The 57,671-nt window shown below is 55.5% G+C and carries 51 protein-coding genes, 1 pseudogene and 1 CRISPR repeat array (1 of these 53 running past the window's edge); of the genes and pseudogenes, 15 read left to right on the top strand and 37 right to left on the bottom strand.

Annotation, left to right across the window (positions count from 1 at the left end):
• Nucleotides 1–281: the end of a DMT family transporter gene (locus DQX05_RS16795; protein WP_119794692.1), read on the top strand. Its footprint begins 634 nt before the window's first position; the window shows 281 of its 915 coding nt (coding positions 635–915); its start codon lies beyond the left edge, outside the window; it ends in the stop codon at nt 279–281.
• Between the two features lie 92 nt (nt 282–373).
• The gene (locus DQX05_RS16790; RefSeq protein WP_119794691.1) at nt 374–1,174 is read left to right on the top strand and encodes a Cof-type HAD-IIB family hydrolase; all 801 of its coding nucleotides are present in this window, start codon (nt 374–376) and stop codon (nt 1,172–1,174) included.
• Nucleotides 1,175–1,217: 43 nt separating this feature from the next.
• On the opposite strand, the gene DQX05_RS16785 is transcribed toward DQX05_RS16790, so the two are convergent.
• Complete coding sequence (locus DQX05_RS16785; RefSeq protein ID WP_119794690.1) at nt 1,218–2,099, bottom strand: MBL fold metallo-hydrolase; 882 nt, start codon at nt 2,097–2,099, stop codon at nt 1,218–1,220.
• Between the two features lie 235 nt (nt 2,100–2,334).
• On the opposite strand from DQX05_RS16785, the gene DQX05_RS16780 reads away from it, so the two are divergent.
• Nucleotides 2,335–3,081: a glycerophosphodiester phosphodiesterase gene (locus DQX05_RS16780; protein WP_119794689.1), complete on the top strand. Its 747-nt coding sequence runs from the start codon at nt 2,335–2,337 to the stop codon at nt 3,079–3,081.
• Between the two features lie 354 nt (nt 3,082–3,435).
• Here the strand turns inward: DQX05_RS16780 and DQX05_RS33210 are convergent.
• The 10 genes and pseudogenes from DQX05_RS33210 to DQX05_RS16730 all read right to left on the bottom strand — a co-directional run.
• Nucleotides 3,436–3,651: pseudogene (locus DQX05_RS33210) on the bottom strand (aspartyl-phosphate phosphatase Spo0E family protein); the annotation flags it as partial.
• A 383-nt stretch (nt 3,652–4,034) separates the two neighbouring features.
• Complete coding sequence (locus DQX05_RS16770; protein ID WP_119794687.1) at nt 4,035–4,352, bottom strand: hypothetical protein; 318 nt, start codon at nt 4,350–4,352, stop codon at nt 4,035–4,037.
• Nucleotides 4,339–5,133 carry a helix-turn-helix domain-containing protein gene (locus DQX05_RS16765; RefSeq protein WP_119794686.1) on the bottom strand — a complete coding sequence of 265 codons (795 nt, stop codon included), beginning with the start codon at nt 5,131–5,133 and terminating at the stop codon, nt 4,339–4,341. The genes DQX05_RS16770 and DQX05_RS16765 overlap by 14 nt, the downstream gene beginning before the upstream one ends.
• 261 nt (nt 5,134–5,394) lie before the next feature.
• A CRISPR array of direct repeats spans nt 5,395–5,892; the repeat unit is 32 nt; unit sequence ATTTCAATCCACGCATCCGCATAGGATGCGAC.
• Between the two features lie 562 nt (nt 5,893–6,454).
• Entirely contained in the window at nt 6,455–7,606 is a 1,152-nt protein-coding gene (locus tag DQX05_RS16760) for a sulfate ABC transporter substrate-binding protein (protein WP_119794685.1), read from the bottom strand.
• A gap of 16 nt (nt 7,607–7,622) precedes the next feature.
• Nucleotides 7,623–8,693, bottom strand: a complete 1,071-nt coding sequence (locus tag DQX05_RS16755) for a sulfate/molybdate ABC transporter ATP-binding protein (RefSeq protein ID WP_119794684.1) — start codon at nt 8,691–8,693, stop codon at nt 7,623–7,625.
• A 1-nt stretch (nt 8,694) separates the two neighbouring features.
• Complete coding sequence (locus DQX05_RS16750) at nt 8,695–9,567, bottom strand: sulfate ABC transporter permease subunit (protein ID WP_259392066.1); 873 nt, start codon at nt 9,565–9,567, stop codon at nt 8,695–8,697.
• Nucleotides 9,564–10,379, bottom strand: coding sequence for a sulfate ABC transporter permease subunit CysT (gene cysT, locus DQX05_RS16745; RefSeq protein WP_119794683.1), 816 nt, complete (start codon nt 10,377–10,379; stop codon nt 9,564–9,566). The genes DQX05_RS16750 and cysT overlap by 4 nt, the downstream gene beginning before the upstream one ends.
• 457 nt (nt 10,380–10,836) lie before the next feature.
• Entirely contained in the window at nt 10,837–11,439 is a 603-nt protein-coding gene (locus tag DQX05_RS16740) for a TetR/AcrR family transcriptional regulator (protein ID WP_119794682.1), read from the bottom strand.
• Between the two features lie 14 nt (nt 11,440–11,453).
• Nucleotides 11,454–12,086 (bottom strand): YigZ family protein, encoded by a 633-nt coding sequence (locus tag DQX05_RS16735; RefSeq protein ID WP_040732978.1) that lies wholly within the window; start codon nt 12,084–12,086, stop codon nt 11,454–11,456.
• Nucleotides 12,087–12,235: 149 nt separating this feature from the next.
• Nucleotides 12,236–13,591: a glucose-6-phosphate isomerase gene (locus tag DQX05_RS16730; RefSeq protein WP_119794681.1), complete on the bottom strand. Its 1,356-nt coding sequence runs from the start codon at nt 13,589–13,591 to the stop codon at nt 12,236–12,238.
• A gap of 250 nt (nt 13,592–13,841) precedes the next feature.
• On the opposite strand from DQX05_RS16730, the gene DQX05_RS16725 reads away from it, so the two are divergent.
• Complete coding sequence (locus DQX05_RS16725) at nt 13,842–14,732, top strand: NAD(P)-dependent oxidoreductase (protein ID WP_119794680.1); 891 nt, start codon at nt 13,842–13,844, stop codon at nt 14,730–14,732.
• A gap of 166 nt (nt 14,733–14,898) precedes the next feature.
• On the opposite strand, the gene rarD is transcribed toward DQX05_RS16725, so the two are convergent.
• From rarD to DQX05_RS16705, 4 genes are all read right to left on the bottom strand, one after another.
• Nucleotides 14,899–15,843, bottom strand: a complete 945-nt coding sequence (rarD, locus tag DQX05_RS16720; protein WP_119794679.1) for an EamA family transporter RarD — start codon at nt 15,841–15,843, stop codon at nt 14,899–14,901.
• 145 nt (nt 15,844–15,988) lie between these two features.
• A complete protein-coding gene (gene tkt, locus DQX05_RS16715) occupies nt 15,989–18,007 on the bottom strand; it encodes a transketolase (protein WP_119794678.1) in 2,019 nt (672 codons plus the stop codon).
• A 489-nt stretch (nt 18,008–18,496) separates the two neighbouring features.
• Nucleotides 18,497–19,402: a formyltetrahydrofolate deformylase gene (purU, locus tag DQX05_RS16710; protein ID WP_119794677.1), complete on the bottom strand. Its 906-nt coding sequence runs from the start codon at nt 19,400–19,402 to the stop codon at nt 18,497–18,499.
• 104 nt (nt 19,403–19,506) lie between these two features.
• On the bottom strand, nt 19,507–20,625 hold the full coding sequence (locus tag DQX05_RS16705; RefSeq protein WP_119794676.1) for a deoxyribonuclease IV: 1,119 nt from the start codon (nt 20,623–20,625) through the stop codon (nt 19,507–19,509).
• Nucleotides 20,626–20,858: 233 nt separating this feature from the next.
• On the opposite strand from DQX05_RS16705, the gene DQX05_RS16700 reads away from it, so the two are divergent.
• The 7 genes from DQX05_RS16700 (at nt 20,859) to DQX05_RS16670 (ending at nt 28,160) form a co-directional block, all read left to right on the top strand.
• Nucleotides 20,859–21,272 carry a DUF2621 domain-containing protein gene (locus tag DQX05_RS16700; protein WP_119794757.1) on the top strand — a complete coding sequence of 138 codons (414 nt, stop codon included), beginning with the start codon at nt 20,859–20,861 and terminating at the stop codon, nt 21,270–21,272.
• Nucleotides 21,273–21,312: 40 nt separating this feature from the next.
• Nucleotides 21,313–22,218 carry a TIGR01777 family oxidoreductase gene (locus tag DQX05_RS16695; RefSeq protein WP_119794675.1) on the top strand — a complete coding sequence of 302 codons (906 nt, stop codon included), beginning with the start codon at nt 21,313–21,315 and terminating at the stop codon, nt 22,216–22,218.
• Between the two features lie 289 nt (nt 22,219–22,507).
• Nucleotides 22,508–24,220 carry an ABC transporter substrate-binding protein gene (locus DQX05_RS16690; RefSeq protein ID WP_119794674.1) on the top strand — a complete coding sequence of 571 codons (1,713 nt, stop codon included), beginning with the start codon at nt 22,508–22,510 and terminating at the stop codon, nt 24,218–24,220.
• A 78-nt stretch (nt 24,221–24,298) separates the two neighbouring features.
• Complete coding sequence (locus DQX05_RS16685; protein WP_119794673.1) at nt 24,299–25,252, top strand: ABC transporter permease; 954 nt, start codon at nt 24,299–24,301, stop codon at nt 25,250–25,252.
• Nucleotides 25,253–25,268: 16 nt separating this feature from the next.
• The gene (gene opp4C, locus DQX05_RS16680; RefSeq protein ID WP_182914791.1) at nt 25,269–26,201 is read left to right on the top strand and encodes an oligopeptide ABC transporter permease; all 933 of its coding nucleotides are present in this window, start codon (nt 25,269–25,271) and stop codon (nt 26,199–26,201) included.
• Nucleotides 26,202–26,215: 14 nt separating this feature from the next.
• Entirely contained in the window at nt 26,216–27,214 is a 999-nt protein-coding gene (locus tag DQX05_RS16675; RefSeq protein ID WP_119794672.1) for an ABC transporter ATP-binding protein, read from the top strand.
• Complete coding sequence (locus DQX05_RS16670; protein ID WP_119794671.1) at nt 27,195–28,160, top strand: ABC transporter ATP-binding protein; 966 nt, start codon at nt 27,195–27,197, stop codon at nt 28,158–28,160. Before DQX05_RS16675 ends, DQX05_RS16670 begins: the two co-directional genes overlap by 20 nt.
• A gap of 369 nt (nt 28,161–28,529) precedes the next feature.
• Here the strand turns inward: DQX05_RS16670 and DQX05_RS16665 are convergent, their stop codons facing one another.
• From DQX05_RS16665 to DQX05_RS16585, 17 genes are all read right to left on the bottom strand, one after another.
• Entirely contained in the window at nt 28,530–30,317 is a 1,788-nt protein-coding gene (locus DQX05_RS16665; RefSeq protein WP_259392065.1) for a DUF6382 domain-containing protein, read from the bottom strand.
• Nucleotides 30,318–30,341: 24 nt separating this feature from the next.
• A complete protein-coding gene (locus DQX05_RS16660; RefSeq protein ID WP_259392064.1) occupies nt 30,342–30,863 on the bottom strand; it encodes an A24 family peptidase in 522 nt (173 codons plus the stop codon).
• Nucleotides 30,864–30,913: 50 nt separating this feature from the next.
• Entirely contained in the window at nt 30,914–31,951 is a 1,038-nt protein-coding gene (locus DQX05_RS16655; protein WP_259392063.1) for a TadE/TadG family type IV pilus assembly protein, read from the bottom strand.
• On the bottom strand, nt 31,908–34,160 hold the full coding sequence (locus DQX05_RS16650) for an acyl-CoA cholesterol acyltransferase (protein WP_119794668.1): 2,253 nt from the start codon (nt 34,158–34,160) through the stop codon (nt 31,908–31,910). Before DQX05_RS16650 ends, DQX05_RS16655 begins: the two co-directional genes overlap by 44 nt.
• Nucleotides 34,161–34,182: 22 nt before the next feature.
• Complete coding sequence (locus DQX05_RS16645) at nt 34,183–34,878, bottom strand: TadE/TadG family type IV pilus assembly protein (protein ID WP_119794667.1); 696 nt, start codon at nt 34,876–34,878, stop codon at nt 34,183–34,185.
• Nucleotides 34,879–34,913: 35 nt separating this feature from the next.
• Nucleotides 34,914–35,144, bottom strand: a complete 231-nt coding sequence (locus DQX05_RS16640) for a Flp1 family type IVb pilin (protein WP_310735672.1) — start codon at nt 35,142–35,144, stop codon at nt 34,914–34,916.
• 4 nt (nt 35,145–35,148) lie between these two features.
• The gene (locus tag DQX05_RS16635; protein WP_259392062.1) at nt 35,149–36,027 is read right to left on the bottom strand and encodes a type II secretion system F family protein; all 879 of its coding nucleotides are present in this window, start codon (nt 36,025–36,027) and stop codon (nt 35,149–35,151) included.
• 49 nt (nt 36,028–36,076) lie between these two features.
• Nucleotides 36,077–36,850: a type II secretion system F family protein gene (locus DQX05_RS16630; RefSeq protein ID WP_119794666.1), complete on the bottom strand. Its 774-nt coding sequence runs from the start codon at nt 36,848–36,850 to the stop codon at nt 36,077–36,079.
• On the bottom strand, nt 36,825–38,126 hold the full coding sequence (locus DQX05_RS16625; RefSeq protein ID WP_119794665.1) for a TadA family conjugal transfer-associated ATPase: 1,302 nt from the start codon (nt 38,124–38,126) through the stop codon (nt 36,825–36,827). Before DQX05_RS16625 ends, DQX05_RS16630 begins: the two co-directional genes overlap by 26 nt.
• Nucleotides 38,123–39,265 (bottom strand): nucleotide-binding protein, encoded by a 1,143-nt coding sequence (locus DQX05_RS16620; protein WP_119794664.1) that lies wholly within the window; start codon nt 39,263–39,265, stop codon nt 38,123–38,125. The genes DQX05_RS16625 and DQX05_RS16620 overlap by 4 nt, the downstream gene beginning before the upstream one ends.
• A gap of 295 nt (nt 39,266–39,560) precedes the next feature.
• Nucleotides 39,561–41,624 carry a methyl-accepting chemotaxis protein gene (locus DQX05_RS16615; RefSeq protein WP_259392061.1) on the bottom strand — a complete coding sequence of 688 codons (2,064 nt, stop codon included), beginning with the start codon at nt 41,622–41,624 and terminating at the stop codon, nt 39,561–39,563.
• 503 nt (nt 41,625–42,127) lie between these two features.
• A complete protein-coding gene (locus DQX05_RS16610) occupies nt 42,128–43,621 on the bottom strand; it encodes a potassium/proton antiporter (RefSeq protein ID WP_119794662.1) in 1,494 nt (497 codons plus the stop codon).
• A gap of 183 nt (nt 43,622–43,804) precedes the next feature.
• Complete coding sequence (locus DQX05_RS16605) at nt 43,805–45,700, bottom strand: heavy metal translocating P-type ATPase (protein WP_119794661.1); 1,896 nt, start codon at nt 45,698–45,700, stop codon at nt 43,805–43,807.
• A 414-nt stretch (nt 45,701–46,114) separates the two neighbouring features.
• Nucleotides 46,115–46,351, bottom strand: a complete 237-nt coding sequence (locus DQX05_RS16600) for a hypothetical protein (RefSeq protein WP_119794660.1) — start codon at nt 46,349–46,351, stop codon at nt 46,115–46,117.
• Nucleotides 46,352–46,376: 25 nt separating this feature from the next.
• Nucleotides 46,377–47,684 (bottom strand): DUF4097 family beta strand repeat-containing protein, encoded by a 1,308-nt coding sequence (locus DQX05_RS16595; RefSeq protein WP_119794659.1) that lies wholly within the window; start codon nt 47,682–47,684, stop codon nt 46,377–46,379.
• On the bottom strand, nt 47,668–47,997 hold the full coding sequence (locus DQX05_RS16590) for a PadR family transcriptional regulator (RefSeq protein ID WP_119794658.1): 330 nt from the start codon (nt 47,995–47,997) through the stop codon (nt 47,668–47,670). Before DQX05_RS16590 ends, DQX05_RS16595 begins: the two co-directional genes overlap by 17 nt.
• 188 nt (nt 47,998–48,185) lie before the next feature.
• The gene (locus DQX05_RS16585; protein WP_259392060.1) at nt 48,186–49,439 is read right to left on the bottom strand and encodes an MFS transporter; all 1,254 of its coding nucleotides are present in this window, start codon (nt 49,437–49,439) and stop codon (nt 48,186–48,188) included.
• A gap of 71 nt (nt 49,440–49,510) precedes the next feature.
• Between DQX05_RS16585 and DQX05_RS30345 the strand changes: the two genes are divergently transcribed.
• From DQX05_RS30345 to DQX05_RS16575, 3 genes are all read left to right on the top strand, one after another.
• A complete protein-coding gene (locus DQX05_RS30345) occupies nt 49,511–49,708 on the top strand; it encodes a hypothetical protein (protein WP_147385197.1) in 198 nt (65 codons plus the stop codon).
• The gene (locus DQX05_RS16580; RefSeq protein WP_119794656.1) at nt 49,705–49,917 is read left to right on the top strand and encodes a Ni2+-binding GTPase; all 213 of its coding nucleotides are present in this window, start codon (nt 49,705–49,707) and stop codon (nt 49,915–49,917) included. The genes DQX05_RS30345 and DQX05_RS16580 overlap by 4 nt, the downstream gene beginning before the upstream one ends.
• Nucleotides 49,918–50,037: 120 nt before the next feature.
• Nucleotides 50,038–50,448, top strand: a complete 411-nt coding sequence (locus DQX05_RS16575) for a GNAT family N-acetyltransferase (protein ID WP_119794655.1) — start codon at nt 50,038–50,040, stop codon at nt 50,446–50,448.
• A gap of 167 nt (nt 50,449–50,615) precedes the next feature.
• On the opposite strand, the gene DQX05_RS16570 is transcribed toward DQX05_RS16575, so the two are convergent.
• The 5 genes from DQX05_RS16570 to DQX05_RS16550 all read right to left on the bottom strand — a co-directional run bounded on the left by DQX05_RS16570 (nt 50,616) and on the right by DQX05_RS16550 (nt 56,335).
• Complete coding sequence (locus tag DQX05_RS16570) at nt 50,616–51,491, bottom strand: alpha/beta hydrolase (RefSeq protein WP_119794654.1); 876 nt, start codon at nt 51,489–51,491, stop codon at nt 50,616–50,618.
• A gap of 34 nt (nt 51,492–51,525) precedes the next feature.
• Nucleotides 51,526–52,557 (bottom strand): FecCD family ABC transporter permease, encoded by a 1,032-nt coding sequence (locus tag DQX05_RS16565; RefSeq protein ID WP_119794653.1) that lies wholly within the window; start codon nt 52,555–52,557, stop codon nt 51,526–51,528.
• Nucleotides 52,550–53,557 (bottom strand): FecCD family ABC transporter permease, encoded by a 1,008-nt coding sequence (locus tag DQX05_RS16560; RefSeq protein ID WP_119794652.1) that lies wholly within the window; start codon nt 53,555–53,557, stop codon nt 52,550–52,552. The genes DQX05_RS16565 and DQX05_RS16560 overlap by 8 nt, the downstream gene beginning before the upstream one ends.
• Before the next feature lie 10 nt (nt 53,558–53,567).
• Nucleotides 53,568–54,575: an ABC transporter substrate-binding protein gene (locus DQX05_RS16555; protein ID WP_182914790.1), complete on the bottom strand. Its 1,008-nt coding sequence runs from the start codon at nt 54,573–54,575 to the stop codon at nt 53,568–53,570.
• Between the two features lie 143 nt (nt 54,576–54,718).
• A complete protein-coding gene (locus DQX05_RS16550) occupies nt 54,719–56,335 on the bottom strand; it encodes an AraC family transcriptional regulator (protein WP_259392058.1) in 1,617 nt (538 codons plus the stop codon).
• A gap of 610 nt (nt 56,336–56,945) precedes the next feature.
• Here DQX05_RS16550 and DQX05_RS30340 point away from each other — a divergent pair.
• A complete protein-coding gene (locus DQX05_RS30340; protein WP_147385196.1) occupies nt 56,946–57,380 on the top strand; it encodes a hypothetical protein in 435 nt (144 codons plus the stop codon).
• The last annotated feature ends 291 nt before the right edge of the window (nt 57,381–57,671 follow it).

The following is a 57,671-nucleotide window of genomic DNA, read 5'->3' as shown; positions in this document are numbered from 1 at the left end:
CACTGTGGGGAGCGCTGACGGAGACGAAGGTTATCGTCGCCCTGCTTATCTCCATCTGCATCTCCACCGCCTTCGCTTATTGGGCGCAGACGTGGTGCCAGCAATACACCTCCGCGAGCAGGGTTGCCGTCATCTTCGCGATGGAGCCGGTCTTCGCAGCCATTACAGGCGTTACCTTTGCCGGAGAGACGCTCGGCTTGTGGGCGATCGTGGGCTGTCTGCTGATTTTGGCGGGAATGATCGCCGCTGAATTGAAATGGGGCCGGCATGCGGTACAATAGAGGGAGAAACTCGCATCTATTGACTATCATCGGAGCGCCGGTCTGACATAGAGAGAGTGCCGGACGGCTCGGAAAAAGGAGAGACATCGACATTGTACAAGCTTATTGCCATTGATATCGACGATACGCTCATTACGGACGACAAGGAGATTACGCCCGGCACGAAGCACGCGCTTGAGCTGGCTGTCGCCGCAGGCGCCACCGTCACGCTTGCCACGGGCCGCATGTATGCGTCCGCCCGCAACCTGGCGCTGCAGACCGGACTGAACGTTCCGCTCATCACCTATCAGGGCTCCCTCGTGAAGAACGTGATGGACGGTCATATTTTGTACGAGCGGGCAGTGCCGAAGGAAGCGGCGATGCGCCTGCTCCGTTATTGCGACGAACAGGGACTTCATCTTCAGCTCTATATCAACGATCATCTGTACGCCCGCAAGGAGAATGACAAGCTGATCGCATATGCCCAACTGTCCGATATTCCTTATACAATCGAACCGGATTTCGATCGGCTGCTCGCTTCCCCTTCCACCAAAATGCTCATCATCGACGAGCCGGCGACGCTGGATGCAATCGCCGCCGAATTGAAGGAGCTGCTTGGACCGGATGTCCATATAACGAAGTCGAAGCCTCACTTCCTGGAGATAACGCACCGGGAAGGAACCAAGGGCAGCGCCCTGCGCCATTTGGCGCAGCATGTCGGCTGCAGCCTGGAGGAGACGATCGCCATCGGCGATTCGTGGAACGATCATGACATGATCGAGACGGCAGGCCTCGGCGTCGCCATGGGCAATGCCGTCGACTCGCTGAAGGCCGTGGCCGATTACGTGACGCGCACCAACAACGAAGAAGGTGTGCGGCATGTCATCGAGAAGTTCATCCTGAACCAGGCGTAAAGCCTGCCTTCTGCCGCCGGGCCCGTTCCCGGCGGCTTCCTTGTTATTGCAGCGGAATGCCCAGCCCCGTGCGGGCCAGCGTTACCGAGGCCGGCAGCTGCGGATAATCCTCCCGGAGGTCGACGCCGTGAGACAAGTGAGTGAACACCGTCTTGCGCGGCTTCACCTCGCCGAGAACCTCGACCGCTTCCCGCATGTCATAGACCGAGCGAGTCTCGTAAGGGGCCTCCTCATGGACGAAATTCGTCCCGAGAATCAACAAATCCAGCCCCCGGAACCAAGCCAGCTCCTGCTCGCCGAGCCCGATCGCATCAGAGGCATAAATCCAGCTGTGAACCTCAGGCTTGTTCTCGCCCGCGGGCCTTCCGCTTGACCATGGATCGAAGCGATAGGCGTATGAATAGCCATTCTTGCCGTGATTGACGCGAATTGGCTGAATGCTCCAATCCTTCCAGCGCCACGGCCCTTCGATATATTGGAACTCTATATACCGTTCCAGCCAAGGGTACATCGTCCGGATCGTCTCTCCAACCTCGGGCGGCATCGTCGCCCGCCCCTTCCGCTTCAACCAGCGGCAGGCATCCGCGTAGGCCGTCAAGCCTCCGATATGATCCTGATGCGCATGCGTAATCAAAATATCATCCAGCCAGTACAGCCCCGCTCTCTCCATCTGCCCCGTCCAGTCCGGCCCGCAATCGACGAGCAGCCGTTCCTCGCCCCGTTCAAGAAGCACAGACGAACGATAGCGCCGGTTCACGCCTTCCTTCCTCGCCTCCTCGCACACCGGACAAGCGCAATATACGCGCGGCACGCCCATCGAGTCGCCAGTTCCCCAGAACGTAACGGTCCAGCCTCTGTCGTAACCTTCGGCGGAACCCTCTTCGTCATGGGGGAATCCGGGAAGCTGCATCGATTGGTCTGTCATCTCTATTCCTCCTCTAGAACAGGCGGTGCCTTTACAATTTTCATATGATGTTGATGGCAATACTCCATTGTTCTCCTGTCATGCTTCCAGTATAATCGGTTTCGAATCGATATGCATGGCAAACAAGTGGCAGACTGCAGATTACCTTTGCCGACGAATATACAGCCGACAGCCGGCCGCCTCATTCACCCAAGGATACTGCTACATAATCGTCAATACCGAAGGAGGCCTATCCATGACTGTTCCCTTACACACGAGCCCCGTGGAAATCGTTGCCCACCGCGGCTACGCCGCCCTTTTTCCCGAAAATACGATGATTGCATTCCGGCGGGCGCTTCACATGGGCGCGGATGCGCTGGAGATTGACGTGCACCATTCGGCTGAAGGCGTCCCGGTCGTCATTCATGACGGCACGCTGGACCGGACGACCGATCGCTCGGGACCTGTCCGAAGCAAGACCGTGGGGGAGCTGCAGCAGGCTGACGCCGGCATCAAATTCCATCCGGATTACGCCGGAAGCGGCATCCCTCTCCTCGAAGAGGTGCTGGCGCTGCTGTCCGAGGGCCGGGCCGGCCTGCAGTTGGAATTGAAGGAGCACATTAACGAGCAGGAAGCGGCAGGGCTGCTGCATTTGCTGGATACCTATAAATTGACGGAACGAACCATTATTATTTCATTCCATGTGGACAATTTGCGGTTGATTCGAAACCTGCATCCAACTATCGAGGTAGGCTGGCTCTCCGACAAATTAGTCGATATCGACATCCTGACCGGACTCGGCCATGCGGCGCTGCTGCTGCAGTATCGGACCGTCATGAACCATCCTGACATCGTCGCCACCGCCCAGGAGAAGGGCTTCAGTCTCGCTGCCTGGACCATCCGCGACGAAGCCGATGCCCGCAAGCTGTACGATCTGGGCGTACGGCGCATAACGACCGACATTCCATTGAAGGGCGTTTTGCCCGCCTCGGCCTCGGAATAATCTGGAGCTGAAGCGAGAGGGAATCTTCTGCAATGATCTATCGAGCTTTACATTCCCCTTGGAGGAAAATCTATCGCCTCGCTCAAGACACGGCATGCGGTCTGGGTGGGGCTTTTTTGCCTTTAACCCGCTCAGTCGGCTCCATGCTTGGCGCAGCATATTCCCCTCTTCTCTTCCTTATGAGCAATCTCCCATCCGCTCAGATTACGAGCACATTTCTGACCGAAGGGGAGAGTGCGCATAGGGAACAAACAGAACATAGTAACACACTGGTTATGGAAAGCACACCCTAGTAAGAGCCGACAGAAATTGCGATACGCTCAGGCATACTGCGTTCTATCACTCCGCCACCTTTCATTTCAACCCACAGCCAGCCATGTTCGGAATGGCAGCGCATCGTTCCCGTTCGGCATCATCACAGTGCCTGTCATAATGGATGTCCCAGAGTTGCCCATGCCTATCCAAGGAGGACTGAGCATCATACCGGCGGACTTTATATCGTCTAGCGGCGTTCTTTCTTTTCTGATACTCCACAAGGTAAATATCCAACTCTTGGCTTAACTCTACAACCGCCTAATCGGTAAAATTCTTCTTCTCTGCGGCTATTTGCATCATTTGCTGCCGTACGCTCTCGATTTTGTAAATTAAGTAATCACCTTCTTCAAGAAAAAAAGACATGATAGTTGCCCCTTTCGCGATAAGGTATAACGTTCGTTGCCTGCATCTGCAAGCTGCTCTTGGTGCAACTTTATCATGATTTTCCTTTTATTCCCTCATTTATCTTCGAGGAAAATTGGACAAATTTTCTCATTTTTTTCAATAAAAAAAGGCACCTCGTATATGGCGTCCCTTGAGTTACCTCAATTCATATTTCATGCATTGGTCAAAGATGTTCTGAAATTTTTTTATAATCTCAATGTCCATCCGCTCGTCTTTTTCCATAACCAGCTTCATCATGAGATGGCTGCTCCGTTCATTGAATTTGTCATTGACTTTGGAATACCACGAGGCGCTTTCCAAATAACATTGAGCCCATTTTCAATATTTCCGACAGAAACGCAGTAGTCTCCTTTTAGTTTATAGTAATGGGCCAGTTCCGACTTTTTATACGGTGTGTTGTAGGGGATAGAAATAACCTTCTCTTCCCACTGGAACAACTTTTCAATGGAAGCCCAATCCTTCTTCTCAAGATAGAGTATCATGAGCTGCTTGATAACATGCAACAAAGCATAATCGCCGCAGCTCTGCAAACATTCTTCAAGCTGTGCCAAGGCAAGATCCTTGTTCCCTTTTTTGGCATGCAGAACAGCGGTCATTAATTTTGCGTTGTCTTTTACGTGGGGATAAGGAAATGTCATGTCTTACAGGTAAATTTGCCGCCACATTTTTCATGCATAAATCAATACTCTCTTGAAAGAGCCGCAAGTTATACGCATGAACGCCTAATTTATAATACAAGCTTACCCGTTCTTCTGCCGATAAAAAGTCAACATAATGGAGAACAAATCTTCCCGAATCATAGGTTGCATGTAGTTTGGTAAAGTCATTTCTTTCAATCAGGTATTTTTGAAAAAGAGCTTTGGCGACAAACTTGTTGATACCGTGCCCGCGGGACTGACGGATAATGAGATCATACAAGGCGAGTTTGAGCGAGTCGTTATTCACTTCCTGAGCCACAAACTCGTACAATCTTTCCATCAAATCGATGCTGTCCATATCTTTACTATGTAAACAGGCAGATGCCACTTTAACAATTAAATCCGTCGCATCTTCCTTGATCACTTCTCGTAAGATTCCGAACAAAACAATGGATTTTTGCCCTATTTCAAGATACGGTTGGACGATTTCACGGATAGGGATATGTAATGCCTTAGCTATGGGGCAAACTTTTTCAAATGAAGGGCGTTCTACCTCATCATTCTCAATTTTGGAGATATACCCTGTGCTGACGCCTGACAACTCGGCAAGCTGGCTTTGCGTTAGATTGGCTTTATTTCTGTATTGTCTCTTGCTGTCGCCAATAGTGGAATATTGTAGCGACGATGCTTCCATATCTTCACCCTTCCAAGAAATCTTTATTTTCACATTACCATAATATTGAATTTATGTAAATTGTCTGAGAGGACTTTGAAAGCGAGGTTTCCCCTTTGCAAACAGATGGCATTACTATCCGGCCTGACGTCTCCACAGCAGTTGCCGCAACCGCATCAAGGTGTGTCCTTTGCAATTGAGAAAGGGAACATAATCGGTTCAAGATACGCGTCCGCGTAGGATGCGACTCTGTTCTTGGAGCTTCGACTTACGCGTCTCATTATTTCAATCCACGCATCCGCGTAGGATGCGACTATTCAACCTCTTTGATATGTCCCGTGTCATCCCATTTCAATCCACGCATCCGCATAGGATGCGACGGAAACGGCTCCTCGGCCCGCGAATCGTCGGCTGGAATTTCAATCCACGCATCCGCATAGGATGCGACGACAGGTTTTTACTCAACTTACTGACAATGATCCATTTCAATCCACGCATCCGCATAGGATGCGACAAATGTAGCGCGTCACCTTGGTATGTTCAAAGAATTTCAATCCACGCATCCGCATAGGATGCGACTCTTTCGCGACGCCTAACCAATAAATGCCTGTACATTTCAATCCACGCATCCGCATAGGATGCGACCCGAAATCAGGGACTCAGGACGCATCCCTTGTATTTCATTTCAATCCACGCATCCGCATAGGATGCGACCTTGTGGCGTTGCCCACATGATAGATTCGTGACTATTTCAATCCACGCATCCGCATAGGATGCGACAGCGAAAAATAACACAATATATAATAATATAAACATTTTCTTACATAAATTTCAGACCAAGTGAGCGATTAAGCTCGAAATAATCTTCAAACCATTGATCTTCCATCAACTAAATTGGATAATAATTCCATGAAGTTGGTGCGAATCCCCCGGGATTTTTATGTGCACTCCACATTCGCACTTGTAACAGAATGGGATTTTTATACGATGATAAAATAAATACCATTTTGTTATTTTCGTTTTGCTCTGATTTTGAGTATATCATGCTTACATGTGTTGCACTAACTTTCTACATCGGTTTTAAGCAAAAGATTGCTTTTCTGAGCCGAAGGGAGAATGCTCATAAGGAGCGAGTAAGGTATATCTCTACCAACGTACAACGGCATCGGCACTTCCGTACCCATATCGACACGATAAGCACCAACAGCCTCACCCTACTACCTGAACCGGAATCATCCGCACCCGTGAGTGAACCAATCCAATCCGCACCCTTTCCCTGGAAAAAGAAAATGCGCAGGCATCACCGCCACGCGCAATTCATCCCCGTTCGCTTAACCGGGCTCTAGTCTTCAATCCCTGCCAGCACCTCGTACCAGATGCCCCGCTTGCTGTATAAGGTCTCGCGGATATGCTTCCAGCCGCCCATATCTTCGATGCCGAACAATCCCGCCGGCTCGGGATAACGGTCCGCCGTCTCCGCCCTTACTGACGGGGCAACAGGTCGGAACCCGGCTTCCGCCAACAGGTGCTGGGCCTTGGGCCCCCGCAAGTAATCGACGAACGCCTTGGCGATGTTTGTCGTGCCATGCTTTTGTGCATATCGATCAACGACGACGACAGGGTTGTCGATGCGAATCGTCCGCTCCGGCCGAACCAGCTCGTATGGGACGCCCGCTTGCATGCGGGACAGAATTTCGTTCTCGTAGGTCACGATGACATCGCCTACGCCGTATTCGAAGGCGGCCATCGATGCCCTGCCGCTTTTGTCCATCGAGATGACGTTCCGGTGAACGCTCATCAGCAACTCCTTGGCCCGGCGCTGGCTATCCTCTCCCCGCTCCTTCGCCTCCAACAGGCCGGCTCCGTAGATCGCATTAATATCCCATTGGGCGCCGCCCGATGTCTTTGGGTTCGGGTAGAGGACTTGAACGCCCGGCTTGGTCAGATCGCTCCAGTCGCGAACCTGATGCGGGTTCCCTTCCCGCGTTCCCAGCACGACGATGGAGCCGGTGACCATGCCTCCATAAGCGTCCCCCGCTTGCCAATCTGTCGGCACGAGTCCGGCCTGTACGAGCTTGTCGACATCGCCCTCCATCGAGAAGAGCGCGACATCGGCTTCCAGGCCGCCGGCAATCGAACGCGCTTGCGTGCCCGAGGCTTCGTATGATTCCTGGAATACGACCTGCTGCCCGGTCTTCGCCTTCCAATCCGCCGCGAATTCAGGCAGTATCCGCTGCATCACATCCTTCACGACGGAATACGCGCCAATAACGAGCGTGACGCTATCTTGACCGGAATCCCCCGGCAATTCAGAGACCTCAGCCTTCCCAGACGGGGACGGTTGAGAGGCAGAGACGGCAATAGAGGTCTGGTCCTGCTTCCCCTTCTCCTGCGGAGGGGCATCCCGCCCGCCGGGACTGCAGCCGAACAAGAGGATAAAGATGATGACTGTCGCTATAAAGCCGGATAGGCCGCGTGATTCGTCCCTGTCCATCTTGCCCCTCCTCCGTTCAGCCCGTAATATGAACAGGCAGCGGCTCCGTCTTCAACCGGTTCTCGACCACCCAGCTCTCGTCTCCCTCGAACATATAGACCCGATGGATCAGAACCTGGACCTGCTCGCCTGCTTGAAGCTGCGGCCTTTCCAATGAACGGTACGTCTTCAGCACCAGATCGCCTACCTGGACCTCCACCATCCATTCGCTGCCCCGGAAATGGACCGCCTTGACCCGTCCGGACTCGCTTGCGGACGCCAGCCTTACCTCGCCTTCTCTTCCGACCTCGATATATTCCGGCCGAATGAGGGCTCTCATCTCTTCCCCAACGTTCAGTATCTCGAACCCTTTCAAGGCGTATATATCCTTCAAAATGGTCGATTCCCCAATGAATTCGGCTACAAAAGGCGTCTCCGGCATTTTGTAAATTTCCCATGGCGTCCCTTTCTGCTCGACACGTCCCTGGCTGATGATCATAATCTCGTCCGCCACCTCGATCGCCTCATCCTGATCATGCGTCACGAAGATCGAGGTGATGCCTACGCGCTCGATCAGCTCCCGCAGCCAGCTCCGCAGCTCCTGGCGAATCTTCGCATCAATGGCCGCGAACGGCTCGTCGAGGAGCAGCAGCTTCGGCTCAGGGGCCAGCGCCCGGGCGAATGCGACCCGCTGCCGCTGCCCCCCGGACAACTGATGAGGGTACCTCCGTTCCACGCCGGACAGTCCGGTCAGCTCCACCAGTTCGGCCACGCGTTCGCGAATCCGCGGCTTCGGCCATTTCTGAATATGCAGCCCGAAGGCGATGTTGTCATAGACATTCATATGCTTGAACAGCGCATAATTCTGGAACACGAAGCCGATGCCCCGCTGCTGCGGAGGCACATCATTGACCACGGTCCCCTGGAACAAGATTTCGCCTTGATCCGGATGCTCCAACCCGGCCAGCATCCGCAGCACCGATGTCTTCCCGCCGCCGCTCGGCCCAAGCAGGCCGATGAGCTGGCCGGCTTCGACAGAGAAGCTAACGTCCCGAACGGCGTGATAGGCGCCGAACCATTTATTTAACTGGCGAACCTCAATATGCATGTCAATCGACTCCTTTGTGCCCTTTATGCTTTTTTGCCCATTCCATGAGCAAAAGCAGTACGACCGATACGCATGCCAACACGAGCGCGAGGCTGCCGGCCGAACCGATATTGAAATTCTCCACATCCTGATAGACCAGCGTCGTCGCCGTCTGTGTCTTATTCATGATGTTGCCGGATACGACCAGGACGGCCCCGAATTCGCCGAGTGAACGGGCAATCGTAAGCACGACCCCGTACGTGACCGCCCACTGGATAGACGGCCAAGTGACCTTCCAGAAGATCGTCCAGTCATATGCGCCCAGCGTCGAAGCCGCCTCTTCCTGCTGCGTACCGAGTTCCTGCAGCACGGGGGACACTTCCCTGACCATCATCGGAAACGTCACGAACAAGGTCGCGAGCACCATGCCGGGAAAAGCATAGACGACAGGCATGCCTATCCCGGAGAAGAGGGCGCCGAGCACGGTATGGGGCCCGAGCAGCAGCACGATCATGAAACCGCCGATGACCGGCGATACGGCGAACGGAAGATCGACGATGCTGTTCAGCAGCCGCCGGGCACGCTTGCCCAGCCAGCGCCCGCGAACGAGCAGCAAGGCGAACAGGACGCCGAATATCGTGTTGAGTATCGTCACGACGATAACAACGGCTCCGGTCATGGCCATCGCATGCAGCGCCTCCGGCCGGGTGAGGGAGGCAGCGAAGGAGGAGAAGCCGCCGCGGAGCGCTTCGGCTCCGATCTGGGCCAATGGAGCCAGCAGCAAGAGCAAAAAGACGGCATACGTCATCCCGATTAAGGCGGCGCGCGTTCTGGAAGACTGCGCCGGTCTCGAATGCCGGGGAGATACGGAGAGGGATACAGATTTGCCTATCATGGCGATACCCTCCGCAACTGCAGCATGCCGGCCAGCCAGAGAATCAGGAACGAGATCGTGAGCAGGAGCACCGAGACGACGGCGGCTCCTTGGGGATTGTCGCTCTCGATCTCACTGAAAATATACACTGAGGCAACGAGCGTCTTGCCTGGGATGTTGCCCGCGACGAGCACGACCGCCCCGAATTCGGCCATCGCCCGGGAGAAGGCGAGCATCGCGCCGCTGAGGATGCCCGGTAGCATCTGCGGCAGCAGTACGCGCACGAAGGTCCGCAGCCGGGACGCGCCGAGCGTGTAGGACGCTTCCTCCTCGGAACGATCCGCCTCTTCGAGCAACGGCTGCACCGCCCGGATGACGAACGGGAAGGTGACGAAGACCATCGAGACGACGATTGCCGGCTCGGCGAGCACAAGGCGCCAGCCCGCCGCCTCTGCCGCCCGGCCCGCCAGGCTGCCGGGACCGAGCAGAAGCAGAATCATCAGCCCGCCTACCGCGGTCGGCAGCGCAAACGGGAGATCAACAAGGCTGTTGAGCCATGCTCTTCCCGGGAACCGGTACCGATGAAGCACCCAGGCTGTCATCGTGCCGATAAGCATATTGATTGCGGTCGCGATCAACGCCAGCCGGAACGTCAATGCAACGGCATGCCAGGCCAGCGGCTCGGCAATGCTCTCCCGGAATGCCTGCCAGCCTCCGCTGAACGATTGCACATAGATCCCGCCGATGGGCAGCACAATGAGCAGAAAAACATATAACAGCAATGTCGAGCGGAATCCCCAGATTGCGCCTTTGTGCCGCAGGACACCATTCACCCCAGACTCCTCCAATCCGCAACAAATATAACATTATTCCTACTTGTTTACTTGGTGTTTATTGTGATTACTTTACCAAAAACTAGAACAGAACGTCAATACCTAACTGATTCTTATGCAACTTATTCGAAATGCTTATGATAGGTGATTACCCAGTGCTTGGATTTTTGCGGAGGGGGATAATCTTGCGAAGGATGCTTCGGCTAAGAAGGAGAAGAGCGGAAAAGTGCTTCGGAGGCAAAAGCAACGGAATCGGAGGTGAAGACAGCGTAATCGGAGGCGAAGACAGAAGATTTCTAAGGGGATGAAATGGGCATAGGAAGCAGTGTTTTCCCGTATTGATGAAAGCGGAAAGCAAACGCTGGCGGGGGCAGATCAAAACAGGACAGCCGCTGCAAGAGTTGACGGACTGCCCTGTCTATCGGATGAGCAGGATATATCCGGGGAAAGGCAGGAACTACGCCGATTGCGCCGCATCCAATACCCTCTGGTACAAAAAACGAATATGGGCCAGAGCAGCCGGTTTGATCTCTTCATAAGTGACTTGATCTTGAATGTAGAAGGAGATGAACCCGTGCATTGCCAAAAATATACTAAGCGGAATATTATGACGCTCTTGCTCCGAATGCGCATGGCCTGCCATGGCCTGCCTGACAATGGTCGAGAACATATCAAGACAGCGAGCCTGCTCTGTCCGAGCATAGGCAAGCAATTCCTCATCTCGCGTCATGAACATAATCTCGTAATGGTGGGGATGATCCAGACCGAACCGGATGAACTCCAGCATGACTTGCTCCATCTTGGACAATCCTTCGGAAGGAGTCTGGTTGAGAACACGTTCGAACAGCCGTTCGAGCCGATTGAAATCTTCCCGGACAAGCGCATAGAACAGTTCGGCTTTATCTTTGAAATGATAGTAGAGCGAGCCATGGCTGTACCCCAGGTGCTGGCCGATGCTTCGCATGGAGATAGCCCGGTACCCTTTGGTTACGAACAAGTGGCGCGCCACTTCCAAGATTCGCTCTCGCGACAATTCTTGATCCACTGCTTTTCTCGGCATAGCGGTTGTTCTCCTTATTCCCCTTCAATGTAATAAGTAGGGTCTCCCTTCCGAATCACGGCCTGCCCTTGCGTGAGATCCGTGATCCATGCGACAAACCGGTCGGCGTCCGACGCCACGGGCAAGCACGTCAAGGTCACCTTGTCGGTAAATTGCGTCTCTCCCATCCTCGTCTCTTTGTTACGCAATTCATTTTCCAATTTGCCAAGCCATGTGTAATCAATGTCAACGAACACTTCCTGATGCAGCACTTTCTCAATGGCCTCTGCCGCTTCGATAGCGGCAACGGCCCCATCGGTGTAGGCCCGAATCAGACCTCCGGCTCCGAGCAAAATTCCGCCGAAATACCGGGTTACGACGATGGCCGTATTTTTCAACCCTTGATTGCGGATGACCTCCAGTATCGGCTTGCCGGCCGTTCCGCTTGGTTCGCCGTCATCCGACGCCTTCTGAATCTCGTCGCGCTCTCCTATCATATAGGCCGAGCAGTTGTGCGTGGCATTCCAATGTTTACGCTTGATTTCCTCTATAAATGCAATTGCCTCTTCCTCGGTCTCGACTGGCCGGCCGTATCCGATAAAGCGAGATTTTTTGATGACAATCTCCTTGCTCCCGAATTGACGAACCGTCTTGTAACGTTCTAACAGGGGACTCACCTCTCCATGCATGTTCAACAAGGCCCGGTATCCGCTCCTGTCAAACACCCTCTTCCATGAGTGCCAAGAAAGCAGTTCTCCCGTACGGAGAACTGCTTTCCGGCTTATCGCTTATCTTCGATGTATCGGCGGCTGCCCGATTAGCGGGACAGTCTCGCCTCCAGTTCAGCCTTCTCTGCCTCATAGCCTGGTTTGCCCAGCAAGGCGAACATATTTTTCTTATAGGCTTCCACGCCCGGCTGATCGAAAGGATTGACGCCAAGCAGGTAGCCGCTGATCCCGCATGCCTTTTCAAAGAAGTATACCAAATAACCGAAGGAGTAAGGGGTCATGTCCGGAATCGTGACAATCAGATTCGGCACATTGCCATCCGTATGCGCAAGCATCGTTCCTTCGAACGCTTTTTTGTTAACGAAGTCCATCGTCTTGCCGGCCAGGAAGTTCAGCCCGTCCAAATCGTCCGCATCTTCCTCAATCGTTACTTGATGCGGCACTTCCGCGACCTGAATAATCGTCTCGAACAGGTTCCGCGTTCCTTCTTGAATGAACTGCCCCATCGAGTGAAGATCAGTGGAGAAGTCAACGGCAGCCGGGTAGATTCCTTTGTTGTCTTTGCCTTCGCTCTCCCCGTAAAGCTGCTTCCACCATTCCGACACATAGTGCAGGGACGGCTCATAGTTCACGAGAATCTCGATAGCCTTACCTTTGCGGTAGAGCGCATTGCGGACGGCTGCATACTGATAGCTCTCGTTCTGCGCCACATCAGGGTTGCTGTACGCTTCTGCAGCGGCTTGCGCCCCTTGCATCATCTCATCGATATTGATGCCGGCTACCGCGATTGGCAGGAGACCTACCGCCGTCAACACCGAGTATCTTCCGCCAACGTCATCCGGAATGACGAAGGTCTCGTAGCCTTCCTCGGTCGACAACTTTTTCAGCGCGCCCTTCTCGCGGTCCGTCGTCGCAAAGATGCGCTTCTTCGCTTCTTCCTTGCCGTATTTCTTCTCCAGCGCCTCGCGGAAGATGCGGAACGCAATCGCCGGCTCTGTCGTTGTGCCGGATTTGGAGATGACATTGACGGAGAAATCCTTGCCCTCGATCAGTTCCATCAAATGGGCGATATACGTCGAGCTGATGTTGTTCCCCGCGAAATAAATCTCCGGCGTCTTGCGCTTGTCCTTCGGCAACATGTTGTAGAAGGAATGTCCCAGCATCTCGATGGCTGCGCGCGCTCCCAGGTAGGAACCCCCGATGCCGATAACAATCAGCACCTCGGAGTTGGATTGAATCCGGGCCGCCGCTTCCTTGATGCGTGCGAATTCTTCCTTGTCATATTGGGAAGGGAGATCGATCCAGCCAAGGTAATCCGAACCGGCTCCGCTCTTATTATGTAGTTGCTCATGCGCCAGGCGAATGGGCTCTTTGAAGTAATCAATCTCATGCTGACTTACGAATGTCAACGCCTTGCTGTAATCAAAGTGCACTGTTTTGTTCATCGTACACCCTCCTTGAGTATTGGTTGACTTTGCCACTTTAACCCATGAAAATAAATATAGTCCTAGGATACTGGATTTCTCCTTGAAACACAAGGGAACGCCCTGTAAAGAAAAGGTTTACATGATAAAATTAATTGATATTATACCATGAAACGGGCGGTAACATACAGAAACAATGCACGGACAAGAAGGTTGCCTTCCTGTGTTACAATGGAGACGAAGGAAAAGACAACGTGAGGTGACGATGCGAATGAAAGTAGCCGTATTGGGTTTAGGAACGATGGGGGCGCCAATGGCCGCCAATCTAATTCGCCAAGGCTTCGAGGTGACGGTATACAACCGTTCCGCCGGCAAAGCGGACGAGCTGGTGGCGATGGGTGCCCGGGCAACACAATCGCCGCAGGAAGCAGCCCTCAATCAAAATATCGTCTTGACGATGGTAAGCGACGACCAGTCGATTGAAGCGGTCTATTATGGCGAGCAGGGTCTGCTGAACAGCGTTCGCGAAGGCGTGATCGTGATTGATTCGAGCACCATCTCGCCTTCTCTGGTCAAGCGGGTGACTGCGGATGTGGAAGCTCGCGGGGGAACCTTCCTTGACGCCCCGGTTACGGGGAGCAAGCCAGCCGCGATCGCGGGCACGCTCGTGTTCATGGTCGGCGGGCCGCAGGAGGCGCTCCATAAGGCAATGCCGGCATTCGAAGCAATGGGAGGCCGAATCGTCCATGTCGGACCGAACGGCAGCGGATCCATTACGAAGCTGGCACATAACGCAATCGTCGGCATCAACAATGCGGCGCTCGCCGAAGGGTTCTCGATGGTGGCGCGAGCAGGCGTCGACCCGGCGGCATTTCTCGAAGTGGTGCGCAACGGCAGCGCCGGGAGCAAGGCAGCCGAACTGAAGGGAGAGAAAATTATCGAAGGCAACTTCGACAATCAGTTCTCCTTGAAGTTAATGTTGAAGGATCTGAAGCTTGCTTCCCGTCTCACCGAAGATATGCAATCGCCTTCTCCGATGCTGGATGCGGCCAAGAGCCTGTTCCAGATGGGGCAGACGGCCGGGTATGGCGAAGAGGATTTGTGCTCTGTCGTGAAAATGTACGAGCAGTGGATCGGGCAGCCAATCGGGAAAAGCAAATAAACGTCAATGCATAACAAAGGGAGTGGGCGCATCTGCACCGCACTCCCTTTGTGCGCTTATCCGCGAATGGCCGCGGACATCAGCCTCACGCCGCTAGCCGGCCCTGAGCCCTATGCACGGGCCCAGGACTAGGCGCCTCGGGCTAGGGCTTTGCACGAGCCTCGGGCTAGGCCTGGAGCTTCTTGCGCCCGTCAAGCTTGCCCTCGCCCGGTCTGCGCACAAGCATGCCTCTGGACCGGGACCAAGAAAAAATAATTAGCGCGACCCAGATCAAGGAGAACGCGAACAGCTGCGACGCGTCGAACGGTTCATGGAACACGAACAACCCCAAGAGCAGCATGATCGTCGGCGCGATATATTGGAGAAAGCCCACCAGCGTAAACGAGATGCGCCTCGTTCCAGCCGCGAACAAAAGCAGCGGAACCGCCGTCACGATGCCCGCCCCCATCAGCAGCAGCACGGTCGTTAGCTGCTCCTCCACCAACGGAACCGCGCCTGAATTGAAAAAGAACAAGAAGATAAGAGCAAACGGCGCCATAATGAAGGTCTCTAAGGTCAACCCCGTCCAGGCGCCAACCGGAATTTTCTTTTTGATGAGCCCGTACACGCCGAAGGTCGCGGCCAACGTCAGCGCCGCCCAAGGAAAGCTGCCGTAGTAGACCGTCAGCCACAGCACGCCGGCCGCCGCGATGGCAACCGACAGCCATTCGGCCTTGTTCAAGCGCTCCTTCAGAAAGAAGGTCGCCAGAAATACATTGAACAGCGGGTTGATGTAATAGCCCAGACTTGCCTCGACGACATGATTGCTTTCTACCGCAAAAATATAGACGAGCCAATTGATGCTGATGAGCACGGAGGCGATGATGACGCCGGCGGCCTGCTTTTTGTGCCGGCAGATCGCTTTAATCTCTGCGGCCACAACCCTCCATTTCCCCAATAGGAGCAAGAGAAGGAGCATAAATACGAGCGACCATATGATTCGATGCGCCAATACCTCTCCGGCAGGAACCGTGCCGACGGCCTTCCAGTACAGCGGCAGAAAGCCCCAAATCAGATATGACAGCCCGGCTGCCAGCACTCCCATCACATATTGGCTTTGCTTGTGTTCCACCGTTAATCCACCCTTCCATCCATTACAAAGACCGCTGGCATCGGATGGAAAGCTATGCCCATATCCGTCCGCCAGCGGCCTGTATGCTATTGCAACCCGGCCCTTCGCGCCGGATCACGGTCTATGTTATTGCTGAGGCTTGCTCTTACAGCAGCGCCTTCACGCGGCTGACAACATTCTCTACCGTGAAGCCATATTCGGCCATGACACGGTCGCCAGGCGCGGATGCGCCGAACGTCGAGATGCCCAGGATGTCGCCTTGATCGCCGACATAGCGCTCCCATCCGAATGGATGAGCCATTTCCACCGCCAGGCGGGCTTTGACACTCGGCAACAGGACGGAATCCTTGTATTCCTGCGGCTGCTTCTCGAACAGATCCCAGCTCGGCATGCTGATGACGCGAACGTGGATGCCTTCTTCCGCCAGCGCTTGCTGCGCGCGCACAGCCAATTGCACTTCGGAGCCCGTCGCGATAATTTGCGCCTGCGGCTGGCCGTTCGCCGCGTCGCTGACGACATACGCGCCGCGGGCCACGCCTTCGCGCGCACGCTCTGCCGACGTATCCAGAATCGGCAGGTTCTGACGCGTCAGGACGAGCACGACCGGATTCGAACGGTTCTCCATCGAATACGCCCAGGCAGCCGATGTCTCGTTGCCATCTGCCGGACGGATCACCGTCAAGCCCGGTATGATGCGAACGGAAGCCAGCTGTTCGATCGGCTCATGCGTCGGTCCGTCTTCGCCTACCGCGATGCTGTCATGCGTCAGCACGTAGGTGACCGGAAGCTGCATCAAGGCAGACAGGCGAACCGCCGGACGGAGGTAATCCGTGAACACGAAGAACGTGCCGCCGAATACCTTCACGCCGCCGTGCAGCGCCATACCGTTCATGGCTGCCGCCATCGCGAACTCGCGAACGCCGAAGTAAATGTTGCGGCCGTCATATTGGCCCGGACGGTATACCGGCAAGCCTTTGAGATGCGTCATCGTGGAGCTCTCCAGATCCGCCGAACCGCCCGTCAGATGCGGCACATTGCCTGCCAAGCCGTTGAGCGCGTTGCCGGAAGCGACGCGTGTCGATACTGGCTTGTCCGCTGTCGTGTAAGCCGGCAATTCTGCATCCCAATTCGCAGGAAGCTCGCCCTTCACCGCCGTCTCGAACTGAGCGGCCAATTCCGGATACGCCTGCTTATATTGCCCGAACATGCGATCCCAAGCTTCGTTCGCCTGGATTCCCTTGTTCTTCACATTCTCTTCGAAATTTTGGTATACTTCTTCCGGCACGAAGAAATCTTCATGCTCCCATTGGTAGAATTCCTTCGTCAGCTTCGCTTCCTCCGCGCCGAGCGGGGAACCGTGGGTTCCGCCATGGCCGCCCTTGCCTTGCTTGTTCGGGCTGCCGTAGCCGATCACCGTCTTCACTTCGATAAGCGTCGGCTTATCCGCTGCTTGCTTGGACTGTGCCACTGCACGCGCAAGCGCGTCGAGATCGTTGCCGTCCTCGACCAGCAGCGTCTGCCAGCCGTACGCTTCATAGCGCTGGCGCACATTCTCGCTGAAGGACAGGTCTGCTCCCCCGTCCAGCGTAATATTATTGGAATCGTACAGCACGATTAGTTTGCCCAATTTCAGATGGCCGGCTAGAGAAGCCGCCTCGCTGGCCACGCCTTCCATCATGTCCCCATCGCCGCAGATGACGAAGGTATGATGGTCAATGACTGAATAACCGTCACGATTGTAAGTGGCTCCCATTTGCGCCTCGGCCATGGCCATGCCGACAGCCATGGCGATGCCTTGGCCCAGCGGCCCCGTCGTCGCGTCTACCCCTGCTGTATGGCCGAACTCAGGATGCCCCGGCGTCTTGCTGCCCCATTGGCGGAACTGCTTGAGTTCATCCATCGGAAGATCATAGCCGCTCAGATGAAGCAATCCGTAGAGCAGCATCGATCCGTGGCCCGCGGACAATACAAAGCGGTCACGATTAATCCATGTCGGATTGGTTGGGTTATGCGTCATCTCTTTCGCGAACAGCTGATAACCCATCGGTGCAGCCCCCATCGGCATTCCCGGATGTCCCGACTTTGCTTTTTCGATCGCATCGATAGCCAGAGTTCGGATGGCTGCTACAGAGAGCGTGTCCAATTGCGCTTGGTTGACAGTCATTGCTGATTTCCTCCTCATATCCTTCTATGTCCAAGCGAACGAGCGGCCGCGGTAATTCGCCCGCCCTCGCTCAGCTTGTCCTTATATGCATTTGATTTATTGTACCATTACTCTTGCTTCGACGCCACTTTTTTACATGACGAAAAGCCGCCTGCAGCCGGAATGAAATCATTTCCATAAAGGACCGATGCCCCTTCTATTATGGTTCGATTCCCGGATCTGCATTCAGGCGGCCGCTGAGGCAGGCCGGGCCCAAATGCCACAACGCCCTTCTGCAGCGAAGGGCGTTGCCGTTGACTATCGCATTTTAAATGATGTTCAAAAAGGCTGGTTTTCAGCACCGAGAAGGTTGCTTGAATTCGAAGAAGGAGCAGCGCAGTGTAGGCGAGACTACATGAGCAGCGGACTTCGAGAGTGAATGCAAGATTCGATGCCGAGTTACTTCCTCAATAACTTCGTGATCAAAAGCGGACTTTTTGAACTACCACTTTAACTGAAAACGACCGTCTTGTTCTGGTGCACCAAAATCCGGTCTTCAATATGCCAATGGACAGCCCGAGCGAGGACGACGCGCTCGATCGTGCGCCCCATTCGCTTCAACTCGTTCACGTCGGCGCGATGGGTTACCCGCTCTACGTCCTGCTCGATAATCGGTCCGCCGTCCAGCTCCTCCGTCACATAATGCGCTGTCGCGCCGATCAGCTTCACGCCTCGCACGTAGGCCTGCTGATAAGGCTTGCCTCCGATAAAGGCGGGCAGGAAGGAATGGTGGATATTAATAATCCGGTTCGGGTACCGTTCGATGAATTCCGGAGCGATGATCTGCATGTAGCGGGCCAATATAATCAGATCGGCCTTCCCATCCACCGCTTCTAATTGGAGCCGTGCCGCTTCCGGCTTATTGTCCGGTGTGACCGGAATATGCACGTACGGAATGCCGAAGGATTCCACGTATTCCCGCATGTCCGGATGATTGCTTACGACCATTGCAATCTCGGCATCCAGATCGCCGGCCTGCCACTGCCAGAGAAGCTCGACGAGGCAATGATCCTCCTTCGATACAAAAATCGCCAACCGCTTCTTCTGGCTGACCCGCGAAAAGCGCCACTCCATCTTGAATTCTTCCGCGATGACGCGGAAGTCCTCCTCCATCTGCGGCAACCGCCGATCCAAGCCGGCCATATCGAACTCGATCCGCATGAAGAACATGCCTCCCTCCGGATCCAATGTATATTGATCCGACTGGACGATATTCGCTTCATGCTCGTACAGGAAGCGCGATACCGCCGCGACGATCCCCGCCCGGTCCGGGCAGGAGATAAGCATGCGCGCGCGGTTCCGTGTGTTCTCGCCAGCCTGCTCGCGGGCGTGAACCATCGTATGCTGGTGCTTCATTAGCCTATGTCCTCCACTGCTCCAAAATTGGTCTATCTTCTCTATCTGCATTTCTATATCTGGGCATCGCTATCGTCCATCGCGGCCCGCGGGGCCCGCAAGCGCTATTCCGCAGCTTGTCCCGTATACCATGCGGTAATACGTTGATTGATCTCTTCTTCCGTCCGCTCCTGCAGCAGGTCCGCATCGACGATCATATCGTACAGCCGCTCCATCGGCTCGCGCGGATCGGCCTTCTTCGCCTTGGCGTCGTTTTTGAGCACATTCCATGTTTCGAGCACGAAGTCACGGGAATCGACATCCTGCTTCTCGAAGAAGTGACGCATCCGCTCAACGTCCGCCCAGAACTCTTCGCCGAAGCGTTCCTTGGCGTCGCCGCGCAGGAACGCGATCTCCGCCTCGTACATTGGGCGCTGCTGCTTCGGATCTTTGCCGATCCATGGCGTCTCCAGAATGAACGGTCTGCCGAGCAGCGCTTCATGCTGCACGACATTGCGAATCGCGTCGAAGCCGAGATAGCCCGCCCCGATAGGCGCATGGCGGTCTTTACCTGCCCCGGTCGGATTTTTGCTATCATTGATATGAACGACAGCGATGCGGCCCAGTCCGACTACGCGGTCGAACTCCTCCAGCACGCCGTCCAGATCGTTGACGATATCATAGCCGGCATCATGGATGTGGCAGGTGTCGAGACAGACAGTCAGGCGGCCGTTATCCTCGACCTTGTCAATAATCGCCGCGATCTCCTCGAAGCTGCGGCCAATCTCTGTGCCCTTGCCCGCCATCGTCTCCAACGCGATGTTCACGTTCGTCTCCTTCGTGTTCCGCAGCACTTCATTCAAGCCCTCCGCAATGCGGTTAATTCCATATTCCGCATCCCTGTCCGTATAGGCGCCCGGATGAAGCACGATATTATTTACGCCGATGCAATCCGTGCGGTGAATCTCATCCTGCAGGAATGATACGGCCAATTCGAACGTCGCGGGCTTATATGATCCGAGATTGATAATATAAGGCGCATGGACCACGATCTCGTCGATGCCGTGCTTGTTCATCAATTCCCTGCCTTCCTCGATGAACAGCTTGTCTATCGGCTTGCGCCGCGTATTTTGAGGCGCTCCGGTATATATCATGAACGAGCTGGAGCCATAGCTTATCGCTTCCTTCGTCGCCGTCAACAGCCCTTTTTCGGAAAAGGATACATGAGAACCAATCTTCAGCATACGTTCTCTCCTCTCAAATCATTTCCCTTATTCTACAAGGATTATCGAAATAAATCTAGGAATGCGGTATAATTTCTATAGCTATCGTTTCATGTTCATATAAGGCTGATTTCGGAACGAAACTTAGGAAAAATAAGCGCGCAAAGCGATTAGATTATCATCCGGTGAGGTGAATTGGTGTGCATTCTTTCTTCTATTTACCACTGGCGGCCGATGCGCCTAACACGTGGTTCATGAATTCTATCGCGTTCTGGACTTTCGTTCTACTTGGACTCATGGCGATCGGCGGATTTTTCATGTTCCGCAAATTTCTTAAAGTGCTGCCAAAGAGCGACGGGATGTCCAAGCTCGACTGGCAAAATTACTGGGTGGAGCGAAGCCGGGAGCTGTGGACGGAAGATACGAAGACGTTCCTGGATATGCTCGTCGCCCCGGTTCCGAAGCCGTTCCGCGATATCGCGCGTCATTCCATCGCCGCCAAGATCGGCGAAGTCGCGATTGAGAGCGGTGCCAACGAAGTAACCCGTGATCACTGCATTAAGGGATATATTATGGCGACGCCGAAGCGCGATTACCGCAGCCTCGTCCGCTACCTGGACAAAAACAACATCGACTACAGTCCATACCGGCATCTGTTGAACAAGTAGCCGGCTGTCGCCGGAGCATCCGTTCGAGGGGGGGATTGGCTTGAAAATCATGATTAGCGGCGGAACCGGACTGATCGGGAAAGCGCTGTACAAAGCATGGCTGGACCAAGGACATGAAGTCATTATTCTGTCGCGTTCCCGCACGAAGCTGCGGGCCAAGGAGACCCATCCGCATGTTCATGTGGTCAGTTGGTCCGAACTGGAGACTCTTCCCCCAAGCTGCAGCGACGTCGACGTGGTGGTCAATCTGGCTGGCGAGACGATCAGCCAACGGTGGACCGTGACAGCGAAGAACCGGATCGTCGCTTCGCGCATCGTGCCTGCCCGCAGACTGGCGGAATGGGCGGAGCAGCAGCCTCGCAAGCTCCCCCTGCTCATCAATGCCTCCGGCAGCTCGGGCTACGGCTCGTCCGAGACGGCGGTCTTCGACGAACAGATCCCGCTTGCGGGGCAAGATTTTTTGTCGGATGTCATCCGGCAATGGGAGGCAGCGGCTGACGCGATTCCCGCCGAACGGCGCGTCAAGCTCCGCATCGCCCCCGTGCTCTCCAATGACGGCGGCGTCTTTCCGCTCATGACATTGCCCTACAAGCTCGGCTTCGGCGGCAAAATCGGCAGCGGCCGCCAGCCTTTCTCCTGGATTCATATCGACGATATGGTGCGTCTGATCGATTATGCCGTGCAGGAACCGTCCCTGTCCGGTCCCGTCAATGCAAGCGCTCCGAATGCGGTGACGAACGATGAATTCGGCCGGAAGCTGGGCGCCGTCTATCGCCGTCCGCACTGGTTCCCCGCTCCCGCCTGGGCGCTCAAGCTAGCGCTCGGCGAGATGTCGATGCTGATACTGGAAGGGCAGCATGTCTATCCGGCCGCCGCCTTGAACGCCGGCTTCACCTTCCGTTACGGGGAACTGGATGAAGCATTGCGGGCGCTGCGGGACGAGTAAACGCAAACCCTACGTTTTTTTGCATTCTGCGATCTTCTATACAGCGTTTCGAGCTGAATGATTGCCATCGCAATACGGCATACCGAGCTCATGCCACATCATAAACGGTGCCTGTCCTTGAGACAGACGCCGTTTTTTGCATTGGCGTCTCCCTGCCTCTTCCTGATAGGTGGCTACTTTTACCCAAAATGAATTCAACTTTTAATGTTGACTTATCCGATCGGATTAATTAAAATTTGGCTTACATTTCAATGATTTTCCATCTCATCGCTCAGGAGGTATTTCATTCATGGCCAAATTAATCCGCTCGCTCGTCCTGCTGTCCCTTATTGGAGGCCTGCTCGCAGGCTGCGGGGACCAGTCGCCTGCCGCTTCCGGCAAGGAGTCTGCCGCCGCCGCTCCCGTCAGCACGAGCGTTCAACATTTGGGCACCGATGTGATTCCCGCTTCAGATATCAGCAAGCTGCCGGAAGCAGCCAAGAAGCGCAGCGATACTTTTGTCGCCGGCTTGATCGACCCAAGCGGCGCGTTCACGCCGCATTTCCACCAGAGCGGCTATGACGGCAATGTCGCATCCGTCCTGTTCGCTCCGCTGGTCACGGTCGACAAGACGGGACTCCCTATTCCGCTGCTGGCAGAGAAGTGGGAGATATCTCCTGACCAGCTTACGTATACGTACACGCTGCGCAAAGGATTGAAGTTCAGCGACGGTTCGCCGCTGACTGCAGACGATGTCGCCTTTACGCTCACGATTCTGCACGACAAGTCCTATGACGGGGGCACGGACATTTTCCAGACGCATATCAAAGGCGGGCAGGCTTACAAGGAGGGCAAGGCCGATACGATCGAAGGCATTCGGGTCATCGATCCGTTGACCATTGAGATCACGACAGAGCAAGTGAACGCGACCGCACTGCTGACCCTTGGCGGCATGGTGCTGTCGAAGGCCTATTATGGGAAAGACTACGTGCCCGGCCATCTCGACTATATTCGCGAGCTTCATGCGAAGCCGGTGGGCGCAGGCCCATACAAGCTGGAGAAGCATCTGCCGGGGCAGGAAATCCGGTTTATTGCGAACGAGCATTACTTTGCCGGGAAGCCGCAGGTCGAGCGGTTCATTTACAAGACGACCGAGGGCGACACGTTCCAGTTCCTGGAGACGGGCGAGCAGGACTTCGCTTCCTTCGCGGCGACACAGGATAATCTGGAGAAGCTTCAGCGGCTCGGCTTCGTCAATCTGCAGTTGAATACCTCCAGCGCTTACGGCTATATCGCATTTAACCACGGGAAGCCTTATTTGAAGGATAAAAAGGTTCGCCAAGCACTCATCTATGGACTGGATCGCAAGACGATCGTCGAAGGCGTGTCGCAAGGATCCGCTCAAGTCGCCAATGTGCCGGTCTCTCCTACCTCCTGGGCTTATACGGAAGAGGGCATCAACCCGTACGACTATGATCCGGACAAAGCGAAGCAATTGCTGGAGGAAGCGGGCTGGAAAGCCGGGGCTCAAGGCATCCGGGAAAAAGACGGGCAAAAGCTGATCATCCGCTATCTGTCCTCCAAGAGCAAAAACAGCGACGCCTTCATCGCGATCGCCAAAGAAAACTATGAAGCGATCGGCATCCAATTCGAGCCGGAGCAGTTCGCCGACTTCAACTCGCTGCGGGCCAAGGTCGAGGGAGGAGATTACGATCTCGCCAGCTTCTCGACGGCAATGATCATCGATCCGGCATACGGGGTGGCTGATTTCTCCACGGAGGAGGCCAAAGGCTACTCCAATCCGACCGTCGACAAGCTCATTCAGGAAGGTTTGGGAACGTTGGATACCGACAAGCGGAAGGAGATTTATAAAAAGCTGTATCAGGAGCTGAACGAGGATCCGCCGTACATTTTTTACAGCTATTCGAAGCTGCTCTATGCCTATAACGCCCGGATTCAGGGACTCGAGCCGAATCCGTACCGGGGCATCGCCACGAGTCTGCCGTCGATCCGCATCGAATAGAAAAGCATCCCGCCTGATGCCACCGCGGCGCCGAAGCAGGCGGGCGGGATTCATCTTTAGCCAAAGGGGGCGCATCCATTGGGCACGTATTTGCTGAGAAGAACGCTGTACATGCTGCTTACGCTGCTGGGCGCATCCGTCCTTATTTTTGCGCTGTACGCGCTGACACCGGGCGATTTCGTCGACAACGACATGAATCTGACTCAAGCGCGCAAGCTGGAGCTGAAAGAAATGTACGGTCTGAATAAGCCGATTATCGAGCGTTATCTCATCTGGATCGGCAAGGTTCTGAAAGGGGATTTCGGTTATTCTCTTCAGCACCAGCAGCCGATCACCACCTTGTTCAGCCAATATATTTGGAACTCTTTCCTGCTCGCGGCCGCTTCTACGTTCCTGACCTGGTTCATCGCCGTCATTATCGGCGTCCTAAGCGCCTATAAGCAATCTTCATGGTTCGATCGGATCGTGACGATCAGCATCTTCGCCGCCATGTCCGTGCCGGTGTTCTTCATCGGGCTGTTCCTCATTAAGCTGCTGGCGGTCGATGCCAAGCTGCTTCCGCCAGGGGGCATGATTACGACCGGAAGCAATGCGACCGGGCTGGCCTACATTATGGAAGTCGCGCATCATATGTTCCTGCCCGTCATGGTGATGACGCTGCTTGGGACGGGCGGGCTGACCCGATATTTCAGGACGCATATGCTCGAAGCGATGAAGCAGGACTACGTTCGCACCGCGCGGGCCAAAGGAATAAAGGAGCGGGTGATTCTGTACCGCCATGCGTTGCGGAATGCGATGCTGCCGGCCATTACGCTCATCGGCTTCGAGCTGCCGGGGCTGTTCGGCGGATCGCTGATTTTAGAGAAAATCTTCAACTGGCCAGGAATCGGGCAGTTATACATGCAGTCGTTCACCATGCGGGATTATCCCTTGCTCATGGGCTTCACGATGCTCATCGCAATCCTGACCGTTATCGGGACCTTGCTGTCTGACTTGCTGTATCGTGTCGCCGATCCACGCGTTCGGCTGTAGGAAGGAGGAATCGATCATGACCAATTTATCGATGACAGGGAAATTATCGGGCCGGCGTTCCGTCGCTCAGTCAGCGGCAAGACCCTCGATCTGGAGCCAGTCGCTCCAGCAGCTGCAGCACAACAAGCTGGCGCTAAGCGGGTTGGCGGTCATTGCCTTCATGTTCGCGGGCTGCTTCATCGGTCCCCTCTTCTCGCCCTATGCGGCAGGCAAAGTGAATCTGGCCGTCATGAATCAGTCACCCAGCGCGGCACACTGGCTCGGGACTGATCATTTGGGCCGCGATGTGCTCACCCGTCTGCTGCAGGCCGGACGCATCTCTTTGACGGTCGGGCTGGCCTCCATGGTGCTGTCGGTCCTTATCGGCACCGTGCTCGGCGCGATCGCAGGCTATTACCGCGGCATGGTCGATCAGTTGATTATGCGAACCGCGGATCTGCTGATGACCATTCCCGGCCTGCCGCTGCTGTTCATTATCGGCGCCATTCTGTCCGAATGGAAGGTGCCGACCGACTACCGGCTATACATCGTCATGCTGATGCTCAGCCTCGTCGGATGGCCGGGGCTCGCCCGGCTCGTGCGCGGAGAACTGCTCAGCCTGCGGGAACGGGACTTCATGCAGGCAGCGGAGGCGCTCGGTCTGAACGATCGCCGCAAGCTGTTCCACCATCTCCTGCCGAATCTGTTCCCTCTGTTAATCGTCGTGGCGACGCTCAGCACGGGCGGAGCGATTCTGAGCGAATCGGTGCTCAGCTACTTCGGCCTCGGCGTTATGCCACCCACCCCGACATGGGGCAATATGATCGATGCCGCGAATTCGATCATCGATTTCGAGAAGCGGCCTTGGCTCTGGATCCCGCCGGGATTGGCCATCTTCGTCACGGTCATGTCCATCAACATCTTCGGAGACGGTTTGCGGGACGCGCTCGATCCGAAGCAAAAGCGATAAGAGGAGGGTAGCTCATGAATGCACTGCTCGACATCCGGAAGTTAAGCACTTATTTCTATACAGGGGAAGGCATCGTCAAAGCCGTCGATGATGTCAGCCTGCGCATCAAGGAAGGAGAGACGGTCTGCGTCGTCGGGGAATCGGGCTGCGGCAAAAGCGTGACCGCGATGTCGGTTATGGGGCTGCTTCCCGAGCCGTCAGGGCGAGTCGTCTCCGGCGAAATCCGCTTCGACGGCCAGGACATCAGGCATTGGAGCAAGGAGCAGCTGCGGCGGCTGCGCGGCAACGAGATCGCCATCGTATTCCAGGAGCCGATGTCGGCCATGAATCCGGTGCTGACCATCGGCAAACAGATGACCGAACCGCTGCGGGAGCATCTTCATCTGAAGGAGGCCGCTGCACGGGCCAAGGCGGTTGAGCTGCTCCAACTCGTCGGCATTCCCCGGGCTGAAGCCATCTTGAACGCCTATCCGCATGAGTTAAGCGGCGGAATGCTGCAGCGTGTCATGATCGCGACCGCTTTGGCGTGCGGCCCCCGCCTGCTCATCGCCGACGAACCGACTACAGCCCTCGATGTCACCATCCAGGCGCAAATTCTCGATATTTTGCATCAGGTGAAGGAGGAGATGCAGACAGCGATCCTGCTGATTACGCATGATCTGGGCATCGTGGCCGAGATGGCGGACTATGTCGTCGTCATGTACGCCGGCAAAATCGTGGAGGAGGCCCCGGTCGAGGAGCTGTTCGATCACCCTCAGCATCCGTACACCCAGGGGCTGCTCCGATCCAAGCCGGTGCTGCATCAGCGGCGGAAGATGCTCTATTCGATACCGGGCCAGGTACCCAATCCGCTGGAGCTGGGCTCGTCCTGCTATTTCTATGACCGCTGCGATCAGCGGACGGAAGCATGCCGGACAGCCCATCCCGAATTGCGCCGCACAGCGCCGGATCATCATGTCGCCTGCTGGCTGTACGGGGAAGGGGAGGAACGCCATGAGCGAAGCATTGATTGAAGTTGACCGCCTGAAAAAATATTATCCCGTTCGCGCAGGCCTGTTCAACCGCACCGTTAACTACGTCAAGGCGGTCGATGATATCAGCTTCTCGATCTACCCGGGCGAGACGTTCGGCCTCGTCGGCGAATCCGGCAGCGGCAAGAGTACGGCCGGGCGCGCTATCCTGCGGCTGACCGACAAGACCGCCGGCGATGTCCGGTATCAAGGGACCGACATCCATCAGTTGTCCCGTACGGACATGCGCCGGCTGCGCCCCGAGCTGCAGTTCATCTTCCAGGATCCGTACAGCTCGCTGAATCCGCGAATGCGCATCGGCGATGCGATCGGCGAGGCGCTTCTGCAGCACGGGCTGGCCGCCAAGGAAGATCTTCGGGATCGGGTGGAGGACATCCTGTCCGTATGCGGCATGGCGGCCTATCATTATGACCGGTACCCCCATGAATTTTCCGGGGGGCAGCGCCAGCGGATCGGCATCGCCCGGGCTATCATCCTGCAGCCCCGCTTCATTGTCGCTGATGAGCCGGTATCCGCGCTAGATGTGTCCATACAGGCGCAGATTCTCAATCTGTTCCGCCAGCTGCAGGAAGAGAGAGGACTGACCTATCTGTTCATCTCGCATGATCTGAGCGTCGTCGAGCATTTATGCTCCCGGATCGGCGTCATGTACTTGGGCTCGCTTGTCGAGCTTGCGCCGCGGGACGAACTGTTCCGCCAACCGCTCCATCCGTATACCCAGGCGCTGCTGTCGGCCATCCCGATCCCCGATCCGAAGCGCAAGCGGTCGCGGATCGTGCTCCGCGGTGACATCCCGAGTCCGGTCAATCCCCCCTCCGGATGCAAATTCCACACCCGCTGCCCGGCCGCCAAGGACATATGCCGTCAGGAGACGCCCCTGTTCCGGGAAGTGGGCAGCCAGCATTATGCAGCATGCCACCTCATCTGAGCAGACAGAGGGAAAGGGGGAATCCTCCTCCCTCTTCTGCCCTCCAACTGTAGAAAACTGTGGAAAATGGTGAAGAATATCTTTCAAATAGTGGACTTTTTTTAAGAGAGAGCTATTCTATTTTGGCGCCACACCCCTATATATGAAACCGATATTCACCCTAACCGCTATATATGGACATCCATCCCTGGGAACAATATCCTCCTCCTTGTCCGCCTTTGTATAGACAAACTCGCCTTTTATCCACCTGAGTGAACAAAGAACTCATCTCTCCTTCCGTCATAATCAAGTGAGCATCAGCCCTTATATTCATTCCTCCATCTGAAAAAACGAGACATAAAATGTCTGTCCGCTTTACCCTGGTCAAGTTCAGCAATGAAACTGAAATACCGTACCGGCAACCGAAAAGCGATCCCCGCTCTGCAATGGATACAGCTTATAGGGAATAATCGGCTCCCCCTCCAGCTCGGTTCCGTTGCGCGATCCGAGATCGCGAATCACCACTGTGCCATCGTCATCCTGAACCAGCTCACAGTGATGCTTCGATACGCCCGCACCGGCTTCACGCCACTGCACCCCTTGTTTCGAGCGGCCAATCACGAAGGGAAAGGCTAGCGAGATTCGTTCAACGGCGGCTACCGCTTCCTTCGGAATGCCTATCCCTCCGGCTCCCGCGCTTTCACCTAGCCCTCCAAACCCGCAAAACCGCTGCAAATAAGGCGCGAAGCGCTCCCCTTCTCGCAAGTCCGTATCGGTACCGGGCCTTGGTCCAAGGACGGCCGTCGCTTCGGAGCCGGAACAGTCGAGCAAGGATGTGTGCATAGGCAACTCAGCGTAGAAGGAATCCATCCGCGACCCAGCAGGCATTGAAAGTTGTTCATTGCCCGATACCCGCGGTAAGTTGTTATATTCCGGTGGCTGGCGATCTCGTTCCGCCCCCGGGCGAACGGCATCCGGCGCAGCGAGGCGAACGCCATGCTTCCCAGCCGTGTGAACGCAATCCACCGCAGACGGTTCGCCTCCAGCCTGGAGCTCCAGCTTCATCCATTCCGGCCGCAGCAATTCATCCCCGGCGTGCTGTCCAGGTAAGGAAGCTTCCGGTCCTTCCGCCACAGATGAAGCGTCGCTCTCCCGGCGGGTGAGCATTCCCGGAATCCGGGACAATATTCCCGCGATCCAGGCGGCCCCCAATGTAACGGCCCCCACGCTGATTCCAACCGAGATAAGCAGCGTATTCAGGCCCGGATTGTCCATATAGATATATCTCCAGGCCAGAGCTGCCGTCACGATGGCGGCGCCTCCCGCCGCATAATAGCTTTTGCCAGAGGGCGTTCCCCTGGTCCCCGGAACAGTATCCTCATCCTCTCCCCGGATTGTCTCGGCTCCTTCATGGACCGAGACGCCCGCCGCAGTCGGAAAACGTTCGGAAGCGGCCGATTCATGAATGGGACCGGATCGTTCATTATCGTCCCCCGGCCACCTTGAGCAACCGGTGCCTGCATCCGGCGAGGACATGCTTGCCATCCCCTCGGGAAGCCGTTGGCTGACCGGGCGTTCTGCTTCCATCCCGCTTGTTCCGGCAATGAGGGATTGAAGCAGCTTCCGCACCTCGGCAAGGGAATTATCCTCCTGGGACAAGCATTGAACCACCCGCTGGAATCCGTCTCCATTCCACTGGGTAACATGGGTGGACAGCAGAATGCCCAGCCTGCGGAGACCGTCCATGCCCGCCCGCGGCTGCAGCGGTTCCAGCAACGGCAGATAAGCGACATGCAATCCTCCGTCCATGGCTTGTTCGTCGATAAACACGCATTCCTCATGCAGAAGCACATGATCCGGATGAAGCATGTAGGCCCGGCAATTCTCCAAAATTCGAACCAACTGCAGCATCCACTCAAAATATTGACTTGAAGTCATTCGCATGCTTCTTAGAGCCTGTTTAAGCATTCGTTTGCCGCTGATATCATAAACAAAAGAAAGCTCCAGATCGAGTTCCCGGATATCTAGACGAAGGAAATGCGGCACCCGGTTATAGGTTAGCATCTTGGCTTGATACGGATCCAGCGCTTCGGATGGAACGGGATTATCGCGGGTCAGCATCATGCCCATTCTTTCTTCCTGAATAAATTGTACCCGGTAACCGTAAATGAGGCTCACGCTCCTTCCTGCTCGAATGGGTCATCACGCGGGGGAGAGCACCGTCAGATAAGCCGTTAGCGCTCCCGGCAGCACGGCCCACATGAAAGGAAAGGTTGCCTGCCTCTCGGCTTCCGCCTGAACGGGAGCTAAGGAGCGAAGCAGCCAACTGCCCATCAGCGCAGACCACCAGCCACGAATTTTCCTGCTGCGGCCGCATAGCATAATGCATGCCGCGATGAGTCCGCCATATAAAATCGAAAAGATAAAGATTTGCCAAGTCAAATAGATTCCCGTCAGTGCGCCAATGGCTGCAAACAGCTTCACATCCCCGGCCCCGACGGCCTTCATGATGTACAGGAGCAGCATGATTCCGAACCCGGATCCCGCTCCGAGACCGCTAAAAGCAAGCCCCTGCCATCCATTCGCGGCACCGTGAATGATGAACCCGGCGGCCGCGGCAAGCATCGTCAGCCGATTCGGTATTTTATGCGTCCGCACATCGGCAGCAAACGCGGCGAGCAGCAGCACCCCGCATGCCCAAATCGCACCGTTCATCGTATTCATCGCTTTCTCCCTTCTCTCATCCGCTTCAGTCCGCTTCCAGCCGGAACCCGTTATTTTACCTCAAAAGCTCGTTCGGCGCTTCGCCGGTCCTCCGTCTTCACGGCCAGCCGCCATGTTCCTGTGGTCGTATTGCCCGAGACATGCCATTCCCACGTAACGACCCCATCCGCGTCGGCGGTTGCCCAGCCGACATGCTTCGCCTGGCTCTTGCCGCTCTTGTAATAGATGACCAGCTCCACCCGTTCATTCGGCTCAACCTTGGCGATCAGCCGGGCTTTTCTGCCGGGAAGGAGCGGATCGGGCGTCAGCTCCACCAAGGCCGGCGCCGGCTTGTTCGACGAATCGTTGCCCGAATCAGACGGGGCCGGCCCGTCTCCGACCCAGACTCGCTCCACGGCTCGCGCGGACAACGTCAGCGTCGTGTTCAGGAACGGAACGCGCATCGGCAAATCATAAGCGACCTCGATCGCGAAGTAAGGATCGGTCTTCTTATCCAGATCCGGCAGCTTCACATGCGTGACCCGAAGCCGCTCCTCTCTCAGCACGCCTTGAACGCCATACCGGACAAGCAATGGCTTGATAACCGTCTCGGCGAGGCGAGCCTGGCCCCATTCCCCTACCGCCTCCGCCTGCCGCGCAGCCCACTCCGTGCCGTCCTGCACCCATTCGCTGACAGGCTTCGGCAGCTCGCTCCCGAAGGAACGGCCGAATTCCTGCACCGCCATCTTCATTCTCTGGGCCGGAGGCAGCCACTTGCCCGGCTTCCCCGAACGATCTCCATCCGCACCTGCGGACTGGACGGCCAGCAGACTGACAGGATACAAATGGGCGGACACCTGCTTCACCGCATTCATGGCAGTTGATTGCAGAGACGTCGCGATGACGGCGGCCTGAATCATGAACACGAAGAACATGAATACGAGCAGCACCATCGGCAGAAGCAAAGCCGCTTCAACCGTGATGCTTCCGCGCCTGTCACCGAACAGGCTGCGGGGCGGTATCCGGCACCACGCCCGCTGTCGAGATGACGGAGCGAGTCTGCATTTAATAGGAGAACACGGAACGCTTGACCCCGTAATAACGCCCATTCTCGATCTCACCGTCCCATAGTGCGGCATGGCCCAGCAGCTTCATCAATCCCGGCAGGAACCACAGCGGCGTGCTGAGACGGACTTCCGTCTCGCCATATGTCCCCCTTGCAGCCGGATCGATTCCGGTATTATAGTGGATCAGCGCCAGCATCCGCTTCAGCATTCCTTCCCGGCTTCCATGAGCCAGCATGAACAGGCGAAGGTGATCGGCATAGTTCAGCTTCACCGCCGGCAAATAACGGGAGATCGGAATCTCGTTCTTCGTAACGAGCAGCAGCATATCCTGGACCGCTTGCTGAATGCCGTAAAGAATCGCTGACGCCAGGATAAGCAGCGGATGTCCGAGCTTGCCGAATTCCACGATGCCTTCCATCGTGCGTATGGCGAGGCGCATCGTAAAAATCTCTCCATAGGCGGACGCAATATTGCCGATCGGATTGTGAAAGCCGTACAGAATATACTCCAGCTCCTGATTGGCTATGGCCAGTGACTTCACAACCTCCTCTCCCGGATTCCCTGAATCCAGCAATGATTTCAATTGCCGCGGGTCATAGGAGGTGAAGTACATATAGGCATATTCGTTCCGGTATAGACGATCACGCAGCGATAAGAACCCGTCCGCCGCTTGATCATACAGCGTGGTAACGGAATCCATGGATTGCTTGCTCTCCTCTACGGCATCGTCGCCGACCGCTCGTTCCGCAGGCGCCTCGGTTGACGATTGGTTATGTGCATCAATGGCTTCCATCTTGCGGCGGACATCATCGAAAGCAGCTTGGTGCTCCTGCAATTTGCTTTTCAGCTCAGACAGTGAAGAGAGCAAGTTTTTCGCTTTGTCCAATTCCTTGTCCGCTTCCTTCTCTACCCGCTTGCGCTCCTTATCCTTGCCTTGGTGATTGATCATGGCGGCCTCTCTCCGTTCGATATAGCTGCCTGGCGGCCGGATAAACTCGGAAGCATACGTTTCGTAAGCCTCCATCAGCTCTCTCCCCTTATCCTTCAGCGTGTAAGCAGAGGTGGAGTAAGCGGATATGCCGTCCGCCAAGCGTTGGAAGACGGAGGCGGCGTTATCGATCGTAGACATGACCGCTTGCTGGCGATTGATCTCTCCGCTCCATTCCTCGAAGAAAGAATCAGGCATAACCAATTGCTCGGCGGAAGCATTGATTTCTTTGATGGCATCTGCAACCTGCTGGTCATTCTCCATCGTCCCCCCATCCGGAATATCCGATTGGCCTACCCTGTCATAGCCGGCATAGTCTGGGCTGGAACGCACCTCTTCGATAACCCGCTTCATCTCTTCGTTGAAAGCCTTGGCTTCCTTCAATTGCGCTTCGGCTTCGCGGAGCCAGCGGTCATGATTCCCATTATGCATGGAGACCGCCCGCTGCAAGCTCCATGCATGCTCGCGCGAATCCTTCTCGTAACGATCCGTATCATCTCGATGCTGCAGTTCCTCGTCCTCTCCCCTGCGGTCATCTTCGCGCTTCTTCTCCGCATAATCAGCATATTGGGCTGCAATATCGGCCGCCGATCGAATCGTGCCGAGGGGACGATCCTCCATCATATCGTTTCTATGGGCCGCTATTCCCTTGTCAATTCCCGAGCGGTTCAGCTCGTCGCGGGATTTTTTCTGAAGCTTCAAGACAGCCAAGAGCTCCTTGTCCCTCCGATCAACCAGCTTTTTCAGCTTCGCCAACAGCTCTGTCGCCTGGGCCGCTTCCTTCAACACTCCCGACATTGGCTTGAGCTTGCCGGACAGCTCGAACACAAATTGCACCGGCGCTTTGTATTTGATATCCTCCAATATCTGGCGTTCCATCTCGTCATAGTCCGCAAGCGGGCGGGTGACCGATGTCGAATGACTGTCCAACAGCAGAGGAACCCAAGGAAATACGCCTGTCGATCGCAGCTGATTGTGATCCTGCATCACATAGTCCAATATCTGCGCCGGGTCGGTGGCTCCGTATGCGAATAATTGGTATCTCTCCTGCAGTGCCGGCTCATAAGCGGACATGACTGAGCGGATGCCTGCCCGGGACAACGCCTCGATTCGCCACTCAGCCGCTGCGATGCGGGCATAATCAATGAACACCGATGTGAATAAGAACATGGCAGCCACAATAAATACAAGCAATATTGACACCGATCCGTCCTTTGCCTTACAAATCCACTTTGCCCATCGGTTCAGCCGATTGCGATTCATAGGCAGCACTCCCCTCTGCTTGTCATGACGGTCCCGCAGTCTGTCCCGCCGCTTTCTTCAATATGTCTTCCGCTTCCCCCGTCGGAACGCCTTGCCCTTTCCATTCCTTCAGCTTCCCTGCCATGTAGCGCGCGAACTCCACCGCACGAATGAACTCTGCCGGCTCCACGACGGCCGATACGGCCTGCCCCTCATTCGAGATCTCCCTTCCCGACATGTTCCGTAACATCACATGATACAGGGGCTTGTTCAGAGCTGCGGTAATTCTTCGATCCTGCAGGCCGTTCTCGTAACTCATCTTCCCGTGAAAGGCCTCAGGCACCAGTCTGGCGGCCCGCATCAGCTTCCGTTCGGGAAGTGAGCCGCCGGCATTGACGGCAGGCAACTGCACCATATAGTTCTCTCCGCCGAAGCCTCCCCCGAACACCTTATCCAACAGCCGATCGTCGAGCAGGCGCCAATACATTCCGTCATGCCGTCCTTTGTCATAAGCGCCGCTCACCGCCTCCCTGTGGCTATTGTCCCAAAAGGCCGCCGCCCGTTCCGCGGCCAGCGCCGCGGCATGCGAGCTCAGCACCGTCTGATAGATGATCATGGCGAAGAACAAGATCGCCAGCGTACAGTAGAAGATAACGGGAAATATCAGCGAAGCTTCCACGATCATTGAGCCTTCTTCCTCTTGAACGGAACGCAGCCAGCGGCGCAGCTTCGTGTTCAAGCCAGCTCCTCCTTTCCAAAACAATGCACACAGAACTACTTTTCTTTAAAAATTTTATCTGTCTCTTTTGTCGCCCTTGAGATCAAATTTTCCAGGAACGTGCTAATCTGTTCTCTAAATACAAGCGCCAACACAACGATCACCGCGATAATAATGACAATCTCTACCATGCCGAGCCCATCTTCCTCTTTCCATAGCCGTTTGAAAAAGAGCAGGCTTTTTTCCATATCCGCTTCCTTCTTTCCGATTGATTTTCGTTGCTTCATCTCATTACTTCATCATGAGCAGAGCGGGAGCGCCCACGATGGCCAAGATGACCAGGAACATCAGCATCATCGGGAAGACGAGCTTCGTCGACGCCTCCTCCCCTCTCCGGCGGGCCACCGCCTTGCGCTTCTCCCACAGCTGCCGGCCGACATCCTGCATCGCCAGCACGAACGTATCTCCGCCCCGGCGCTGATTGATCAGCACCGTCGTGACGAACATCGATACCTCCTGCAATGAGCAACGCTTCGCGAACTGCTCCATTGCCTGCGCGAACGAGTAGCCGTTATGCACGTCCTTCTGCATTCTGGCAAGCTCGGCGTAGAGTGGATGGCTCCATTCCTCCTGCTTGCGCTCGATGCAGATGGCCAGCGCCTTCTGCACCGTCTCGCCCGCCTGCACGAGTAGGGTCAGCTTGCTGATCAGCTCCGGCAGCTCCAGCTGCAGATCCTGCTTCTTCCGTTCAGCCCGGTTCAGCGTATCCTTCACCTTCGCCAGCGGCAGAACGACGGCAACCAGCAGGCCGCCAACCAGATTCGTCACGCTGCCGTCCGTCAGCGCCGGCAGCAGCAATGACCCGCTGATGCCCGCGTATAGGTACAACGCCAGCTCAGCCAGCAGCACCCGGTACATCGTATGGCTGTGCGCCGGGCCATGGATTTGCATGAGCGCCTGGCGTACCGGGGAGAGAGCCGGATTCGTGTCGAGAGATGGCTGGACCCTCTCCAACCAGCGAAGCGGCGCCGCCAGCCAGCGGAACGTCTTCGTCCGGGGGTTCAATCCGGCCAGCAGTGTCCCATAGTGCCGCTGATTGCTATGATTCAGCAGCAGGAACACAAGCAAGAGAACGGCGGAGCCGGAAGCCCACATCCACGGCGGCATCATCGGTTCCTATCACCTCATTTCCAAAAAATGATGTAATTGGCGTCCAAGGCTAAACACGGATATCCATCAGCTTGTGAATCAACCACGCGCCAAGCAGCAATAGCAGCAGCGCCACCGTTGCGATAACCCGGCCGATTCCTTCATACAGTGCTGCCATAAAATCCGGGGAAGCCAGATTAAGAAAGGCCAAAAACAGGAATGGAGCCGCCATCATCACTTTCATCTCCAGCCGCTTCTGGGCGACAAGAACGTCAATCTCCTGCTTAATATCCATCTTCTCGCCAATGACGGAAGACGTTCTGCGCACGACCTCGATCAAATCACCTCCCGTCCGTTTGCAAGTGATCAGCACGTCGGCAAAATTCGAAATATCCTCCTGTTCCGCCCTTCGGCTTAAATCCATGACCGCCTGTTCGATTGGCTCCCCATTCTCCATCCGCATCGCAATAATTCGCAGCTCCCGCTCCATCTCCACCTCGGTTCCCGGGTAGAGCAGCTTCAGATCAGCTATCGCTTCGCGAAACGCGTTCTCCATGGAACGCCCGGCTGAGAGCGATGACGATAAGGAATAGAGCGCTTGCTTGAACTGCTGCGCGAGCCGGGCCCGCTTGCGCGCGAGCAACGTATGCCGGCGAATGCGGGTATAGCGGAGTCCGGCGGCAGCAAGCAGGAGCATCCCCAACCAGTGATGATAGAACAAGTACCCGACGGCGGCCATGACAGCGGCTCCGGCACTCAGGGCCGCCACCTTCTCCCTCCGGCTCAACATATACTCGCTGTATTGCGGCAGCCGCTGCTCAGCCGCCTTGGGCTGCTTCCCCATCAGCATGCACCTCCTTATCCTCCGGCAGCCGCAGTCCTGCCATCGCCAGCTTATGCCTGTCCCGAAGCATATGCAGCGCGGCCAGACGCCCGGCTACTTGGCCTTCTTCTGTACCGGATTCCTCGAACCGGAACAGCGGCGCGAGGAGCACCTCCCCGTCCTGCAGGCCGATAACCTCCGAAATCTCCATCACCTTGCGCGAGCCGTCGCGAAGACGGGCCAGATGCACGATGATATCGATGGCTGAGGCTATCTGCCGCCGAACGACCTCGACGGGAAGATTCGCGCCGCTCAGCACCATCGTCTCCAGACGGCTGATCATATCGGCGGGCCCGTTGCTGTGGCCGGTGGACAAGGAGCCTTCGTGCCCAGTGTTCATCGCCTGGAGCATATCCAGCGCCTCCGCCCCCCGGACTTCCCCGACGACGATGCGGTCAGGCCGCATCCGCAGCGAGGCCCGGATCAGATCCCGAATCGTGACGGCGCCCTTTCCCTCCGTATTGGAATTGCGGGTCTCCAGTGACACCAGATTCGGAACGGTGCGAATCTGAAGCTCGGCCGCATCCTCGATCGTAATGACCCGTTCCTGGCGAGGAATGTATTGCGACAATGCATTGAGAAATGTCGTCTTGCCCGAGCCGGTCCCCCCGCTGATGAAAATATTGAACTTGGCAGCGACCAGCGTCTGCAGGAGCAACGCGGCCTGCTCGCTCAGCGCGCCCAAACGGATCAGATCGCCCATCTTCATCGGCTCAGCCGGGAATTTGCGAATCGTAACCGTCGGGCCCTTCAGGGCAATCGGTGGCAGGACCACATGCACCCTTGATCCGTCCGGCAGCCGGGCATCCACGATCGGGGATGATTCGTTGACGACCCGGTTCACCTGGGACACGACGGCCTGGATAACATCCTCCAGCTTCTCCTCGTCCTCAAAGCCGATCTCCAGGCGCTCGACCCGCCCCTTCCGCTCAATGAAGCATTCCTGATGGCTGTTGATCATAATCTCCGTAATCTCCGGATCGTCGACCAGCGGCTGAAGGGCGTCCAGGCCGCGGAACGAATAATAGACCCGCTTGACGATCTGCTCCAAGACTTCCGACGTGAACTGCCCTGCGGCCTGGAAGCTGGAGAATAATGTCTGCTCAATTCGCGCCATGAGCGCTTCGTCCGGAACGGGGTCTCCCCATTCCAGGCTATCCCGAACGCGCTGGCGGGTCCAGGCATACGCTTCATCAATCGCTTCCGGAACGGAAGGAACAGCTGTGCTATCCTTCATGAGACTTCACATCCAGACGCCAGCCTGCGCAGAAGCTGCCGATCGGCCCACTCGGCGACGGCAGATTGATAGACGGCGGACTGCAGCCACTGATCGATGCGGTGCATCTGCTTCCAGCTAGGAATGTACGGCAAATATCCGGTAATGGGCGCATCGCGGTACATCCATCGGTTCGCCATCATGCCCATATATCGGTTCACGAGCAGGGCAAGTCTGCGAATCCGATTGCGGACCGCCTCATCGCCGGAGCGTTCCCATTGCCGGAACAGAAGCTCCGTCTTATGCAAATGCGGTAAATCATCCTGCAGCAGCCAGACGATTCGATCCGCCTCTTCCCACAAGGCAGCGAATGCCGGTTGGCTGAAACCTCCCTCCGCAATAATGAGGTCGTGCCGGCCGCTCCGCCGAAGAAGCCGGAGCAGCTTCTGCATGAGCGGCCCATCGATGCCCCCCCATTCCTTCATCCAATCGGCAGGGGCAAAGATATCCGCGGCTTCGAGATCAGGAACGCCCAGAAGATACGATTCCAGCGGCAGAGACTCTCCCGCCTGATCCTTGCGGACGTAGTACAGAAGCTGCGCCAACGGAGCGATCGCCGCCGGCTCTGGACGAGCATCCAGAAGCGCATACTCCTGCACCGGGTCAACATTCAGCAGCAGGACGCGCTTCCCCTTCGCGGCAGCATGGCGGGCGAGATGAAGGGCTGCCGTCGTCTTGCCTGAACCGCCTCCCAGCGAGCTGATGCCGAGCAGCATGCAGGAGTGACTCTCCGTCCGGAAGGCAGCGCCTTCGTATTCCGTCCTGCAGCGCTCGATCAAGGATTGGAATAGCTGCGGTAAGGGCTGATACGGAACCTCTACCGCGTGAGCGAACGGAAATGCATCGTTCCGCTTCTCCGCCGACAATACCGTAATCAGGATTCCATGCATCTCCTCCTCGATCAACTCCTGCAGCACTTCCGGGTCGGCCACGACCATATGGATACCCGGCTTCAATCCCAGATAACGGCGCAGCGTGTCCGCCTGAGTGAACATCCGGAGGTGAAGCTGTTCCGCAAAATCGGACTGCTTCCAATATTCCATCCATGCATCCAGCACTCGCTTCTGCGGATGGGCGACGACAATATCCCAAGCCTTCATCTCTCTTCCCCTCCTCCTTCCGGGTACGGATCCGCAAAACACAAAAAAGCACCGTCATCAAGCAGGACATGCGCTACATGTCCCATCTGCTTGATGACGGTGCTTCCGTACCAACGTTCGTGTGAAGTTATTCCTAACATACCATAATCTTGATGCCGTTGCAACTGGCTAGTCCCTATTTCGGAAAAAAATGGGCCCACGCGGCAGGCCGCTTATTCCGGATAATAGAGCATGCCCGCATTCTTGCTCCAAGGATGCGGGCATGGCTGCTGGTGCGAACGGCACCTGTCTATCCTTAGTACTTGAACTGAGAGAGCGTCTCCTTCAGGTTGGAGGATACCTCCTCCAGCTCCTGAGACAGCTCGACCAAGCGGTTGGAGATGTTCAACTGCTCGGTGCTGAGCGATGCTACCTCTTCCGAAGTAGCCGAAGCCTCTTCGGCAACGGCGCTTACGTTGCTCATCGCTTCGACGAGAATCGATTGCGCCTCGTTCAGGCGGTTAATCGAACCGGTCACATTGCCAAGATGCTCGATCATGCCGCCCATCTGCTGCTGAACCGTGCCGAAAATGGCATCCGTCTCTTGCACCGCTTCGGCTTGCTTCTGGAATATCGGGAACGCAGCGGACAGCGCAGCTACCGTCTCGGTAATCTCCGTCTCAATTCGTTCAGTAATCTGCCCGACGACGTCGATCGATTGGCGCGATTGATCAGCGAGATTCCGAATCTCGTCGGCTACCACCATGAAGCCTTTGCCGGCGGCTCCCGCTCGCGCCGCTTCGATGGTCGCGTTCAAAGACAGAATATTCGTCTGCTTGGTCATGTTATGAATCATTTCCAATACTTTGCGAATCGACTGCGTGCTCTCGCTTAATTGCTTGATCCGCTCTGCCAGCGAGCGCATCATATCTCCCGTCGATTCCGTTCTTGTCAGGAGCGAGGTCATGTTGGATGCGCCCAATTCGCTGGATTCGGCAACCGCTTGGGCGGATGTATCCATTTGCTCATTCGCACCGACCACATGCTGCATATGAGACGCCATGTTATGGGTCAAATCATGCCCGCGCTCAGCCTCAACAGCCAGCGAGGTCGCTCCCTTGGCGATCTCTTCGGTCGCCACGGCAATCTCTTTCGCGGAGGTCGCCGTCGATCGGGAAGCTTCTGACAAGGAAGTCGCCGTGTCCAATACGGAGCGCGCGCTCGCCTCAGTGCTCCGAACGAGCGACGTAATTTGCTCCATCATCGTATTGAAGCCGGCAGACAGCTGCCCGATTTCGTCTTTGGTCTTCACGGTAGCCCGAACGGCCAGATTGCCTTGCGCCCCTTCATTCATCAGAGCGAGCAGCCTTACCATTGGCGTCGCTACCCAATAAATGACCAATCCGCCAATAATAATGGCCAGCAGCGTCGCCCCGCCCATAGATAAGAAGGTAACCAAGAGAATCGTACTGGCATCCTTGGTCAGCTCCGTCACCGGCACGGCTCCGACAAGCGTCCAGCCATTCACTTTGATCTGATCATAGACAAGCATCATCTTGCCGTCCTGGTCGGAAGACACAATGGAGCTTCCGCTCAGGTTCTTCTGCCCTTCTTCCTTGACCGGCTGAAGCCATTCGGCAGCAGCCTGAGTCAACAGCTCGTCGTTCGGAGCATGAATATATTGCCCGTTCGAATTCAAAATTTGAATACTGGATCCTTCACCGATATGAATGTCCCGCAACGAATTTTTCAACGTGCGCTGCTTGATTTCCAAATAAATAATAAAGTCCGCCTCGCCAGAGTTCAGATCCCGCATCGGTCTCGCAATCCCGAATGTCGGCTCCGCAGCATCGCTCAACCCGCCCAGTTGCGTGCTGACCCATATCGATTGTCCGCTGCTGCTCTTCGCCTCCTGGAACCAGTCGGCATCCCACACTTTGTCCAGACCGCGGCGAACGCCCATGGCGGCGATGACCAGATCGGTCTTTTCCTTCGGAATCAAATATATATTCTCGATCTGATCGTTGCTCATGCTATAGGTCTGCAGCGTCTTCGAAATGCTGTCAATCGCCTGGATCATATCATAAGTGCCATCCTTGAGCCCATTCAGCTCCGCCACCTGGGTCTTCAAGTTCGGATCGAACATAATCTGCATCGTCATATTGTTGAACTGCGTCAGCTGCAGGTCCAGCTTCTGGGAAGCTTGAAGCATCGTCTGGTAGCTGGAGTCCGCCGAGCGATCCTCGATCGCATTCTTCGCTACCGAGTAAGAGAACATCCCGACGGCGAAGACGAATGCGATAATGCTGATAACGAACACCAAGAACAGCTTCGCCCCGAGCGATCGGGCCGGATTTTTGAACACGGAGGAAGAGACCATCTTAAAGGTCTCCTTCACAGAATTCATAAAAACGCGCTTTTTCCGCTGTCCCGATTTTTCTTTGGGCGCTTTTTGCCCTGATGTCCTCTTTTTGTTTTTCTCTGGCTTCTCCTTCAATTGTTTCATCTCCTTGTCACAGTTGCGTTCTTAGCTGCGAATACGGCGGCTGCGATATCTCCGTTCGTGGCGAGATTCAGATATTCATTCGAGACAAGCTCTGCGACTATGATGCTTGCGAACCATATGGGGAGCGGCTAGCCTGTTCATGCCGCACTTCTGCTGGTTGCCGTCCGGTGCGCAAAGCACTGTCATGGTAAATGAGGGCATATAATAATAGTATCGGATCGTAGGTCCTATTTCACAAGAGGAACAGGGAAAATTTCTCTAAGAATATAACACGCCCCTGAAAATCGGCAAAAAAAAAGACCGCATACCTACGATCTTGCCGCAAATATCGGTCTATAGTTGCTTTTTTGTTGATTTATGCCGAATCCTGTCGCTTACTATGGTACTTCTGCGTCCGCTTCCCGCTTTCGGTCGGAGCAGCATCCCTCCCTTGCCGGTTCGGTGAACATACTGCGCACCGTATCCAGATTTTTTTTGGCCACGAGCACATAGGCGACATCACCGGCCTGCAAGCGGGTATGTCCCCTGGGGGCCAGCATTTTCTCCCCGCGCACGATGGCGGTAATCAACGTATCTTCCGGCAGCTCCAGCTGCTGCAGCGTGCAGTTCTCGACACAGGTTCCCGGTTCGATTGACTTTTTGACCATATTCAGATTCGTCTTCCCGACCGAGACCAATTCGAGCCCTTGCGATATCTCCGCAGACGGGTCTCCGGCTAACCCCAGCCTCCTCGCCAGAGGCGAGATGGTCGCTCCCTGCACCAACGCCGACGTCAGGACGATAAAGAAGATGACATTGAAGAACAATTGCCCTTGCTCCAGCCCCGCAATCATCGGGTAGGTGGCGAGAACAATGGGCACGGCGCCCTTCAATCCCGCCCAGGCAATAAGCGTCTGCTCGCGGAGCGAGAAGCGCCCGAACAGCAAGCTCACCGCTACCCCTAGCGGACGGGCGATCAGCATCAAAATCAACGACAGCAGGATGGCCTGCCACATCACTTCAACCAGTTCCCCGGGAAAGACGAGAAGCCCGAGCAAAATGAACATCAATATCTGCATCATCCAGGCGAAGCCTTCATTGAAGCGGCTAATCGTGAAGCGGTATTGCAAATCGGCGTTGCCCAGCACCAGCGCCATGACGTAGACGGCCAGGAACCCGCTGCCATGCAGCATAGCGGCTCCGCTGTACGTCACGATGGCAAGTCCGATCGAGAGCACCGGATACAGTCCAGAGGTGTCCAGATGGATGCGGTTGACGATCTGAATCGCCAGCCAGCCGACGCCCAGCCCGAATACGAGTCCGAACCCCATTTCCCACAGGAACGACAGGAACATAGAAAACAGATTCGCATCCGGCCCTTGAATCCATTCAATGAATGACACGGTGAGGAACAACGCCATCGGATCGTTCGTGCCCGATTCCGCCTCCAATGTCGAGGACAGCTTGCGCTTCACCCGCTGGCTCCCCATGACCGCGAACACGGCCGCCGCGTCAGTGGAACCGACGATAGCGCCGATGAGCAGGCCTTCCTTCCAGGAAATATCGAGAATGTAGGCCGCGCACAAGCCGAACACCAAGGCTGTGACGACTACGCCGAACGTAGCAAGCGAGACGGCTGCGCCGACAACGGGCCTCATTTGCTTCCATCTTGTCTGCATCCCGCCTTCGAACAGAATCACAATTAGTGCCAATATTCCGAATAACTGCGTCAGCTTCGTGTTGTCGAAGTAGATGAACCGGTTCATGATCATGCCGACGGCGATGAATAGCACGAGCGAAGGAAGATTAAAGCGATTCGAAAACTTGGCGCTGACGACTCCGGCCAGCAGCAAAATTCCGAGCAAAAATATAATTGTGTCAGTCGTCCACAATGTTGCTCACCTCCGCTGACACCGTATTGTCCGACTACAATACTAGGATACCCAATTTGGAGGAAACGCAAATAAGCCGGAGACTGCTTGCACAGCTCCGGCTCTTCGGCTTCCTCTCTGTATGCTATTGTGAAATGATTAATTTCATAATATGAAGACGAATCGGATCAACGCGGACAACTCTTACGCTCGAAGCAGACGCAATCCGTTCAGGATGACGAGAATTGTGCTGCCTTCATGCCCGATGACGCCTAGCGGAAGCGGTATGCCGAACAAGAAATTGGCAGAGATGAGGCCTACGATCACGGCACCGGCAAAAATAATATTCTGCTTCACGATAGTCTGGGTCCGTCTGCCAAGCGAAATGGCATGCTCGATATTGCTCAGATCATCATTCATCAGCACCAAATCTGCGGTCTCCAGCGCCGCATCGCTGCCGGCGGCTCCCATCGCAATACCGACATTGGCCGCGGCAAGCGCAGGCGCATCGTTGACGCCGTCCCCTACCATCGCTATCGCTCCATACTCCGACTTCAGCTTTTTGACGATCGTTAATTTGTCCTCCGGCATTAATTCGGCATATACGAGGTCGATTCCGGCTTCCGCCGCAATCGCATGGGCCGTCAACTCCTGGTCCCCCGTAAGCATCGCCACCTGAATACCGTTCTCCTTCAATCGCCGGACAATGGCCGGCGTCTCCGGACGTATCCGATCCTGGAGTGCGATCAAGCCGACGACGGCGCCTTCCCGCTCAACCGCAATGACGGTCTTCCCTTCATTCTGAAGCTCGGCCGTCCGGGCAAGAACCTCCGCATCCGTCTCGTTCACAATGAAGGACGGCTTGCCGATGCGCCAGCGCGCGCCTTCCATCTCTGCCTCGATTCCAAGTCCCGTCCGGGCTTGGAAATCTGTCGGCCGGGCCCAAGCGGCTTCGCTGCCCGATGCCCGTTCACGCTCTGCTTCCAGCACGATCGCTTTGGCAATCGGGTGGGTCGACAGCAACTCCAGTGCGGCTGCCGCCTGAAGCAGCTCCGAGGCCTGCAGTTCGCCGTGCGGCTCCAGGTCGGTTACCGTCAGTCGGCCTTGCGTCAACGTTCCGGTCTTGTCGAACGCAATCACCTGCACGCTCGAGATATGATCGAGATAAGCGCCGCCCTTGAACAGCAAGCCTTTGCGGGCGCTGTTCGATATCGCCGACAAGGTAGCCGGCATAATGGACGCGACAAGCGCGCAAGGAGAGGCGACGACCAGGAACACCATAGACCGGTAGAACGCAGCCTCCCACGTCTCTCCAAGAAGGAGCGGCGGGATGGAGATCAGCAGCAGAGTGGCCAGAATAATAACCCGTGCATAAATCCGCTCGAACTTCTCAATGAAGCGCTGCGATTTCGGCATCTCGCTCTGCGCTTCCTGGACAAGCCGAATAATTTTGGAGAAGAGCGACGAGTCGCTGGATTGAGTAACTTCTATATAGAGCGCTCCTTGGCCGTTCACCGTGCCTGCGAATAGTTCATCGCCGGGGCCTTTGTCAACCGGCACGCTCTCCCCGGTAATCGAAGCTTGATCGACCGCCGACGTTCCTTCCTGCACGACCCCGTCAGCCGGAATGCGCTCTCCCGGCTTGACCAGGACCGTCTCGCCAATTTGCAACTGTTCTACCGGAACGATAACTTCCTGTCCGTCCCGTAGGACGATGGCTTGCTCTGGCTTCAAATCCATCAGGGAGGAAATGTCGCGCGAGCTCCGATTCATCGTGAACGTCTCCAGCGCCCCGCTCAAGGCGAAGATGAAAATGAGAACCGCGCCTTCCGACCAGTACCCGATACTGGCAGCGCCCAAGGCTGCGGCGATCATTAACAGGTTGACATCCAAATCCTTATCCCGGATGAGCGTAATCATCCCATCCTTGAGCTTCAGCCAGCCTCCCATCACATAGGAGAGCGCATAGAACACAATCGCCAGCGTCTCCGAGGCATAGCCGGCAATGAACGCCAAGGCGATAAAGCAGGCGCTTCCGGCTGCCGCCAGCGCCTCGCCGTATTTATCCATCCATTCTGTAAATGATTGCTTCTTATTCATTCGTAACACACCCTCTTCATTGATAATGACTATCGTTGTTATCCCCCTAAAAATGCGACATGCTGTTCCCTGTCAGGGAACAGCATGGTATTGAGAATGAGATTAGTTTTCACTGGGGTCATTTTTTTTGAAGAGAGGCAATACTTCAATTTTTATTATAATACTCTTTTGGCGAAAAGGGAATCCCTGCCGTGCAAGAATCGAGCTCGCGCTGATACAATGCCGTTTGCTTTACCAGAGACCAGCGCAAGACGGGCCCCTTCGCCAGTACGCGCTGGATGCAGGCGCTCGCCTGGATTGCCGGAACGCTCATCGCCGTGCTGATTCTGTATCTGCTGGCCACTACGCTGGCATAAAATAAGGCCGGTGTCCTGTCCCGTAAGGGAAGTACCGGCCTTATACCAGGCGACACAATTATCTTAATGCGAACCACCGGCGCCGGCCACTCATAATAATCTCGGCGGCTCTCAGCCTCACGTCATCGTGTTCCGAATTCAGAAGTTCATTCAGAACATGAAGCGCTCTCTCCCTTACTTCCTCGCCTGTCAATCTCCCCGCCATAAAGGTTCGCCACAAGCGGCTCTGCTCTGCCTCCCGTGCCGCTTCCAACTGTAACTGTTCACACTGCTTGTACGAACTGAAATAGTCCACTTCTCCTTGTCCTCCTTCTGCTGATTCATATCGACGCTACGGAAATCGAGCCTACCTTCGTCGCCAATTGAACTTTGGGGCCGTTCTCCCCGAGCCGTCCGCGGAACCGGCTTGTCTGGACATGTCCTTCCGGGAATTGAGGAAGACGGACCGATACCGCTCCAAGCACGGTGGACGCCTCCAGCTCCAGCTCCTGCATTTCGGATGGGACGAGAAGCCGGACATTCCCTGCCTTATTCTCGAGCGCGGCTTGACGAGTACCGGAAGCAAGCTCGCATTCGACTTCCCCGCTCTTGGCCAGAACGGTCAATGAACCGCATACGTTCCTCGTCGAGATGCTGCCGGAAGCCACGTCAATGTGAACGTCGGCAGCGATGGATGCCAGCTCCAAATCGCCGCAGGCCGCCGTAAATGTCCAGGTGGCGCCCTGCCCTTCCACGATATGCATATCGCCGGACAGCAGCTCGGCACGCAGTGCTTGCGCCGCCAACTGATGCAGCTCAATATCTCCGGACGCCGCCCTCAACGCGAACTCGTCGGCCTGAAGACCAAATATCGTCACATCGCCCGACAGCGTATGTAGGTCAGCCTTGACACATGTGCAATTATGCAGTTCGGCATCACCCGATTTCATCCGTGTTGTTATATGTCCGCATGTGCTGTCACGAATCGTGAGATCGCCCGATTTCAGCTCCGCGTCAAAGCACTCTGCCCGAATCTGCCGTACCTCTGCATCGCCGGATCCGCATGCCATCTCCACCGAGCCCCCGAACGAGGCAGGGATTCGAACATGAAGAGTGCCGCTTACCGAAGAGAAAAACCGCTTCATCCCGCTGCGCCGAAGCTGGACGATCAGACGATAGATATCGCCCTCTCTCGCTTCCCGCACATCGAATTGGCCGGCATCGAATGAATCAAAATGATATAATATGTCTTCGCCGTCATGAGTATCGAGATGAACATCGACAACATCCGTCTCCAGCCGGATAAGCCGGAGTGGAGAATCGATTCTAGAGCCGGGCGGAGCGGTGAAGATGCTATGCGCTGAAGCGCCGCGATCCGAAGAAGCAGCATTCGGTCCGGCTTCCTTTTCCGCTGCAGTGGGCTCCTGGACGCTCGGAAGCTCCATTCCATACTGGGCCAGTATCTCGCGGGCAATTGCCTGTTCGCTTCCCAGCGAGCGGAATATCTCTTCCTCTGATCTTCCCGCCTCGTAAGCCTCCTGAAAATGGGACTCGAAATCTGACATAATCTCCTGGCGCTCCGATTCTTGAACCGCTCCCAACAATTGCTCCAGCCGGGTCAAAAACTGCTGTTTACGCTCTCTCAACATTCATAACCTCCTTAATTATATCGTCTACGCCTTGCGAGAACAGAGTCCACTCCTTCACCATATCCCGCATATACGCCTCTCCCGATTCGGTAAGCTTATAATACTTGCGGGGCGGACCCTCCGACGATTCCTTCAAATAAGTCGAGCAATGCCCTTCCTGGGTCAATCGGCGCAGCAAAGGATACATCGTGCCTTCTGCAACCTGGAATTTCTCCGAAATCCGGTTCACCAGCTCATAGCCGTAACGATCCTTCTCATAGGTGAGAACGAGGACGCACAATTCCAGCACGCCTTTCTTGAATTGCGTATTCACGCCCCAGCCAACCTCCCCTCCACGAATATGGGTTCTATCAAATAAGAGTACAACTTTAGTTGAGTACATCGTAACATACGCTACTGTATATTACAAGGTACCTTTTTTAACACAAATCCTGGTGATGCAAAAAAAAACGGAAGCCCAGGCTGAATGCCCAGACTTCCGCTGTTATGTTTGTCAGGTTATTAGACGGAGGCTGCTTCTGTCCGCTCCCTCCGCCGTTCCAGCCGATCCGCCGCGGCGAAGCCGCCTGCCGCGATCGCCAACACCGCCCCCATCACAAGGAACAGCGCTTTATTGCCCCACTGGCTGTAAATATACGCCCCGATAATACTGCCCGTCATCGTCGCGCCAATGCTGAGCGCCACCTGCATCACGGCCTGTCCGCTGGCCCGGAACTGATCGGGTATCAGGTCCATCATGTACTCGGCAAGATAGACGAAGAACAGCGCAATGCCGATTCCCTGAACCGCCTGCATGAACAGAACCAGAGGCAGCCAATCGGTAACGTAGATGACGAGCGCCCGAATGCCGAGAATGACGGCAGACCAGGCCAGCATCGTCAACGGACGGAACTGTCTCCCCGTACGGCCCAAATATAGGAAGATAATAACTTCCGTTGCTGCCGGGAGCATCCAACCCAGTCCGATATGGAAGGACGTTCCGTTCAACTCCCGAATGAGGAAGCTGAAATATTGATCATTGAAGATTAAGGTCATGTTGTACGTAATGAGCACCGCGATGAACAAGAGGAAGCGCCGGGTGAACACGTATTTCCAAAATTGGGACATGTTCGCCGCTTCCGTTCCCGTGGGCGTTCCATGCTCTGCAGGTCCTTCCCGGTCGTCCGCCCCCGGGCGCCGGGGATCGCGGATCATCAGCAGAACGCCTCCGGTTGCGGCCAGCAGAGCCATCATGATCCATCCCATGGCAGCATGCCCCGGCAGACGGCCGAGCAGCCAGCCAATAATAAGTGCGGAGACCGCGAACCCGGCCGCGCCGAAGCCGCGAATGACCGCATAGGAGTCTCCAAGTCTCCGGGAAGCCAGCATCGCCATCCCGTCCGTCAAGGTCATCATCGGCACCCACAGAAATTGGAACAGGAAAATTAACCCCATCACGGTCCAAGGATCCGTGACGTGAAAGACAAAGTACAGTACGGCTATCAAAGCGAGAATCAGCCCTAGAATCAAGGGCTTCATCCGCGCGAATTTGTCGCTCACATACCCGAACAGATAGTTGCCAACGACGCCGATAATCGGCATAATCGCGTTCTGCATGCCATACATCGCGTCGGTGTATCCGATATCGCGATAAAAAAGCGGAAAGAACGAAGAAAATACCGCTCCCGGCGTAAATATCATAAACATGTACAAATACATGCGGCGTATTTGCGACTGGCGCATATTCATGGCATCTTGGACGGTTCGGGTCGTCATCGTCCTGCCGCCTTTGCCGCTGCGATAATGGAAAGCAATGCAGTACAGCATCGGTGGAATCGGCTCTCGTAATGTCTATTCATGATGATAGGATCCCTTCTGCGATTAAATTGGCAACCATCATTGTATCACAAACAGGAGATGGATACGGTCATCTTTTTTATATCCTTCTTTTGGCTTGTATCCATCTGTTCTATAATAGAATGAGAGTGGAATGGAAAATAAAAAACAAAACAATAGAAGCAGAAGAAAGAAGGCAAATTCAATGAGTAAGGAATCATCCGTGCAAGCGTTCGCGGAGAGAAAAAAAACGCTGGAGAGCGGATTAAGCGAAGAAGCGCGCCAATTGCTCGACGAGATGCTGCACCGGATGGAGGCATTGACGCGCGAGAACGAACGGCTCCGCAAGTCTGCGCTGGCTGCGACCCGCAGCCGTTCAGGCATGTCCACGAAGCTGAAGGACGCGCTGTATGAGTAAACGTGATATTTGAGCCCGTATTTTGAAAAATCTGAGCCTGTTCTATAATGATATGGAATTGAATTATCCCTGAATGACAGCATAGCTCCACCCGCAGCTCAGGGGAAATGGAGGGTAACTATGAATTCCAATGTACTTATTTTGTATGAGGCTCCCAGCCCGGAAGAGTATGTTGCCATTCGAAAAGCGGCCGGGCTGAGTCCTAAAAGCTTGGAGGGAGCCGCCGTCGGCCTGCAGAATTCCCTCTTCACGGTAACGCTGCGGCAGGATGGCCAACTGATTGGCATGGGCAGGATCATTGGAGATGGAGGCTGCTTTTTTGAAGTGGTCGATATTTGCGTGCTGCCTTCCCAACAGGGACAAGGGTGGGGAAAAACGATTATGACGGAGATTTCCCGTTACCTGGACGAGAATGCGCCCAAGCAATCGTATGTCAGCTTAATTGCGGATCTGCCCGCCGATCAATTGTATGCGCAGTTCGGCTTCCATTACACTTCCCCCCACTCCGTAGGAATGTATAAACGATACTAAGCGCAAGGAGAGAAGCCGAACTAATTGCGAACTGGTACAGCCCTTAAGCGGTGGTAGTCTTACAGCAGCAAGCCCCCTATGCCGAAGATGGCATAGGGGGCTTGCGTTGCGTCACCGGTCAGGGACGGCCTCCGCTTAGATCGCGAACCCGTCTGGCCCTCCTGCCATCATTCAGCCGTCTTGCTCGGGCTCGTTAACGCATAGCGGGCGGCATGGCTCATCAAGACAGGAAGCAGCGAAATATGGCCTTCGCCCGCGAACTCATGGAACGCGGTCCGCACCCCGGACGGCGAGGCGGCAGCCAGCCGTTCGGCCAGTTCTCTCGCATTCTCGGTCATGCGGCTGGAATGGCCTTGCTCCCGTTCCCCAACCGCAATCATGACCTGAATATCGGCATATTCCTGCTGCATGCGAGCCAGGAAACGCGTTCCCGCTTCGCGGATGAACGGTCTGTTCCAATGAATGGACGGGCTGCCCGCGATATAAGTCCGGAATGCCTCGGGGCGGGTGAACAGCATTTGCAGCACGCACAGGCCACCCAGTGAGTGACCGATAATCGCCTGTCTGCTCCGATCGATGGGGAACTTGCGCTCGATGGCCGGCTTCAGCTCTTCTTCAATGAAGCGGCTGAATGCTTCGGCCCCTCCCATCTCCGGCCATGTGTCTCCGTGCGGATGAGGCGGCAGCTCTTCGGCCGGAACCGGCAGCGTAAAATCATAGAACCGCGCCGGATCGAACGGGGCATCGGTCGGATAGCCGATGCCGACGACGACGGCCGGATCGACGCCCGTTTTTACTCTGGCGCGGGACTGGGCGCGAACCGTCTCGACTAACGTGCCGAACGTCGAATTCGCGTCCAGCACATAGATGACCGGATGGCCGGCCGGCGGCGTCGCTTCGACCGGCACGGCCACAAAAATCCGGTACGGCCGGCCGCTGCCTTGGGAACAGATATCCCATTGCTCTGAACGCGGCACGGTGACTTCACAACCCGCCTGATCCGGGAGCAGCGGTTCAAGCGGAGCCATATGGCTATTAGACATTCATGTCCACTCCTATCTCGTCCTAAATAACTGTCTAGCCTCGTTTTTTTCTTCCCCGGTACAGCAGCGTCATGAAATAGGGAACGCCGATGATGGCCGTGACGATCCCTGCCGGCAATTCCGCCGGGGCGAACACGGTGCGTCCGATGTAGTCGGATACGAGCACCAGCAGCGCACCGACGATTCCGCATACTGGGAGTATGCGGCGATGCGCGGTTCCGACGAGCCGTCTGGCGATGTGCGGGGCCATCAGCCCGATAAATCCGATGCCTCCGGATACCGATACGCAGGCGCTTACGATGCCGATGCTGCACAACAAAAGCACGGCCTTCTCTTTTTCCGACGAGACGCCCACGCTGATGACACTTTCCTCTCGCAATTGAAAAATATCCATAATGTATGACTTGCGAATAATGACCGGAAGCAGCAGCACAAGCCAAGGAATAATGGAAACGATGTATTTCCAGTTCGCATTGTAGATACTGCCGGAGCTCCATACCGCGGCCATTTCGAAATCATTCGGGTTCATCTTCAGCGTCAAAAATAGCGAAACCGCGCTTAGGCCCGATCCGGCGGCAATCCCCGTAAGCAGCAGCCGCTGCGGCTCCAGCCTGCCATCCTTCCAGGCGAACAGGTAGATGAGGGCAGCCGCAAGAAGTCCGCCCAGCAAGCCGAACAGCGGCATCGCCATAATCGACAGCAGCCCCGTCCCCTTGATCTGACCTTGGAAAAAGAACATAAAAATAACCATCGCTGCACCAGCTCCCGCATTGATCCCGAGAATGCCCGGATCCGCCAGTCCGTTGCGCGTAATGCTCTGAATGACCGCACCGGCGATGCCAAGTCCCATCCCGACCAGAATGGCAATGACGATCCGGGGCATGCGGAACTCGAAAATAACGAGATCATAGTCGTCTTGCGGCTGTATGCGGAGCAATGTATCGATAACATCCTTCACGCTCATATCAAATATGCCGTTGGTCAAGCTGACATAGGTGACTATCAAAATCAGGGCAGCTCCGGCGAGCAGCACGGCCGCAAAGCGGGCGCCCGAGATATTATTCATGCTTCGCGCCTCCTCTCGTCCGCACAAGATAGAGGAAGAACGGAACGCCAAGCAGCGAAGTGATGACGCCGATCGGCATCTCGAACGGATAATTCACGTATCGGCTGAGCAGATCGCAGAGCCCGAGGAACAAGGCTCCGAGCACACCCGAACACGGGATGATCCATTTATAGTCGAGCCCGACGAGCATCCGGACGATATGCGGAATAATGAGACCGACGAACCCGATTTTGCCAGCGATCGCGGCCGATATCCCGGTCAGCAAGACGACGCTGAAGGTGGCGCCGAATTTGATCCACGCCGTTTTTTGGCCAAGTCCAACCGCTACCTCTTCGCCTAGAGACAGGACCGATATCGAACGGGACAGTCCGACAGCCAACGCGATTCCGACAACCGCGAACGGGATCGCCATCTTGATCAGCTCCGGATCCAGCTGATGAAGCCGGGCGTTGTACCAGAAGCTGATATTTTGCGAGATTTGAAAATAGGATGCCAGCGCTGCCGAAATACTGCTCAGAAACGTACCGATAATCGTGCCCAAGATAGCCAGTCTCACTGGAGACAGCCCCCCAGGCAGCAGCGACGCCATGCCGAATACGAGAACGATGCTGAGCGCCGAGCCGATAAAAGAAAACACGATCAATTCGAGCGATGAGGAGCCCGGCAGCCAAATCATGCATACCGTCACGGCAAACACGGAGCCGTCCAGCACCCCCATAATAGAAGGGGATGCAAGATCATTTCTTGTCATCCCCTGCATCAGCGCACCCGATATGGCCAGAAACGCGCCAATGAGCAAAGCCCCAATCACCCGCGGGAACCGGGAGTGCATAATGATTTGATGATTCACATTTCCCGGATCAAAGTGAAACACCGCTTCATAAATCGTACCGGTATCGATGTTCTTGGCCCCGTATTGAACCGATATTAGAACGAGCAGCACGGCAAGCAGAGGCGAGCCCCACAGGATGATCACTGTTGCATATGACTTTAGCCGCATAGGAATCGGCTCACTTGGCTTGAACAATTTTGCTGTTTTTTAGAGCTTCCAGGAAGGAAATTTTACTGTAAGCCGTGCCTCCCTGAGCGGTCGGGTCGACCAGATTCACGAACAGATTGTTGTTCTTCACGGCATTGATGCTGCCCCAGATCGGATTTTTCTGCAACTCCTCCAACGCCTTCGGATTATCTTTGTTCTCCGCTTCCGCGAACTGGACGAACAGATAGTCCGGATTCATTTGAGACAACTGCTCAATTGTAACCAACTGCTGCGCCTCCGCCTTCTTCACTTCCTCCGGAACGGAGGCTCCTAGATCGGCATAGACGGCAGGATTGAAGAATACATCTTCCGGATAAATAAACAAACTGCCTCCGCGCAGCCGGAGAATGAGCACGTTTTTGTCCTTCAGAACGGGGCCGATCTGCCCTTTCAAGGCTTGGACCTCGTCATTGTAGTTCTGCAATGCCTGCTTCGCCTGCTCCTGCTTGCCGGACAGCTCGGCCAGCAGATTCAGATTATCCTGCCAGTCGGTCGCGATATGCGAGACCGGGATAGTGACGGCAATCTTGTTCAGCTTCTCGATTGTCTCCGCCGGGAACTTGGTGCTTGCCAGGATCACGTCCGGCTTCAACTTCAAAATCGCTTCCAGATTCGGCTGGGATTTCTCGCCGATCCCTTCCGCTTGGTCCGTAATCTTGGCGAACAACGGCGCGAATTCACCTCCGGTCGTCATGGCCCCTGCCGGGTGAACATCCAGCACGAGCGCGTCTTCCAGCGATTCCACCGATCCTGTAATGACCAGCTTGGCCGGTTGCACAGGGGCGGTATACTCCTGTCCAAGATATGTAATCGTTCTTGTCTCACTGACTGTATTGTCTGTATTTGCAGCCGGAGCGCTCTCCGTCTGAGTCTCCTGCTGCTGCGGAGCCGATGCGGCCGGCTCATCCTTCGATCCGCATGCCGCGATACTGAACATCATAGCTAAAGATAATAGTAGAAACCCTATTTTTTTATTCATGTTCCTGCTCCTTCTCAATGAATAATATATGAGAATTATTATCAATAAAATGATAACAATTCTCAATGAAGATTATATACTTGCCCTTGCCCAAGCGAACATGGATTATCTCCGGAATTCACTTGGACAAAATCCAGAAGAGGCTATTCTTCCATGCGAAGCTCGTTCGCAAGCTGCTTCATTAGGTCGTCGATCATCCGATCGCAAGCATAGGCCGAGTATTCACGCCACGGATCGGAAGAAATGGGATAGACATGATTGCGGCGCACAGCCTTCATATCGGACCATGGGCGGGCAGCCTGGACAGATTCCCACGCTTGCAGCGATTCCGGCTCCTGGCATACATTCAGCAAGATCCGATCGGGCTCCAGACGCGCGACTTCTTCCAAGCTCATCCCCTGTCTGCCGGAATACCCTGACGGATACGGCGCTCTGTTCAACTGCAGATCATCGTACAGCACTTCGTTCATTCCGCGGCAGGTGCAAGGATAACAGCAATCCTTATGGATGCCCATAATGAAAAATGCCTCGCCGGACAGCAGCTTCTGCAGACGCTCCCTGACGGCAGCCGCTTTCTGTTCGTAAGCGGACAACCAGATTTCCGCCTCCGGCTCTGCGCCGATGTAGCGGGCCGTCAATCGGAATTGCTCCCGCCAGTTGTGATCCCGGCCGGATATATACTTTACCTCGGCTGCGCTTTCCAGACAGCTCTTCTCCTCCGGCTGCAAATATTCCGAGTCGCAAATGATGAGCTCCGGCTTGGCGGCGCATAACGCTTCGATATTGGTTTTCCAATCCTTATTGTAGCGATAGGCACTCAGATGATGCGGGATATCAAAGCGGTATTTCTCATAATAGTGAGCCGTCCATTTCGGATGAAGCGGCGCGGCATACGGAATTTGCCCAAGTGCAAGCATATGGCCGGCAATCCCCGGCGTATAGGCGCCGATTTTGCGCCGCCGCTTTTTCATATAGACAGTCGGAGCGACGCCGATCTGCTGCTTGAACTTGCGGCTGAAATAAAATTCATCGCTGTATCCGACTTGCTGGGCAATATCACGCAGCCGGGCATCCGCCTGCAGCATCATGCGCTTCGCATGGCGGATTCTCACTTCCGTTATATAGTCGACCGTGCTTTGAGCGTATGTTTTTTTGAAAAGATCGACATAGTATTTCGGACTGATGTCGGCCATCCGCGCCAGCTTTCCAATTGTCAGATTCTCGTGGAAATGATTATCGATGTACGCCTTCGTCCGCTCCAATACCGCCCGCGGATCGTCCGGCAGCAGGCGAATATTGGCTGCCACCCCGCACAACAGCTCGTGGAAGGACGCTTGAGCGAGAAGCCGTTCGCTCCTCAACTCAGAGCGGCTCTTCTCATACAATATTTCACAGAGCACGACGGTCGGCGCTTCCCGGTGCACAGGCACCTCCCCACGCAGTGGAAATTCCGCCTCCGGTTCCCCGTCGGATTGGATATCGAAGCGAATCACATACGCTTCAGCCTCCTGCCCTTCTTCCGCCGCCATCCCAATCGTCTGTCCGGGCGCGGCCACATGAACGGCTCCCTCTCCCAGCCGGTATTCGGCATAATCAATGGCCAAGCGCCCTTCGCTATGCTTGGACAGGACGAGGACATGCGTATTCAGCAGCTGCGGCTCCATACGCCCGAAGCGAGCAATATCAACGCCGCGCAGCTTGAACCAAAATTGCTCCAAGACGCGGCAAATCTGTTCGTAGTCCATCATTGTCGTTATCAATATTCAAGCACCTCGGCTGTATGTTTAATATCTGATAATGATTATCAGTATCGCTTTATTAAAGTAGCATAGCTCCCGAGCCCGGTCAATGCACAACAAGCACGGAATGCGCTGCAGGAGCGCCAGGATGGTCATTGTGCCGTCGCTGTCCTGCGTTGGGCCGATCGGAACAGTTCCGCTTCTCCTGTCTCCTGTCCCTACTCAAAGGAATACGGAATCCTACGAATTCGCGAGTAGGCAAGAGAAATGCGCTGCATGTAGAGGGAGCTTCGGGGAGATGCTTATTGAATATATCGCTGCGCGTTAGGGAGGGCGTCATGCGCGTCGGGCGAGTGACATGCGCGTCGGGCGAGGGCAGCCGCATGGGGCGAGGGGCACGCACTTGGGGCGACGGCAGACGCATGGGGCGAGGGGCATGCACGTGGGGCCACGGCAGCTGCACAAGGGGCATGCTCGTGGGGCGACGTCAGCTGCATGGGGCAAGGGGCATGCTCGTGGGGCCACGGCAGCCGCATGGGGCAAGGGGCATGCACGTGGGCGACGTCAGACGCATGGGGCGAGGGGCACGCACTTGGGGCGACGGCAGACGCATGGGGCGAGGGGCATGCACGTGGGGCGACGGCAGACGCATGGGGCGAAGGGGCACGCACGTGGGGCGAGGGCAGCCGCATGGCGAGGGGCACGCACGTGGGGCAACGGCAGCCGCATGGGGCAAGTGGCATGCACGTGGGGCGACGTCAGACGCATGGGGCGAGGGGTTGTTCGGCAATTGTGTGATACAGTGCAATTCCTGCAAAACCGCATCAATTATTCCACACTCGTGCCACACAGCAAAATTCCTGCAAAACTGCATCAATTATTCCCCAATTGTGCCACACAGCGAAATTCCTGCAAAACTGCATCAATTATTCCACAATTGTGCCACACAGCGAAATTCCTGCAAAAACGCATCAATTTAACCCTATTACGTCAGATTTCCGATTTTTATCCCCAAAAAGATGTATTTTTGCAGCATTCTCACAAAACCGCCTATTTTGATGGATAAATACTGTAAATTTGCAAGATTTACTCCTTGGCTCTCAGAAGTCGTTGCGGATCGCAGCAATTGCCGGATTCTCATACCGCTCCTCTCCCTCACTCCTCCGCACCTTCCTCATTCCGCAGCATCCTTCCTCATCCCTCCCTAATTCTCTTCATTCCTCTTCGTTCCTCCGCATATCGCTGCTTCTCCGCATCCCCGTCCATCGCACTGGTTACCTCGCCCCCCATTACGCGACCAACTAAAAACCAGCTAATGTTTGTCAAGCTGCACCCTTGGTGATTTAATGAATTACTG

The organism is Paenibacillus thiaminolyticus, from assembly GCF_003591545.1.
In the GTDB taxonomy this organism is placed as follows: domain Bacteria; phylum Bacillota; class Bacilli; order Paenibacillales; family Paenibacillaceae; genus Paenibacillus_B; species Paenibacillus_B thiaminolyticus_A.
Note: the sequence above shows the minus strand (reverse complement) of the source record. Positions and strands in the feature narration are given on the sequence as shown.

Coding starts and splice junctions, on each gene's coding strand:
- DQX05_RS16670 (WP_119794671.1), top strand. CDS start 27,195: ATGAGCGAAGCATTGATTGAAGTTGACCGCCTGAAAAAATATTATCCC.
- DQX05_RS16565 (WP_119794653.1), bottom strand. CDS start 52,557: ATGAATAATATCTCGGGCGCCCGCTTTGCGGCCGTGCTGCTCGCCGGA.
- DQX05_RS16640 (WP_310735672.1), bottom strand. CDS start 35,144: ATGAAGCAACGAAAATCAATCGGAAAGAAGGAAGCGGATATGGAAAAA.
- DQX05_RS16635 (WP_259392062.1), bottom strand. CDS start 36,027: ATGATGCCGCCGTGGATGTGGGCTTCCGGCTCCGCCGTTCTCTTGCTT.
- DQX05_RS16620 (WP_119794664.1), bottom strand. CDS start 39,265: ATGAAGGCTTGGGATATTGTCGTCGCCCATCCGCAGAAGCGAGTGCTG.
- DQX05_RS16700 (WP_119794757.1), top strand. CDS start 20,859: ATGAATTCTATCGCGTTCTGGACTTTCGTTCTACTTGGACTCATGGCG.
- DQX05_RS16595 (WP_119794659.1), bottom strand. CDS start 47,684: ATGTTGAGAGAGCGTAAACAGCAGTTTTTGACCCGGCTGGAGCAATTG.
- tkt (WP_119794678.1), bottom strand. CDS start 18,007: ATGACTGTCAACCAAGCGCAATTGGACACGCTCTCTGTAGCAGCCATC.
- DQX05_RS16605 (WP_119794661.1), bottom strand. CDS start 45,700: ATGAATAAGAAGCAATCATTTACAGAATGGATGGATAAATACGGCGAG.
- DQX05_RS16650 (WP_119794668.1), bottom strand. CDS start 34,160: ATGAATCGCAATCGGCTGAACCGATGGGCAAAGTGGATTTGTAAGGCA.
- DQX05_RS16580 (WP_119794656.1), top strand. CDS start 49,705: ATGAGTAAGGAATCATCCGTGCAAGCGTTCGCGGAGAGAAAAAAAACG.
- DQX05_RS16675 (WP_119794672.1), top strand. CDS start 26,216: ATGAATGCACTGCTCGACATCCGGAAGTTAAGCACTTATTTCTATACA.
- DQX05_RS16585 (WP_259392060.1), bottom strand. CDS start 49,439: ATGACGACCCGAACCGTCCAAGATGCCATGAATATGCGCCAGTCGCAA.
- DQX05_RS16555 (WP_182914790.1), bottom strand. CDS start 54,575: ATGAATAAAAAAATAGGGTTTCTACTATTATCTTTAGCTATGATGTTC.
- DQX05_RS16730 (WP_119794681.1), bottom strand. CDS start 13,591: ATGAACAAAACAGTGCACTTTGATTACAGCAAGGCGTTGACATTCGTA.
- DQX05_RS16755 (WP_119794684.1), bottom strand. CDS start 8,693: ATGCATATTGAGGTTCGCCAGTTAAATAAATGGTTCGGCGCCTATCAC.
- DQX05_RS16625 (WP_119794665.1), bottom strand. CDS start 38,126: ATGAAGGATAGCACAGCTGTTCCTTCCGTTCCGGAAGCGATTGATGAA.
- DQX05_RS16785 (WP_119794690.1), bottom strand. CDS start 2,099: ATGACAGACCAATCGATGCAGCTTCCCGGATTCCCCCATGACGAAGAG.
- DQX05_RS16690 (WP_119794674.1), top strand. CDS start 22,508: ATGGCCAAATTAATCCGCTCGCTCGTCCTGCTGTCCCTTATTGGAGGC.
- DQX05_RS16655 (WP_259392063.1), bottom strand. CDS start 31,951: ATGGGCGTTATTACGGGGTCAAGCGTTCCGTGTTCTCCTATTAAATGC.
- DQX05_RS16615 (WP_259392061.1), bottom strand. CDS start 41,624: ATGGTCTCTTCCTCCGTGTTCAAAAATCCGGCCCGATCGCTCGGGGCG.
- DQX05_RS30345 (WP_147385197.1), top strand. CDS start 49,511: ATGTCTATTCATGATGATAGGATCCCTTCTGCGATTAAATTGGCAACC.
- DQX05_RS16765 (WP_119794686.1), bottom strand. CDS start 5,133: ATGGAAGCATCGTCGCTACAATATTCCACTATTGGCGACAGCAAGAGA.
- purU (WP_119794677.1), bottom strand. CDS start 19,402: ATGAAGCACCAGCATACGATGGTTCACGCCCGCGAGCAGGCTGGCGAG.
- DQX05_RS16740 (WP_119794682.1), bottom strand. CDS start 11,439: ATGCCGAGAAAAGCAGTGGATCAAGAATTGTCGCGAGAGCGAATCTTG.
- DQX05_RS16760 (WP_119794685.1), bottom strand. CDS start 7,606: ATGGACAGGGACGAATCACGCGGCCTATCCGGCTTTATAGCGACAGTC.
- opp4C (WP_182914791.1), top strand. CDS start 25,269: ATGACCAATTTATCGATGACAGGGAAATTATCGGGCCGGCGTTCCGTC.
- DQX05_RS16560 (WP_119794652.1), bottom strand. CDS start 53,557: ATGCGGCTAAAGTCATATGCAACAGTGATCATCCTGTGGGGCTCGCCT.
- DQX05_RS16570 (WP_119794654.1), bottom strand. CDS start 51,491: ATGTCTAATAGCCATATGGCTCCGCTTGAACCGCTGCTCCCGGATCAG.
- DQX05_RS16725 (WP_119794680.1), top strand. CDS start 13,842: ATGAAAGTAGCCGTATTGGGTTTAGGAACGATGGGGGCGCCAATGGCC.
- DQX05_RS16705 (WP_119794676.1), bottom strand. CDS start 20,625: ATGCTGAAGATTGGTTCTCATGTATCCTTTTCCGAAAAAGGGCTGTTG.
- DQX05_RS16630 (WP_119794666.1), bottom strand. CDS start 36,850: ATGGGGAAGCAGCCCAAGGCGGCTGAGCAGCGGCTGCCGCAATACAGC.
- DQX05_RS16660 (WP_259392064.1), bottom strand. CDS start 30,863: ATGAATACGATGAACGGTGCGATTTGGGCATGCGGGGTGCTGCTGCTC.
- DQX05_RS16780 (WP_119794689.1), top strand. CDS start 2,335: ATGACTGTTCCCTTACACACGAGCCCCGTGGAAATCGTTGCCCACCGC.
- DQX05_RS16575 (WP_119794655.1), top strand. CDS start 50,038: ATGAATTCCAATGTACTTATTTTGTATGAGGCTCCCAGCCCGGAAGAG.
- DQX05_RS16750 (WP_259392066.1), bottom strand. CDS start 9,567: ATGATAGGCAAATCTGTATCCCTCTCCGTATCTCCCCGGCATTCGAGA.